General features: G+C 73.1%; 51 protein-coding genes and 9 tRNA genes (1 of these 60 cut by a window edge). 43 read left to right on the forward strand and 17 right to left on the reverse strand.

Going from position 1 to position 56011, the window contains the following annotated elements; genetic code table 11:
* From NQU55_RS20405 to NQU55_RS20425, 5 genes are all read left to right on the forward strand, one after another.
* Positions 1-133 (forward strand): bifunctional ornithine acetyltransferase/N-acetylglutamate synthase (locus NQU55_RS20405; RefSeq protein ID WP_256790959.1); only part of this gene is annotated, 133 nt, incomplete at its 5' end.
* Positions 130-1068 carry an acetylglutamate kinase gene (gene argB, locus NQU55_RS20410; protein WP_256790933.1) on the forward strand — a complete coding sequence of 313 codons (939 nt, stop codon included), beginning with the start codon at positions 130-132 and terminating at the stop codon, positions 1066-1068. The genes NQU55_RS20405 and argB, both read left to right, overlap by 4 nt.
* The gene (locus NQU55_RS20415; RefSeq protein ID WP_168094560.1) at positions 1065-2258 is read left to right on the forward strand and encodes an acetylornithine transaminase; all 1194 of its coding nucleotides are present in this window, start codon (positions 1065-1067) and stop codon (positions 2256-2258) included. The genes argB and NQU55_RS20415 overlap by 4 nt, the downstream gene beginning before the upstream one ends.
* 94 nt (positions 2259-2352) lie before the next feature.
* The gene (locus NQU55_RS20420; protein ID WP_058045220.1) at positions 2353-2895 is read left to right on the forward strand and encodes an arginine repressor; all 543 of its coding nucleotides are present in this window, start codon (positions 2353-2355) and stop codon (positions 2893-2895) included.
* A 255-nt stretch (positions 2896-3150) separates the two neighbouring features.
* Positions 3151-4368 (forward strand): amidohydrolase family protein, encoded by a 1218-nt coding sequence (locus tag NQU55_RS20425; protein WP_168094559.1) that lies wholly within the window; start codon positions 3151-3153, stop codon positions 4366-4368.
* Positions 4369-4502: 134 nt separating this feature from the next.
* Here NQU55_RS20425 and NQU55_RS20430 read toward each other — a convergent pair.
* Positions 4503-4579: transfer RNA gene (locus NQU55_RS20430), tRNA-Pro, on the reverse strand.
* Positions 4580-4781: 202 nt separating this feature from the next.
* On the opposite strand from NQU55_RS20430, the gene NQU55_RS20435 reads away from it, so the two are divergent.
* The 5 genes from NQU55_RS20435 to NQU55_RS20455 all read left to right on the forward strand — a co-directional run bounded on the left by NQU55_RS20435 (position 4782) and on the right by NQU55_RS20455 (position 10815).
* On the forward strand, positions 4782-5975 hold the full coding sequence (locus tag NQU55_RS20435) for an argininosuccinate synthase (protein WP_168094558.1): 1194 nt from the start codon (positions 4782-4784) through the stop codon (positions 5973-5975).
* 107 nt (positions 5976-6082) lie between these two features.
* Entirely contained in the window at positions 6083-7516 is a 1434-nt protein-coding gene (argH, locus tag NQU55_RS20440; RefSeq protein ID WP_168094557.1) for an argininosuccinate lyase, read from the forward strand.
* 108 nt (positions 7517-7624) lie between these two features.
* Positions 7625-8191: a TetR/AcrR family transcriptional regulator gene (locus tag NQU55_RS20445; RefSeq protein WP_168094556.1), complete on the forward strand. Its 567-nt coding sequence runs from the start codon at positions 7625-7627 to the stop codon at positions 8189-8191.
* Entirely contained in the window at positions 8188-9738 is a 1551-nt protein-coding gene (locus NQU55_RS20450) for an MFS transporter (RefSeq protein ID WP_256790934.1), read from the forward strand. The genes NQU55_RS20445 and NQU55_RS20450 overlap by 4 nt, the downstream gene beginning before the upstream one ends.
* Positions 9739-9984: 246 nt before the next feature.
* Positions 9985-10815 (forward strand): alpha/beta fold hydrolase, encoded by an 831-nt coding sequence (locus NQU55_RS20455; protein ID WP_168095168.1) that lies wholly within the window; start codon positions 9985-9987, stop codon positions 10813-10815.
* Between the two features lie 21 nt (positions 10816-10836).
* Here NQU55_RS20455 and NQU55_RS20460 read toward each other — a convergent pair whose 3' ends face one another.
* Positions 10837-11514 carry a lysophospholipid acyltransferase family protein gene (locus tag NQU55_RS20460; protein ID WP_168095169.1) on the reverse strand — a complete coding sequence of 226 codons (678 nt, stop codon included), beginning with the start codon at positions 11512-11514 and terminating at the stop codon, positions 10837-10839.
* Between the two features lie 232 nt (positions 11515-11746).
* On the opposite strand from NQU55_RS20460, the gene NQU55_RS20465 reads away from it, so the two are divergent.
* The 3 genes from NQU55_RS20465 (at position 11747) to NQU55_RS20475 (ending at position 14132) form a co-directional block, all read left to right on the forward strand.
* A complete protein-coding gene (locus NQU55_RS20465; protein WP_168095170.1) occupies positions 11747-12928 on the forward strand; it encodes a glycerophosphodiester phosphodiesterase in 1182 nt (393 codons plus the stop codon).
* A gap of 63 nt (positions 12929-12991) precedes the next feature.
* Positions 12992-13510 (forward strand): sigma-70 RNA polymerase sigma factor region 4 domain-containing protein, encoded by a 519-nt coding sequence (locus NQU55_RS20470; protein ID WP_168095171.1) that lies wholly within the window; start codon positions 12992-12994, stop codon positions 13508-13510.
* Positions 13511-13592: 82 nt separating this feature from the next.
* Positions 13593-14132 carry a GNAT family N-acetyltransferase gene (locus NQU55_RS20475; RefSeq protein ID WP_168095172.1) on the forward strand — a complete coding sequence of 180 codons (540 nt, stop codon included), beginning with the start codon at positions 13593-13595 and terminating at the stop codon, positions 14130-14132.
* Here NQU55_RS20475 and NQU55_RS20480 read toward each other — a convergent pair.
* Positions 14129-14557 carry a hypothetical protein gene (locus NQU55_RS20480; RefSeq protein ID WP_256790935.1) on the reverse strand — a complete coding sequence of 143 codons (429 nt, stop codon included), beginning with the start codon at positions 14555-14557 and terminating at the stop codon, positions 14129-14131. The genes NQU55_RS20475 and NQU55_RS20480 overlap by 4 nt on opposite strands.
* Before the next feature lie 2 nt (positions 14558-14559).
* Complete coding sequence (locus tag NQU55_RS20485; RefSeq protein ID WP_168095173.1) at positions 14560-14919, reverse strand: hypothetical protein; 360 nt, start codon at positions 14917-14919, stop codon at positions 14560-14562.
* A 586-nt stretch (positions 14920-15505) separates the two neighbouring features.
* Here NQU55_RS20485 and NQU55_RS20490 point away from each other — a divergent pair.
* The 8 genes from NQU55_RS20490 (at position 15506) to NQU55_RS20525 (ending at position 27912) form a co-directional block, all read left to right on the forward strand.
* Positions 15506-16606: a methionine ABC transporter ATP-binding protein gene (locus NQU55_RS20490; protein ID WP_308402258.1), complete on the forward strand. Its 1101-nt coding sequence runs from the start codon at positions 15506-15508 to the stop codon at positions 16604-16606.
* Entirely contained in the window at positions 16603-17382 is a 780-nt protein-coding gene (locus NQU55_RS20495) for a methionine ABC transporter permease (protein ID WP_256790937.1), read from the forward strand. The genes NQU55_RS20490 and NQU55_RS20495 overlap by 4 nt, the downstream gene beginning before the upstream one ends.
* A gap of 140 nt (positions 17383-17522) precedes the next feature.
* Positions 17523-18395 (forward strand): MetQ/NlpA family ABC transporter substrate-binding protein, encoded by an 873-nt coding sequence (locus NQU55_RS20500; protein ID WP_256790938.1) that lies wholly within the window; start codon positions 17523-17525, stop codon positions 18393-18395.
* A 174-nt stretch (positions 18396-18569) separates the two neighbouring features.
* Positions 18570-19211: a GNAT family N-acetyltransferase gene (locus NQU55_RS20505; protein ID WP_168097123.1), complete on the forward strand. Its 642-nt coding sequence runs from the start codon at positions 18570-18572 to the stop codon at positions 19209-19211.
* A gap of 179 nt (positions 19212-19390) precedes the next feature.
* Positions 19391-20638, forward strand: a complete 1248-nt coding sequence (gene cbiE, locus NQU55_RS20510) for a precorrin-6y C5,15-methyltransferase (decarboxylating) subunit CbiE (protein WP_256790939.1) — start codon at positions 19391-19393, stop codon at positions 20636-20638.
* 218 nt (positions 20639-20856) lie between these two features.
* Positions 20857-25623 (forward strand): nicotinate-nucleotide--dimethylbenzimidazole phosphoribosyltransferase, encoded by a 4767-nt coding sequence (gene cobT, locus NQU55_RS20515; protein ID WP_168094396.1) that lies wholly within the window; start codon positions 20857-20859, stop codon positions 25621-25623.
* A 157-nt stretch (positions 25624-25780) separates the two neighbouring features.
* Positions 25781-27043 (forward strand): uroporphyrinogen-III C-methyltransferase, encoded by a 1263-nt coding sequence (cobA, locus tag NQU55_RS20520; protein WP_168094397.1) that lies wholly within the window; start codon positions 25781-25783, stop codon positions 27041-27043.
* 50 nt (positions 27044-27093) lie between these two features.
* Positions 27094-27912 (forward strand): TrmH family RNA methyltransferase, encoded by an 819-nt coding sequence (locus NQU55_RS20525; RefSeq protein WP_168094398.1) that lies wholly within the window; start codon positions 27094-27096, stop codon positions 27910-27912.
* Between the two features lie 66 nt (positions 27913-27978).
* On the opposite strand, the gene NQU55_RS20530 is transcribed toward NQU55_RS20525, so the two are convergent.
* On the reverse strand, positions 27979-29307 hold the full coding sequence (locus NQU55_RS20530) for a serine/threonine-protein kinase (RefSeq protein WP_168094400.1): 1329 nt from the start codon (positions 29305-29307) through the stop codon (positions 27979-27981).
* A 612-nt stretch (positions 29308-29919) separates the two neighbouring features.
* On the opposite strand from NQU55_RS20530, the gene NQU55_RS20535 reads away from it, so the two are divergent.
* A complete protein-coding gene (locus NQU55_RS20535) occupies positions 29920-30138 on the forward strand; it encodes a hypothetical protein (RefSeq protein ID WP_168094399.1) in 219 nt (72 codons plus the stop codon).
* A 215-nt stretch (positions 30139-30353) separates the two neighbouring features.
* Here NQU55_RS20535 and NQU55_RS20540 read toward each other — a convergent pair.
* The 6 genes from NQU55_RS20540 to NQU55_RS20565 all read right to left on the reverse strand — a co-directional run bounded on the left by NQU55_RS20540 (position 30354) and on the right by NQU55_RS20565 (position 30900).
* Positions 30354-30425 (reverse strand) — tRNA-Val (locus NQU55_RS20540).
* 20 nt (positions 30426-30445) lie between these two features.
* Positions 30446-30520, reverse strand: a tRNA-Val gene (locus NQU55_RS20545).
* A gap of 30 nt (positions 30521-30550) precedes the next feature.
* Positions 30551-30622, reverse strand: a tRNA-Val gene (locus NQU55_RS20550).
* 20 nt (positions 30623-30642) lie between these two features.
* Positions 30643-30717: transfer RNA gene (locus NQU55_RS20555), tRNA-Val, on the reverse strand.
* Between the two features lies 1 nt (position 30718).
* Positions 30719-30792, reverse strand: a tRNA-Cys gene (locus NQU55_RS20560).
* Between the two features lie 35 nt (positions 30793-30827).
* Positions 30828-30900, reverse strand: a tRNA-Gly gene (locus NQU55_RS20565).
* A gap of 175 nt (positions 30901-31075) precedes the next feature.
* Between NQU55_RS20565 and NQU55_RS20570 the strand changes: the two genes are divergently transcribed.
* The 3 genes from NQU55_RS20570 (at position 31076) to NQU55_RS20580 (ending at position 33895) form a co-directional block, all read left to right on the forward strand.
* On the forward strand, positions 31076-32122 hold the full coding sequence (locus NQU55_RS20570) for a chorismate-binding protein (protein ID WP_168096407.1): 1047 nt from the start codon (positions 31076-31078) through the stop codon (positions 32120-32122).
* A complete protein-coding gene (locus NQU55_RS20575) occupies positions 32119-32940 on the forward strand; it encodes an aminotransferase class IV (protein ID WP_168096406.1) in 822 nt (273 codons plus the stop codon). Before NQU55_RS20570 ends, NQU55_RS20575 begins: the two co-directional genes overlap by 4 nt.
* 118 nt (positions 32941-33058) lie before the next feature.
* Positions 33059-33895, forward strand: coding sequence for a GNAT family N-acetyltransferase (locus NQU55_RS20580; protein ID WP_168096405.1), 837 nt, complete (start codon positions 33059-33061; stop codon positions 33893-33895).
* A 70-nt stretch (positions 33896-33965) separates the two neighbouring features.
* On the opposite strand, the gene NQU55_RS20585 is transcribed toward NQU55_RS20580, so the two are convergent.
* On the reverse strand, positions 33966-34484 hold the full coding sequence (locus NQU55_RS20585) for a DsbA family protein (protein ID WP_168096404.1): 519 nt from the start codon (positions 34482-34484) through the stop codon (positions 33966-33968).
* Positions 34485-34660: 176 nt separating this feature from the next.
* Here NQU55_RS20585 and NQU55_RS20590 point away from each other — a divergent pair, with 176 nt between their 5' ends.
* Complete coding sequence (locus NQU55_RS20590; protein ID WP_168096724.1) at positions 34661-35107, forward strand: hypothetical protein; 447 nt, start codon at positions 34661-34663, stop codon at positions 35105-35107.
* A 173-nt stretch (positions 35108-35280) separates the two neighbouring features.
* Here NQU55_RS20590 and NQU55_RS20595 read toward each other — a convergent pair whose 3' ends face one another.
* Complete coding sequence (locus NQU55_RS20595) at positions 35281-35835, reverse strand: CGNR zinc finger domain-containing protein (RefSeq protein ID WP_168096723.1); 555 nt, start codon at positions 35833-35835, stop codon at positions 35281-35283.
* 218 nt (positions 35836-36053) lie between these two features.
* The gene (locus NQU55_RS20600) at positions 36054-36467 is read right to left on the reverse strand and encodes an SsgA family sporulation/cell division regulator (RefSeq protein ID WP_003959770.1); all 414 of its coding nucleotides are present in this window, start codon (positions 36465-36467) and stop codon (positions 36054-36056) included.
* Positions 36468-36659: 192 nt separating this feature from the next.
* Here NQU55_RS20600 and NQU55_RS20605 point away from each other — a divergent pair, with 192 nt between their 5' ends.
* The 4 genes from NQU55_RS20605 to NQU55_RS20620 all read left to right on the forward strand — a co-directional run bounded on the left by NQU55_RS20605 (position 36660) and on the right by NQU55_RS20620 (position 37923).
* On the forward strand, positions 36660-37103 hold the full coding sequence (locus tag NQU55_RS20605) for a TIGR02611 family protein (protein WP_168096722.1): 444 nt from the start codon (positions 36660-36662) through the stop codon (positions 37101-37103).
* Positions 37104-37161: 58 nt separating this feature from the next.
* Positions 37162-37233, forward strand: a tRNA-Val gene (locus NQU55_RS20610).
* Between the two features lie 70 nt (positions 37234-37303).
* Positions 37304-37789: an SRPBCC family protein gene (locus NQU55_RS20615; RefSeq protein ID WP_168097169.1), complete on the forward strand. Its 486-nt coding sequence runs from the start codon at positions 37304-37306 to the stop codon at positions 37787-37789.
* A 62-nt stretch (positions 37790-37851) separates the two neighbouring features.
* Positions 37852-37923 (forward strand) — tRNA-Val (locus NQU55_RS20620).
* A 113-nt stretch (positions 37924-38036) separates the two neighbouring features.
* Here NQU55_RS20620 and NQU55_RS20625 read toward each other — a convergent pair.
* Positions 38037-38759, reverse strand: coding sequence for a 3'-5' exonuclease (locus tag NQU55_RS20625; RefSeq protein WP_168096337.1), 723 nt, complete (start codon positions 38757-38759; stop codon positions 38037-38039).
* Positions 38760-38926: 167 nt separating this feature from the next.
* Between NQU55_RS20625 and NQU55_RS20630 the strand changes: the two genes are divergently transcribed.
* From NQU55_RS20630 to NQU55_RS20655, 6 genes are all read left to right on the forward strand, one after another.
* Entirely contained in the window at positions 38927-39574 is a 648-nt protein-coding gene (locus NQU55_RS20630) for a DUF4365 domain-containing protein (RefSeq protein ID WP_168096338.1), read from the forward strand.
* Entirely contained in the window at positions 39574-40797 is a 1224-nt protein-coding gene (locus tag NQU55_RS20635) for a hypothetical protein (protein ID WP_168096339.1), read from the forward strand. Before NQU55_RS20630 ends, NQU55_RS20635 begins: the two co-directional genes overlap by 1 nt.
* Positions 40798-40910: 113 nt before the next feature.
* Positions 40911-42887 (forward strand): threonine--tRNA ligase, encoded by a 1977-nt coding sequence (gene thrS / locus NQU55_RS20640; RefSeq protein WP_256790940.1) that lies wholly within the window; start codon positions 40911-40913, stop codon positions 42885-42887.
* A gap of 81 nt (positions 42888-42968) precedes the next feature.
* Positions 42969-43529 (forward strand): HIT family protein, encoded by a 561-nt coding sequence (locus NQU55_RS20645; RefSeq protein ID WP_168091351.1) that lies wholly within the window; start codon positions 42969-42971, stop codon positions 43527-43529.
* A 67-nt stretch (positions 43530-43596) separates the two neighbouring features.
* The gene (locus tag NQU55_RS20650; RefSeq protein ID WP_168091350.1) at positions 43597-44496 is read left to right on the forward strand and encodes a polysaccharide deacetylase family protein; all 900 of its coding nucleotides are present in this window, start codon (positions 43597-43599) and stop codon (positions 44494-44496) included.
* Positions 44496-45722 (forward strand): YncE family protein, encoded by a 1227-nt coding sequence (locus NQU55_RS20655; RefSeq protein WP_168091349.1) that lies wholly within the window; start codon positions 44496-44498, stop codon positions 45720-45722. Before NQU55_RS20650 ends, NQU55_RS20655 begins: the two co-directional genes overlap by 1 nt.
* A gap of 44 nt (positions 45723-45766) precedes the next feature.
* On the opposite strand, the gene NQU55_RS20660 is transcribed toward NQU55_RS20655, so the two are convergent.
* Positions 45767-47488, reverse strand: a complete 1722-nt coding sequence (locus NQU55_RS20660) for an AbeC-like domain-containing protein (protein ID WP_240976135.1) — start codon at positions 47486-47488, stop codon at positions 45767-45769.
* 105 nt (positions 47489-47593) lie between these two features.
* Positions 47594-49801 carry an elongation factor G-like protein EF-G2 gene (locus NQU55_RS20665; RefSeq protein WP_168091347.1) on the reverse strand — a complete coding sequence of 736 codons (2208 nt, stop codon included), beginning with the start codon at positions 49799-49801 and terminating at the stop codon, positions 47594-47596.
* 244 nt (positions 49802-50045) lie between these two features.
* On the opposite strand from NQU55_RS20665, the gene pgsA reads away from it, so the two are divergent.
* The 7 genes from pgsA to NQU55_RS20700 form a co-directional block, all read left to right on the forward strand.
* Positions 50046-50729, forward strand: coding sequence for a phosphatidylinositol phosphate synthase (gene pgsA / locus NQU55_RS20670; RefSeq protein WP_168091346.1), 684 nt, complete (start codon positions 50046-50048; stop codon positions 50727-50729).
* The gene (locus NQU55_RS20675; protein ID WP_168091345.1) at positions 50726-51751 is read left to right on the forward strand and encodes a phosphatidylinositol mannoside acyltransferase; all 1026 of its coding nucleotides are present in this window, start codon (positions 50726-50728) and stop codon (positions 51749-51751) included. Before pgsA ends, NQU55_RS20675 begins: the two co-directional genes overlap by 4 nt.
* On the forward strand, positions 51748-52908 hold the full coding sequence (locus tag NQU55_RS20680) for a glycosyltransferase family 4 protein (protein WP_256790941.1): 1161 nt from the start codon (positions 51748-51750) through the stop codon (positions 52906-52908). Before NQU55_RS20675 ends, NQU55_RS20680 begins: the two co-directional genes overlap by 4 nt.
* 217 nt (positions 52909-53125) lie before the next feature.
* On the forward strand, positions 53126-53668 hold the full coding sequence (locus tag NQU55_RS20685) for a LemA family protein (RefSeq protein WP_168091343.1): 543 nt from the start codon (positions 53126-53128) through the stop codon (positions 53666-53668).
* 159 nt (positions 53669-53827) lie between these two features.
* Complete coding sequence (gene pdxS, locus NQU55_RS20690; protein ID WP_030365296.1) at positions 53828-54742, forward strand: pyridoxal 5'-phosphate synthase lyase subunit PdxS; 915 nt, start codon at positions 53828-53830, stop codon at positions 54740-54742.
* Positions 54743-54824: 82 nt separating this feature from the next.
* Positions 54825-55415 carry a pyridoxal 5'-phosphate synthase glutaminase subunit PdxT gene (gene pdxT / locus NQU55_RS20695; RefSeq protein WP_168091342.1) on the forward strand — a complete coding sequence of 197 codons (591 nt, stop codon included), beginning with the start codon at positions 54825-54827 and terminating at the stop codon, positions 55413-55415.
* A gap of 64 nt (positions 55416-55479) precedes the next feature.
* A protein-coding gene (locus NQU55_RS20700) for a YebC/PmpR family DNA-binding transcriptional regulator (RefSeq protein WP_168091341.1) crosses the window boundary here: on the forward strand, positions 55480-56011 show its 5' portion. It continues 221 nt past the right edge of the window; 532 of the gene's 753 nt are visible here — the first part of the coding sequence; its start codon is at positions 55480-55482; the stop codon falls past the right edge of the window.

The following is a 56011-nucleotide window of genomic DNA, read 5'->3' on the forward strand; positions in this document are numbered from 1 at the left end:
CGACCTCGTCGACATGCGCTACCGCGAGGTGCGCATCACCGCCGACCTGGCCGAGGGCGGCGAGTCCGCCGTCATCTGGGCCAACGACCTCACCGCCGACTACGTCCACGAGAACAGCGCGTACTCCTCATGACGACCACGGACAGCGCGGGCACCACCCGCAAACACACCGCCCTGCCCAAGGCGCGCATCCTCGTCGAGGCGCTGCCCTGGCTGACGCGGCATCACGGCAAGACCGTCGTCATCAAGTTCGGCGGCAACGCCATGGTCGACGAGGAGCTGAAGGCCGCCTTCGCCCAGGACGTCGTCTTCCTCCACCACGCCGGGCTGCGCCCCGTGGTGGTGCACGGCGGCGGCCCGCAGATCAGCGCGCAGCTGGACCGGCTGGGCCTGGAGTCGGAGTTCAAGGCCGGCCTGCGGGTGACCACCCCGGAGGCCATGGACGTCGTCCGCATGGTGCTCGCCGGGCAGGTGCAGCGCGAACTCGTCGGCCTGCTCAACGAGCACGGCCCGCTGGCCGTGGGCCTCACGGGCGAGGACGCCCACACCATGACCGCCACCAAGCACTACGCCGACATCGACGGCGAACGCGTCGACATCGGCCGCGTCGGCGAGATCACCGCCATCGACACCGGCGCCGTCCAGGCCCTGCTCGACGACGGGCGCATCCCCGTCCTCTCCTCCATCGCCCGCAGCGCCGACGACGGCCACGTCTACAACGTCAACGCCGACACCGCGGCGGCCGCGCTCGCCGCGGCCCTCGGCGCGGAGACGCTGATGGTCCTCACCGACGTCGAGGGCCTCTACGAGGACTGGCCGCACAGCGACGAGGTCATCAGCCGGCTCACGGCGAGCGAGCTGGAGGCGCTGCTGCCCGACCTGGCCAGCGGGATGGTCCCCAAGATGGAGGGGTGCCTGCACGCCGTGCGCAACGGCGTCACCACGGCCCGCGTCATAGACGGCCGGGTCCAGCACTCGATCCTGCTGGAGATCTTCACGGACGAGGGCATCGGCACGATGGTCGTGCCCGACGAAGCGGCGGGCACGCCGGAGGGGAAGCAGCAGTGACCAACGCCGGACTCACCCAGCGCTGGCAGGGCGCGCTGATGGACAACTACGGCACCCCGCGCATCCCCCTCGTCCGCGGGGAGGGGAGCACCGTCTGGGACGCCGACGGCAAGCCGTACCTCGACCTCGTCGGCGGCATCGCCGTCAACGCCCTCGGCCACGCCCACCCGGCGGTCGTCCGGGCGGTGTCGGACCAGATCGCCACCCTCGGCCACGTCTCCAACCTCTTCACCGCCGAGCCGACGGTCGCCCTGGCCGAGCGGCTGCTCGCCCTCGCGGGCCGGCCGGGCCGCGTGTACTTCGCCAACTCGGGGGCGGAGGCGGTCGAGGCCGCGTTCAAGATCGGGCGCCGGACGGGCCGCACGCACATGGTCGCCGCCACCGGCGGCTTCCACGGCCGCACGATGGGAGCCCTGGCGCTCACCGGCCAGCCCGCCAAGCAGGACCCGTTCCTGCCGCTGCCCGCGGGCGTCACCCACGTCCCCTACGGCGACGCCGAGGCGCTGCGGGCCGCCGTGACCACCGACACCGCGCTCGTGGTGCTGGAGCCGCTCCAGGGCGAGGCCGGCGTCGTCGTGCCGCCCCCCGGCTACCTCGCCGCCGCCCGGGAGATCACCCGCGCCACCGGCACCCTCCTCGTCCTGGACGAGATTCAGACAGGTATCGGCCGCACCGGCCACTGGTTCGAGCACCAGGCGCAGGGCGTCGAGCCCGACGTGGTCACGCTCGCCAAGGGCCTCGGCGGCGGCCTGCCGATCGGGGCGACGCTCGCCTTCGGCCCGGCCGCCGATCTGCTGACGCCCGGTCAGCACGGCTCCACCTTCGGCGGGAACCCCGTCGCGTGCGCAGCCGCCCTGGCGGTCCTCGACACGCTGGAGGGCGAAGGAATCCTCCCCCGCGTGACGCTGACGGGGGAGCGGCTGCGTGACGGGATCGCTGCGCTCGGCCACCCGCTGGTCGACCGCGTCCGTGGCGCGGGCCTGCTGCTGGGTATTGTCCTTTCCGAGCCCCTTGCACCGAAGGTGCAGCAGGCAGCACAGGACGCCGGCCTCCTGGTGAACGCGGTCGCACCCGACGTGGTGCGGCTGGCCCCGCCGCTGATCATCACGGAAGATGAGGTGGAAACGTTCCTCCGGGCCCTGCCGGGTGTCCTGGACGCCGCTGCTGCCGCCGTCGGCCCGGGGGCGTGAGCGGCCGGAGCGGCCGACGAGGCGGACGGGGCCGGCGGGGCGACACGGCCCCTGCGGCCCCTCGGGGAACGACGAAGCGGAGACTGACGAGACGATGACCCAGGCGCAGGAGCCGGAGCCGTTCCACGGCGGACAGGCCGTACCGCAGACCCGTACCGCCCGCCACCGCCGGATCGTGGACATCCTCGGCCGGCAGGCGGTCCGGTCGCAGAGCCAGCTCGCCAAGCTGCTCGCCGACGACGGCCTGTCCGTCACCCAGGCGACGCTCTCCCGCGACCTCGACGAACTGGGCGCGGTCAAGATCCGCAACACCGGTGGCGAGCTGATCTACGCGGTCCCGTCGGAGGGCGGCGACCGCACCCCCCGGGCCCCGCTCGGCGAATCCGCGACCGAGGCCCGCATGGGCCGCCTGGCGGGCGAACTGCTGATCTCGGCGGAGGCCTCCGCCAACCTGGTCGTCCTGCGCACGCCGCCGGGCGCCGCGCAGTTCTTCGCCTCCGCGATCGACCAGGCGGGGGTGCACGAGATCATCGGCACCATCGCCGGCGACGACACGGTGATGCTCATCAGCCGCGACCCCAAGGGCGGCCAGGCCCTCGCGGACCACCTGCTCAGACTGGCCCAGAAGGAGCGCTGAGGGCGCGGGCGCGGCCCGGGGGATCCCGGCCGCACCCCGCACCCCGGCCGAACGCGCCGATGGCGTCCCGCACTTGCGGGGCGCCATCGGTCGTGTCCGCCGCACCACCCGCACTCCGCCCCGACCCCCTCCCGGCCGGGAAAACATGCCGGGCGCGGGCTCCCGCGGCGCCGGAGTGGGCAGGATGAGAAGGGCCCGGGACGTCGGCGCCGTGAACACCGGCCCAACAGCAGTCATCGGGCAAGGGGAGGACACATGCTCGCGATCCGCGCGGCGAAGCTCTTCGACGGGATAGGACCGGGGCTCGTCGAACGGCCCGTGGTGCTGGCCGAGGGCGGGCGGGTCGTCGCCGTGCACCCCGGCGGGAGCGTGCCCGCGGGCGCCGAACTGCTGGACCTGGGGGACGTGACGCTGCTCCCGGGCTTCGTGGACACCCACGTCCACCTCGCCTTCGACGCGAGCGACGACGCCGTGGAACGCCTGCGGCGCGCGGACGACGAGGAACTGCTCGACCGGATGCGGGAAGCGGGCCGGGCGGCGCTCGCCGCGGGCGTGACGACCGTAAGGGACCTGGGGGACCGGGGGTATCTCGCGCTGCGGGTGCGCGAGGAGACCGCCGAGGATCCCGTGGCCGGTCCCACCGTGCTCGCCTCCGGTCCGCCGATCACCACCGCGCGCGGCCACTGCTGGTTCCTCGGCGGGCAGGCCGAGGGCGTCGACGCGATCCGGGCGGCCGTGCGCGAGCGCGCCGGGCGGGGCGTCGACGTGGTGAAGGTGATGGTGACCGGCGGCGACCTGACCCCCGGCTCGGACCCGCTCCACGTGCAGTACGGCCACGCCGAGCTGCTCGCCGCCGTGCGCGAGGCCCACCGGCACGGGCTGCCGGTCACCGCGCACGCCCACTCGGCGGCGGGCATCGCCGCCGCCGTGGCCGCCGGGTTCGACATGGTCGAGCACTGCTTCTTCGTCACGGAGATCACCGACGAGAGCGACGAGACCGCCACCGGCGTGGACTACGACCGGCGCATCCTCGACGACATGGTCCGCCTCGGCGTGGTCGCCTCCCTCACCCTGGGGGCCCTGCCCGGCGGCCCGCCGCCCCCGCCGCGGATCGCCCGCCGCCTGCCCGGGCTGGTCGCCGGGATGGCCGCGATGCGGGAGGCCGGTGTGGGCGTGGTCTGCGGCAGCGACTCGGGGATCTTCCCGGTCAAGGCCCACGGCAGCCACCCGTACAGCGTCGTCGCCATGGCGGAGATGGGCTTCGGCCCGCTGGAGGCGCTGCGCGCCGCGACCTCGGCGGCGGCCCGCGCGTGCGGCGTCGCCTGCCGCAAGGGGTGCATCGCGCCGGGCTTCGACGCGGACGTCGTGGCGGTGGCGGGGGACCCCCTCGCCGACATCACGGCCGTCCACGCGGTGACGGCGGTCCTGCGGGAGGGCCGCCGGGTCGCCCCGGGAAAGCTGCGGCAGCCGTAGCCGCCGTAGCCGCCGTAGCCGCCGTGCCGCAGGAGCCGTAGCGGGCAGAGCGGGCAGAGCGGGCAGAGCAGGCAGAGAAACGGAAAAGGCCGCTTCCTCTTACGAGGAAACGGCCTCCGACCTGCGATGTTCGCTGGTCGGGACGGCGGGATTTGAACCCACGACCCCTTGACCCCCAGTCAAGTGCGCTACCAAGCTGCGCCACGTCCCGGTGCTCGTCCCTCCCGGGTTTCTTCCCGGTGGGGCGTGCAGAAAGAAAATATCCTGTTTGGCTGCGTGATCCAAATTCGGGGTCCGGCCCTCCGTCTGCGTCACGAACCGACCACGTACCGCTATCGGTGTCGCCCATTGACGAAACATACGGTGCAGTGCATACTTATGCCCATCAGCGTATGCATCGTAAGGAGAAACCCGTGACCGAGCGCGTCGTACTCGCCTACTCCGGCGGCCTGGACACCTCCGTCGCCATCGGCTGGATCGCCGAGGAGACGGGCGCCGAGGTCATCGCCGTTGCCGTGGACGTCGGCCAGGGCGGCGAGGACCTGGACGTCATCCGCAAGCGCGCGCTCGCCTGCGGTGCGGTGGAGGCGGAGGTCGCCGACGCCAAGGACGAGTTCGCCGAGGAGTACTGCCTCCCGGCGATCAAGGCCAACGCCCTCTACATGGACCGGTACCCGCTGGTCTCCGCCCTCTCCCGGCCCACGATCGTCAAGCACCTCGTCGCCGCCGCGCAGAAGCACGGCGCGACCACCGTCGCCCACGGCTGCACCGGCAAGGGCAACGACCAGGTGCGGTTCGAGGCCGGCATCTCCTCCCTCGCCCCCGGGCTCAAGTGCATCGCCCCCGTCCGGGACTACGCGATGACGCGGGACAAGGCCATCGCCTTCTGCGAGGCCAAGGGCCTGCCGATCGCCACCACCAAGAAGTCCCCGTACTCCATCGACCAGAACGTCTTCGGCCGGGCCGTCGAGACCGGCTTCCTCGAGGACATCTGGAACGCCCCGATCGAGGACGTCTACGACTACACGGACAACCCGGCCACCCCCCGGGAGGCCGACGAGGTGATCATCACCTTCGAGCAGGGCGTCCCGGTCGCGATCGACGGCAAGCCCGTCTCCGTTCTGCAGGCCATCCAGCAGCTCAACGCGCGGGCCGGCGCCCAGGGCGTCGGCCGGCTGGACATGGTCGAGGACCGGCTGGTCGGCATCAAGTCCCGGGAGATCTACGAGGCGCCCGGCGCCATCGCGCTGATCACCGCCCACCAGGAGCTGGAGGCCGTCACGGTCGAGCGCGAGCTCGCCCGGTACAAGCGGCAGGTCGAGCAGCGGTGGACCGAGCTCGTCTACGACGGCCTGTGGTTCTCCCCGCTCAAGCGGGCCCTGGACGGCTTCATCGCCGAGGCCAACGAGCACGTCTCCGGCGACATCCGGATGACGCTGCACGGCGGCCGGGCCGTCGTCACGGGCCGGAAGTCCGAGAAGTCGCTCTACGACTTCAACCTCGCCACGTACGACACGGGCGACACGTTCGACCAGTCCATGTCGAAGGGCTTCATCGAGATCTTCGGCCTGTCCTCGAAGATCGCCGCGAAGCGCGACCTGGCCTGACCGACCAGCGGCCGCCGTGCCCGGTCGTGCCGCAGGGGCACGGGCGGGCACGGCGGCACCCGCCCGCGGCGGCCGGCCGCCCCCCACCACCCACGAGGAGCACGCAAGTGAGCAACGGCACCACCGACGACGTCCGGCTCTGGGGCGGCCGTTTCGCCGACGGCCCGGCCGAAGCGCTGGCCAAGCTGTCCGCCTCGGTCCACTTCGACTGGCGGCTCGCCCCCTACGACATCGCCGGTTCCCGTGCCCACGCCCGCGTGCTCCACACGGCCGGCCTGCTGACGGCCGACGAGCTGGAGCGGATGCTCGACGGCCTCGACCGGCTGGAGCAGGACGTCGCCGCCGGGACCTTCACCGGCACCGTCGCCGACGAGGACGTGCACACCGCGCTGGAGCGGGGCCTGCTGGAGCGGCTCGGCCCGGACCTCGGCGGCAAGCTGCGCGCCGGGCGGTCCCGCAACGACCAGGTCGCCACGCTCTTCCGGATGTACCTGCGCGACCACGCCAGGATCATCGGGGGGCTCCTCACCGACCTGCAGGAGGCGCTCGTGGGCCTCGCCGAGGCCCACGCCGGCGTCGCCATGCCGGGGCGGACGCACCTGCAGCACGCCCAGCCCGTCCTGTTCGCCCACCACGTGCTCGCGCACGTCCAGTCGCTCTCCCGGGACGCCGAGCGGCTGCGGCAGTGGGACGAGCGCACGGCGGTCTCGCCCTACGGGTCGGGGGCCCTCGCCGGGTCCTCCCTCGGGCTCGACCCGGAGGCGGTCGCGGCCGACCTCGGCTTCGAGCGCGGCTCGGCGGGCAACTCCATCGACGGGACGGCCTCGCGCGACTTCGTCGCCGAGTTCGCCTTCATCACGGCGATGATCGGCATCGACCTGTCGCGGATCGCCGAGGAGGTCATCATCTGGAACACGAAGGAGTTCTCCTTCGTCACCCTCCACGACGCCTTCTCCACCGGCTCCTCGATCATGCCGCAGAAGAAGAACCCGGACATCGCCGAGCTCGCGCGGGGCAAGTCCGGGCGGCTCATCGGCAACCTCACCGGCCTGCTCGCCACCCTCAAGGCCCTGCCCCTCGCCTACAACCGGGACCTGCAGGAGGACAAGGAGCCCGTCTTCGACTCCTGCGACCAGCTGGAGGTCCTCCTGCCGGCCTTCACCGGGATGATGGCGACCCTCACGGTCAACCGCGCCCGGATGGAGGAGCTGGCCCCCGCCGGATTCTCCCTGGCCACCGACATCGCCGAGTGGCTCGTCAAGCAGGGCGTGCCGTTCCGCGTGGCGCACGAGGTGGCGGGGGAGTGCGTCAAGGAGTGCGAGGCGCGCGGCATCGAGCTGGACGGCCTGACCGACGAGCAGTTCGCCGCCATCTCGCCGCACCTGACGCCCGAGGTCCGGTCGGTCCTGAGCGTCCCCGGTGCGCTCGCCTCGCGCAGCGGGCGGGGCGGCACCGCGCCGTCCGCGGTCGCGGTCCAGCTCGGCGAGGTCAAGGCGGACCTGGCGGTCCAGCGGGAGTGGGCGGACGCCAAGCGCGGCTGACGCTCGTCCCTTGGGACGGCCGTGCTTCCCCTGAGACGGCCACGCGCTTCCTGAGACGACGGCAACCCGGATGAGACATTTGCGTCTCACCCGGGTTATCGTCGTCTCATGAGTGTTGACCGAGACCATGTGCTGAGGGAGGCCGCCGCCCTGCTCACCCGCAGAGCGACCGCCTCCATGGACGAGATCGCCAAGGCCGCCGGGATCGGTCGCGCCACCCTCCACCGCCACTTCGCCGGGCGCGACGCGCTCGTCCGCGCCCTGGAGGACCTGGGCATCCAGCAGTTCGGGCAGGCCCTGGACGCGGCCCGGATCGAGGAGGGCGACGCGGCCGGCGCCGTGCGCCGCCTGATCGACGAGGCCGAGCCCGTCGCTGGCATGCTCGCCTTCCTCTTCACCGAGAACCAGCTCTACGAGAACGGCACCAACGAGGGCTGGAACCGCCTCGACGCCCGCGTCCAGGAGCTCTTCCGCCGCGGGCAGGAGGAGGGCGCCTTCCGGCTCGACCTCACGCCCGCCTGGCTTACCGAGGCCCTCTACGGATTGATCGGCACCGGAGCCTGGGCCGTCCAGGACCGGCGCGTGGCCGCCAAGGACATGCCCCGGATGGTCGCCGAGCTGCTGCTCGGCGGCGCCGAGCGAAGGACCGGTACCGAGCGGAGGATGAAACGGTGACCGGAACCGCCGGCGGCCCGCAGACCCTCGCGGCCCCCGCCGAGACCCCCCGCCCCGGGCGCTGGCTCGCCCTGGCCGTCCTCGCCCTGGCCGTCCTCCTCGTCGCGGTCGACGCCACCGTCCTCGGCCTGGCCACGCCGTTCCTCAGCGAGGACCTGCAGCCGACGGGCACCCAGCTGCTGTGGATCGGCGACGTCTACTCGTTCGTCATCGCCGGACTCCTGGTCTCCATGGGCAGCCTCGGCGACCGCATCGGCCGCAAGAAGCTCCTGCTGTGCGGCGCCGTGGCCTTCGGCGCGGTGTCGGTGCTGAACGCCTACGCCTCCACGCCCGAGATGATGATCGCCGCCCGGGCCCTGCTGGGCGTCGCGGGCGCGACGCTGATGCCGTCCACGCTGGCGCTCATCCGCAACATCTTCCACGACCCCAAGGAGCGCAGCCTGGCCATCGGCATCTGGGGTGCCATGGCCTCCGCGGGCGCCGCCGTCGGGCCCGTGGTGGGCGGCTTCCTGCTGGGGCACTTCTGGTGGGGCTCGGTCTTCCTGATCAACCTGCCGGTGATGGCCGTGCTGGTGATCGTCGGCGCCAAGCTGCTGCCCGAGTCGCGCGACCCCTCGCCCGGCCCGTGGGACCTGCTCAGCGTGGCGCTGTCGATGACCGGCGTGATCGCCGTCGTCTACGCGATCAAGGAGGGCGCCACACACGGCCTGGGCTGGGGCGTCGCCGCGGCGGCGGCCGTGGGCGTGGCGGCACTGGTGTGGTTCGTCCGCCGGCAGCTCACGCTGCCCTCGCCGCTGCTGAACATGCGGCTGTTCCACCACAGGGGCTTCTCGGGCGCGGTGCTGGCCGACCTGCTGACCGTCCTCGGCCTGTCCGGCATGGTCTTCTTCCTGTCGCAGTTCCTCCAGCTCGTCCAGGGGCGCAGCCCGCTGGAGGCCGGCCTGGCCGAGCTGCCGGCCGCGATCGGCGCGGTCACCGCGGGTCTGCTCGCGGGACGGGCCGCCCGGCGGTTCTCGGTGCGGTCGGTGGTGGCCGGCGGGCTCGCGGCCATCGGCGTCGCCCTCGCGGTGCTCATCTGGCTGGAGTCCGACACCGCCTACCCGGTGCTCGGGGCGTCGCTGCTGGTCGTGGGGGTCGGCGCGGGCTTCTCGTTCACCGTCACGGCCGACGTGATCCTCTCCAGCGTCCCCAAGGAGCAGGCGGGTGCCGCCTCGGCGGTCTCGGAGACGGCCTACGAGCTCGGCGCCGCGCTCGGCATCGCGCTGCTCGGCTCGATCGTCACCGGCGTCTACCGGGACTTCGCCGTCCCCGCGGGCGTGCCGGAGGCGACCGCCGCGCAGGCCCACGAGTCCCTCGGCGGCGCCGTGGAAGCGACCTCCGACCTGCCTGCCGACCAGGCCACGAGCCTGCTCACCTCCGCACAGGACGCCTTCGTCGACGGGCTGCAGATCGCCTCGGGTGTCGGCGCGGTGGTGCTGCTGGCCACGGCCGTTGCCGCGTGGTTCCTGCTGCGCGGGCAGAAGCTGGAGGAGGGGTACGGCGGCTGAACCGCCGCGCGGGTACGGCAAACGGAACCGCATTCACCGGTTTGAGCAGGGCAGGGCTCGGATGAGCCAAGCGTACGACGGGCCGGGGCGGCAAGCCCCGGCCCGTGTGACATATGCCGGAAACAATTCCTCTTGACGCAACCTTTACGCACGGGCAACGATCACGACCACTGGTCGACATTGTCGAACATGGTTCGGTTCTGACGGTGGTCCCCCACCGTCCCGTTGCCAAAGGAAACCCCCCTCATGCGTCTCCGCAGAACGGTCAGACTGCTGCTCGCCGCCGCGGCCACCGCGGCCCTGGGCCTCACGGGCGTGGCCGCGTCCCCGGCCTCCGCCTCGGTCCTCGACACCCCGCCGCGCGGGGCCAACGACTGGTCCTGCAAGCCGGATTCGGCCCACCCCGAGCCCGTCGTGCTCGTCAACGGCACCTTCAAGCTCATGGGTGAGAACTGGTCCGCGCTCTCCCCGAAGCTGAAGGAGGCGGGCTACTGCGTCTTCGCCTTCAACTACGGCAACTTGGAGACGGCCCCGGTCCCGCAGTCGGCCGAGGAGCTGCGCGACTTCGTGGAGACCGTGCGCGCCGCCACGGGCGCGAAGAAGGTCGACCTCGTCGGCCACAGCCAGGGCGGCATGATGCCGCGCTACTACGTGAAGTTCCTGGGCGGCGCGGACAAGGTCGACGACCTCGTCGGCATCGTCCCGTCCAACCACGGCACGAAGAACCCCCTGGCCATCCCGGCCGGGTGGACGTTCTGCCCGTCCTGCGCCGACCAGCGCTGGGGCTCGGACTTCATGCAGAAGCTCAACGAGGGCGAGGAGGCGCCGGCCGGCCCCGACTACACCGTCGTCACCACGCGCTACGACGAGGTCGTCATCCCCTACACCAGCGCCCTGCTCAGCGGCCCGGCCGAGCGCGTCACCAACGTCGTGCTGCAGGACAAGTGCAAGCTCGACCTCTTCATGCACGACCAGGCCACCAAGGACCCGGTCGTCGCCCAGTGGGTCCTCAACGCGCTGGGGCGCAAGGGCCCGGCCGACCCGGCCTTCCAGCCCCGGTGCATCGGCCTGGGCTAGCCGACCTCGGGTGACGTGGCGTCAGGCGGCCTTCGAGGCCCTGGCCTTGGTCGCGTAGACGTCCACGTACTCCTGGCCCGACAGGCTCATGACCTCGCTCATCACCTCGTCGGTGACGGCGCGCAGGATGTAGCGGTCGCGGTCCATGCCCTCGTAGCGGGAGAAGTCCAGGGGCTCGCCGAAGCGGACCGTCACCGGGGCGAGGTGCAGCATGCCCTTGCCGCCCGGCTGGACCTTGTCCATGCCGATCATCGCGAACGGCACCACCGGCGCGCCCGTCATCAGCGCGAGGCGGGCGATGCCGGTGCGGCCGCGGTAGAGACGGCCGTCGGGGGAGCGGGTGCCCTCGGGGTAGATGCCGAAGACCTTGCCCTCGTCGAGGATGCGGCGGCCGGTCATCAGCGCGGCCACGCCGCCGCGGCCGCCGTCGCGGTCCACCGGGATCATGCCGGAGCTGCGGAAGAACCAGGCCATGAGCCGGCCCTTGATCCCCTTGCCCGTGACGTACTCGTCCTTGCCGATGAAGAAGACCTGCCGCTTGACCACCAGCGCGAGGAACAGCGAGTCGACGAACGTCACGTGGCTGCCCGCCAGGATGACCGGCCCGCTGCCGGGGATGTGCTCCGTGCCCTCCACCTTGGGGCGGTACAGGACGCGCATGAGCAATCCGAGGAACGCCTTGAGCAAGATGCGGGACAACGGAGGCCCTCCGGTCGTGATGGTCGGTGCGGCGCATGCCTGCGCAGGGGAGTGACCATACTCGCCGGTATGGGCCTTGCGCACCCCGGGTAGGGGGATGCGATACGGAGTGTTGACAGGAGTTTGCACGCCGTTTGACCTTCGTCTTCACAGACGGAAGTCGTACATGTTTACGATCGGCGCGTCCGACGGGTGCCGGAACGGCGCCGGGACGCGCAAGCAAGGAGCGTTCATGGATCAGGAGCAGCGGCCGGGCAGGCGCACCCTTCTGGGGGCCGCGGCGGCCCTCGGCGCGGGAGCGGTCGTCCTCGGCGGCGGAGCGGGCACGGCCTCGGCCGCGCAGCGCGGGCAGACCGCGGAGCGCGCCCACGGCGGCGGCACCGGCGGTTCGTACAAGGACCTGCCCAAGCCGACCGTCATCGGCCACCGCGGCGGCAGCGGCTACCGCCCCGAGCACACCCTCGGCTCCTACCAGTTCGCCCTCGACAACGGCGCGGACGTCATCGAGCAGGATCTCGTCCCCACCAAGGACGGGCACCTCGTGTGCCGTCACGAGAACGACATCACCGGCACCACCGACGTCGCCTCCCGCCCGGAGTTCGCCTCCCGCAGGACGACGAAGACCGTCGACGGCGAGGCCCACACCGGCTGGTTCACCGAGGACTTCACGCTCGCCGAGCTGAAGACGCTGCGCGCCAAGGAGCGCATCCCCGGCACCCGCCAGCACAACACCCTCTACGACGGCGTCTGGCAGGTGCCCACCTTCGAAGAGGTCCTGAAGTGGGCCGACGAGCAGGGCCGCAAGCGCGGCCGGCGCATCTGGCTGCACATCGAGACCAAGCACCCCACCTACTTCCGCAAGGCCGGCCTCGGCCTGGAGGAGCGGCTCGCCAAGCTGCTGCGCCGCTACAACCGCTCGGGCCGCAACGCCCACACCTTCCTGCAGTCCTTCGAGCCGAGCAGCCTCCAGCGGCTGAACCGGCTGGGCGTCGACTGCCCCAAGGTGCTCCTGCTGGACGACCTCACCACGCAGCCGTGGGACTTCGTCGAGGCCAAGGACCCGCGCACGGTCGCCGACCTGATCACGCCCAAGGGCCTGAAGTGGGTCTCCGGCTTCGCCCAGGGCATCGGCCCGTGGCTGAACCTGATCATCCCGCGGGACAAGAACGACAAGCTGACCAAGCCCACCACGCTGGTCCGCGACGCGCACGCCGCCGGGCTGCTCCTGCACCCGTACACCATGCGCAACGAGAACAGCTTCCTGCCGGCGGACTTCCGGCGGGGCACCGACCCCAACGGCTACGGTGACGCGCTCGCGGCGTTCAAGACGTACTTCGCGACCGGGATCGACGGCATCTTCTCGGACAACTGCGACACCGCGGCGATAGCGCGGGACGCGTTTCTGAAGGGGTAACCCGCAAGGGTGATCGTTTGGCGGCCCGGAACCGCCGGAGCCGGGCCGCACGTCACGCCTCGCATGACGCAGAGCGATCTCCTGATCCGGCTGAGCCCCCTGCTCAAGGCGGAGTGCGCCGCCGAGGCGGCCGCGGTCGCCGGGACCGACGCGGCCGACCTCGAACAGGGCGTCTGGGTGCGGCTGCTCAGTGACAGCCGCACCATCGTCTCGGCGGCCCGGCTGCGGGCGACCGTCCGGGCCGAGGCCCGCGCCGCGCGCCGCCGCGCCCGGCGCGAAGTGCTCTACGACCCCACCCACTCCGAGCCGCCGGGCGGCCACGACGCGGGCGTCGAACAGCAGGTGCTCGCCGCCGAGGAGGGCCGGGCGCTGCGCGCCGCGGTGCGCCGGCTGCCCGGCCGCTGCCCCCGGCTGCTGGCCGCCCTCCTTTCCCGCAAGGACCCGACCTACCGAGAAATCGCAGGCGAGTTGGGAATGTCACAAGGATCTTTGGGGCCGGTACGTTCCCGTTGCCTGGGATGCCTGCGCAGAATGCTGACGGCAGAGGTTGCCGCTCCTGAACCCTGGGGAAAGGAGCGATAGACAACCGGCGCCATGGAGGCGGCGTGCACCCACGGCGGCTCCTGTCAGGGCGGACCGAACCGAAAAGGGGAGGCGTGGGCACATGGGCATGAGCGTGACCATCTCTGCGGCGACCGATCTCGACGCGGAACAGATCCTCAAACTCCAGTACCTCTGCTATCAGGGCGAGGCCGAGCTCTACGGGGACTACTCCATCGCACCGCTCACCCAGACCCTCGCCGAGCTGCGTGCCGAACTGGGCGCCGGCTGCGTCCTGGTGGCCCGGCTCGGCGACGAGGTCGTGGGCTCGGTGCGCGGCACGGCCGGCGCCGGGGGCGCGGCGGTGATCTCCGGGATGATCGTCCATCCCCGGATGCAGCGGCACGGCCTGGGCGGGCGGCTGCTCGCCGCGGTCGAGGCCCGGCTGGCGGAGGAGGGGGCGACCCGCTACCGCCTGGCCACCGGCCACCGCAACGAGGGGAACCTGCGGCTGTACCGCAAGTGGGGGTACGCGCAGGTGGCCAGCGAGCAGGTCACGCGCAAGCTCACGCTGGTGACGATGGAGAAGGAACGCCGGGAGCAGGACGCGGAGGCCGCGCAGGGCGCCGCCGCCGGGGCGGCGCTCGCGACGACGAGCCGCTAGCCGGCCTGTGGCTGTGCCGCGCGGCGCAGCCACACCATCGCGGTGACGGGCAGGATCACCGGGATGAAGAGGTAGCCCATGCCGTAGTCCGACCAGACCGTGGCGTCGGGGAAGGCGGACGGCTCGGCGAGCGTCCACGTCCCGACGACGAGGACGCCGGCCAGCTCGGCGGCGCAGCACACGAGCGCCGCCCGGCGGGCCGTGGGGCCGCCGCGGACCAGGGAGTACGTGATGAAGGCGTACACCACGGCGGCGATCGCCGACAGGACGTAGGCCAGCGGGGCGCGGCCGAAGTCCAGGATCATCTGGACGACCGAGCGGGAGGCCGCGGCGACGGTGAAGACGCCGTAGAGCCACACCAGCAGCCGGCCCGGTCCCTCGCCGAGGTTGAAGCCCGGCCCCGCGGGGGTGGTCGGTTCGGTCACGGTCAGCCTCCCCAGATGTCGTAGAGCCGCACTTCGAGCACGGCCAGGATCACGCCGCCCGCCGCCACGGTGGCCGAACCCCAGCGGGTCCGCTCCGCGAGCGACATGAAGCCCGCGGCGGGAACGGCCGCCGCCGAGCCGATCAGGTAGGCCAGGAAGATGGCGGTGCCCTGCTCGGGCTTGTCCCCTCCCGCCAGCTGCACGACGCCGACCACGAGCTGGGCGACCGCCAGGACGCTCACCACGGCCATGCCGATGAAGTGCCAGTCCTTGGTGGACTGGTCGCGGGAGAAGGCGATGCCGCACCAGGCGGCCAGCGCGAGGGCGGTCAGTCCGACCGCGAGCGTCAGCGCGCCGATCACCGTGGCCACCGGGCTGCGGGCCGCGCGTGCGGAGGGGGCTGGACAAGCATGGGACGACTTTAATGGCCTGCCCGGAATGCGCCGCGCCCGGCCCCGTACCGGGCCCGGTCGGCCCGTGGCCTTGACCACAGGGCGCCCTCGGGCGCCCCGCCCGAGGGGTGCGGGCACGGGGCCCGCGGCCCGTGTCCTCGCAGGTCAAGGGGCGGCCGCCGATGGCTTGAAGATCACTTACGGGGGGCGGGGCGTGTCCACGAACCGGCCAGCTGTGTCCGCTATTCGGACAGCCTTGGCCGACTCGCACATCCGTCTGTTTTACTTTCCCGCATGACCACGACGAGCAGCCGCACCTGTGCGACCGAGGCGATGACGACGCCCGGCGCTGCTCGTTGCATGTGTCGAATGTGTGACCGCTGAGGGCCCCCGTTCCGTGCCTCGCGCCCCGAAGCGAGACCCGTAGAGCCCGCGTCCCGCGTCCCACCCGGACCGGACCGGAAAAGCTCCGCCCCGCGTCACCAGGACTCCCCGAAGCCGCGACCCTCGTTCGCGCCCGCCGGGGCACCTAGGCCGCGCTCCGCAATGAATGCCCGTGCCCGGCGCCCTCACCGCCGCGCACTCGACAGTGACGGAAACCCCTGTGATCACCACTACGGGCCTGACAAAGGTCTACCGCTCACGCGGCCGCGAGGTCACCGCCCTCGACGGCGTCGACCTCCACGTGCGCGAGGGCGAGGTGTACGGCGTCGTCGGTCAGAGCGGCGCCGGCAAGTCGACCCTCATCCGCTGCGTCAACCTCCTGGAGCGCCCCAGCTCCGGCACGGTCACCGTCGCGGGCCAGGACCTCACCGCCCTCGCCGGGCGCGGCAACCGCGCCGGGGCCGAGCTGCGCAAGGCGCGCAGCCGCATCGGCATGGTCTTCCAGCACTTCAACCTGCTGTCCTCGCGGACCGTGCAGTCCAACATCGAGCTTCCGCTGGAGATCCTCGGCGTCTCCGGCAAGGAGCGCGAGCGCAAGGCCCTGGAGCTCCTCGACCTCGTCGGCCTCGCCGACAAGGCCAAGGCCTACCCCGGCCAGCTCTCCGGCGGCCAGAAGCAGCGCGTCGGCATCGCCCGCGCCCTGGCCGGCGACCCCAAGGTGCTGCTCTCCGACGAGTCGACCTCCGCGCTCGACCCGGAGACCACCCGCTCCATCCTGCAGCTGCTGCGCGACCTCAACCAGCAGCTCGGCCTGACCGTCCTCCTCATCACCCACGAGATGGAGGTCGTCAAGACCATCTGCGACTCGGCGGCCCTGATGAAGGGCGGGCGCGTGGTGGAGTCCGGCACCGTCTCCGAGCTCCTCGCCACCCCCGGCTCCGAGCTCGCGGCCGAGCTCTTCCCGGTCGGCGGCGAGCCGTCCGGCCCGGACCGCACCGTCGTGGACGTCACCTTCCACGGCGACGCCGCGACCCAGCCGGTCATCTCCCAGCTCTCCCGTACGTACAACATCGACATCTCGATCCTGGGCGCCGCGATGGACACCGTCTGCGGCAAGCAGGTCGGCCGGATGCGCATCGAGCTGCCCGGCCGCTTCGAGGAGAACGTCGTTCCCATCGGCTTCCTGCGTGAGCAGGGGCTGCAGGTGGATGTCGCCGATGTGCATACCGTCGAGAATGCCGCCGACGCGCTCCTGAAGGATGGTGCCAAGTGACCTGGTCCGAGATGCAGCCCCTGCTGCAGAACGCCTGTCTGGACACCCTCTTCATGGTGTGGTGGTCCACCGTCTACACCATCCTCGGCGGCCTGCCGCTGGGCATCCTGCTGGTCCTCACCGACCGCGGCGGCCTCCTGCAGAACGTCGTCGTCAACAAGGTCGTCGGCGTGGTCGTCAACCTCGGCCGCTCGCTGCCCTTCATCGTCCTCATGGTGTGGCTGATCCCCTTCAGCCGCTTCGTGGTCGGCACCTCCATCGGGCCCAGCGCGGCCGTCGTGGCCCTGGCCATCGGCGCGATCCCGTTCTTCGCCCGGCTGGTGGAGACCGCGCTCCGCGAGGTCGACCACGGCCTCGTCGAAGCCGTCCAGTCCATGGGCGGCGGCACCTGGACCGTGATCTTCAAGGTGCTGCTCCCGCAGGCCCTGCCCTCGGTCATCGCGGGCCTGACCACGACCGTCATCGCCCTCATCGGCTACTCCGCGATGGCCGGCGCGGTCGGCGGCGGCGGCCTCGGAAACCTGGCCATCGTCTACGGCTACCAGCGCTCCGAGACCGGCCTGATGAACATCACCATCGTGCTGCTCATCGTCATCGTCACCATCGTCCAGCTCGCCGGAGACCTCGCCGTACGGGCCCTCGCCCGGCGCGGCGGGCGGCAGGCCGCCCCCGTGGGCCTGCGCCGCCTGTGGGCCCCCGCCCGCGTGGCGCCCAAGCCCGTGGCGACCGTCCCGGCCCAGGCCGAGGCACCGGAGGCCGCCTCCAAGGCCTCCTGACCGCAAGACTTCCTGATCGGAGCTGATCAGGCCTGGCACGAGGGGCATTTCGCCCCTCACCGCAGATCCACGAGCCCGGACCCTTTGCCGGGCGGCAACACCTCGTGAACCCAGGAAATCCAGAAAGAGGGGCACTCTTCGTGCGTACCACCGTCAAGCTCACCGCCGCCGTCGCGGCCGCCGCCGCACTCACCCTCGGCCTGAGCGCGTGCAGCGCTCCGTCCGACACCTCCTCGTCCGGCAGCTCGAAGAAGGGCAAGGACGCCGACCCGGCCGCCAAGCTCGTCGTCGCCGCCAGCCCGACCCCGCACGGCGACATCCTCAACTTCGTCCGCGACAACCTCGCGGAGAAGGCCGGCCTGAAGCTGGAGGTGAAGGAGTTCAACGACTACGTGCTCCCGAACACCGCCACGCAGAACGGCGAGGTCGACGCCAACTTCTTCCAGCACAAGCCGTACCTCGACGACTTCAACAAGAAGCAGAAGACCGACATCGTCCCGGTCGTCAACGTCGAGATCGAGCCGCTCGGCCTGTACTCCGAAAAGGTAAAGAAGGCCGGCGACCTCGGCAGCGGCGCGACCATCGCCGTGCCCAACGACGCCACCAACGAGGGCCGCGCCCTGAAGCTGCTGGCCGACAACGGCGTCATCGTCCTGAAGGACGGCGTCGGCTCCGGGGCCAAGCTCTCGGACATCAAGGACGACAAGGGCATCAAGTTCACCGAGCTCGAGGCCGCCCAGATCCCCTCCCGCCTCGCCGACGTCGACGCCGCCGTCATCAACGGCAACTTCGCCATCGGCCACAAGCTCAACCCGGCCAAGGACGCCATCGCCCTGGAGAAGGCCGACGGCAACCCCTACGCCAACTTCCTCGCCGTGAAGAAGGGCAACGAGTCCGACCCGCGCGTCCAGAAGCTCGCCAAGCTCCTCAACTCCGACGAGGTGAAGAAGTTCATCGAGCAGAAGTTCAGCAACGGTGCCGTCCTCCCCGCCTTCGGCGCGGTGAAGGGCTGACCCCGCCTGTCGCTTCCGTAACCACAGACGCCCCTGTGGCCCCAGGCCCCGCGCACCCATCGGCGTGCGCGGGGCCGACGCGCTTGGCGCACGCACGCATCGATGCTGCATGCTGGTGCACTCAAGCCCGGAGCGCCCCGTCCCGAGCCCACTTCCCCGGCGTTGGAGCAGCACATGACATCCACCTTCCCGGACATCTCCATCAGTACGGACCGGCTGGTGCTGCGCCCGTTCGAAGCCGAGGACGTGCCCGCGCTCGCGGAGATGATGAGCGACGAACTCGTCACCGCCTGGACCTCGGTGCCCCACCCCTACACCACCGCCCACGCCCGTGACTGGGCCCTGCGCGAGGCCCCGGCCGAGCGCACCGACGGGCGCGGAATCGTCTTTGCGGTCACCGAGTTCCTCACCCACCGCCTCGTCGGCTGCGTCCACCTCCACCACACCGACTGGCGGGCCCTGTCCGCCGAGGTCGGCTACGTCGTCGCCCCGTGGGCCCGCGGCGAGGGCTACGCCTGCGAATCCGTGCTCGCCGTCGCCGAGTGGCTCTTCCGCGACCAGAAGTTCGAGCGCCTGGAGCTGCGCACCGCCGCCGACAACACGGCCTCCCAGCAGGTCGCCCAGAAGATCGGCTGCATCAGCGAGGGCGTGCTGCGCAACGCCTGGATAGGACGCGGCCGCACCGAGGACGGCGGCTGGACCGAGCTCCGCACCGACCTCATCATCTGGAGCCTCCTCCCCGAGGACCTCGACGAAATGCGCGAGCGGCCCGCGGGGGACCCCGGCTACGCTGCCGCCTTCCACGACTGGTCCTGACACCCGCCGGTCCCGGAGCGGCTCCGGCCGCGGGCCGGGCGGGCCCGGTCACCGCATCCGGACCGGGGAAGGTCCGGACCAATAGGGGGTACGCTCGCCCTGCCCCGCCCCCCGCTTCCGCACTTCCCGCCGACAGACCCGCCCGCAGACGCGCCGACAAGCCCAGGAGAATGACGACGATGGCCGACCGGGTCACGGTGATCGGGTGGGACGGCTCACCACTCACGGACGCGGCCCGCTCCGCCCTGGCCGCCGCCACCCTCGTGGCCGGCGCCGCCCACCACCTCGGCCTGCCCGAAGTCCCGCCCGCCGCCGAGCGCATCCGCCTGGGCAGCGTCGACCTCGCCGCCCGCCGCATCGCCGGCCACCGCGGCTCCGCCGTCGTCCTCGCCGACGGCGACCCCGGCTTCTTCGGCGTCGTCCGCACCCTGCGCGCCCCCCAGCACGGCCTGGAGGTCGAGGTCGTGCCCGCCGTCTCCTCCGTCGCCGCCGCCTTCGCCCGCGCCGGCATGCCCTGGGACGACGCCCAGATCGTCGTCGCCCACAGCCGCGACCTGCGCCGCGCCGTCAACGTCTGCCGCGCCCACACCAAGGTCGCCGTCCTCACCTCGCCCGGCGCCGGCCCCGCGGAACTCGCCCTCCTCCTCGGCGACGTCCACCGCACCTTCGTCATCTGCGAGGAGCTCGGCACCGAGCGCGAACAGGTCACCGTCCTCACCTCCGACAAGGCCCCCGACCACCACTGGCGCGACCCCAACGTCGTCATCGTCATCGGCGGCGCCGGCGCCACGCCCGCCACCGTCCCCGGCTGGGGAGCGACCCGCCCCCGCGCCGGCGGCGGCTGGATCGCCGGCCGCGACCCCGGCTACCCCCCGGCCGTCCGCGGCTGGGCCCTGCCCGCCGACGCCTACGGCAGCGACCTCGGCGAGGGCGAGGCCACCGAACTGCGCGCCGCCCAACTCGCCCGCCTCGGCCCCCGCGTCGGCGACCTCGTCTGGGACATCGGCTCCGGCAGCGGCGCCGCCGCCGTCGAGGCCGCCCGCTTCGGCGCCGCCGTCATCGCCGTCGACCGCGACGCCGACGCCTGCGCCCGCACCACCGCCGTCGCCCGCCGCTACGGCGTCCAGCTCCAGGTCGTCCACGGCGCCGCCCCCCAGGTCCTGGAGGACCTCCCCGAACCCGACGTCGTCCGCGTCGGCGGCGGAGGCGCCCCCGTCGTCGCCGCCTGCGCCGCCCGCCGCCCCGAGCGCATCGTCGCCCACGCCGCCACCCGCGACGAGGCCGAGGCCGTCGGCCGCGCCCTCGCCGAGGGCGGCTACGCCGTCGAATGCACCCTGCTCCAGGCCGTGGAGCTCGACCCCGCCGCCTGGGCCGAGCGCGAACGGTCCGTCGCCTTCCTGCTGAGCGGACGCCGTACCCACCTGTGACCCCGCCCCGCCGGGCGGAGGGTAGGCTGGCGGATCGTTGTACCGCCCCTCGGTGTCCGACACCACAGTCGTCAATGTCCCGAACGCACCCTCCTTTTGGCGGGGGCACGGCAAGGTAGGGGCGGGCGACGTACAACGTGCCGCGAGGCACGGACGCTCGTTCTTGACTATGGGCGTGAGCGGTTGGAAGGAGCACTACCGATGGGCGAGGGGTACGCATGACCGACACCGGCCAGTTCCCGGGCGAGGGACAGCCGGAGAACGCAGGCGCACTGCCCGGCCACCCGTTCCCCGCGGACGCCGTAGCCCCTGCCGACCCCGGAGCCCCCGCCGCGTTCACCTTCCTCGACCACGGGGACGGCACGGAGCCGGACGGTGCCGACGAGGACGACCTCCTGCTGATGCCGGGCGCCCAGGGCGCCTGGATGGAGCAGCCGGCCGTCCAGGGCGGCACGCACGAGAGCGGCGGACGCGACACCGGCTCCGTCGACTACGGCGACGTCCGCATCCCCCCGGCCGCCGTGGGCCAGCCGCCCGCCGCCCCCGCGGCACCGCGCCGCCCCCTGCACATGGGCCCGCCCGTCCCGGACCCCACCGGCGGAGTCGTCCGCTCCCTGGCCGACCGCGGCCCCGCCGCGCCGGCCCCCGCCCCGGGCTTCCCGCCCGTATCCCCGGCGGCGCCCGCACCGGGCCCCGAATACCTCGACGCCACCACCGACGAGACGGGCCTTCAGCAGGCCCCGCGCCTCGGCGAGGTGCCGCAGCAGCAGCCGGGCACGTGGGACGCCCAGCCGCAGCCGCCCGCCGCGGCCTTCGTGCCGCCCCAGGCGGCCGGCCCCGCCGCCCCCGCCGTTGACGTGCAGTCAGCCGCCCCGGAGCAGCCCGCCGGACACCCCGTCGCCGCCGAGCCGGCCGTCGGCACGGCGCCCTCGACCGGGCTCAGCGCCATCGACGCCGTGGTCGCCGCGGCCACCGGGCAGGTCCACGTACCGCCGAGCGTCGCGGCCGAACCGGCTCCCCAGGCCGCCGTCGTGGCGGACGTCGCTCCGGCGCCTGCCGCCGAGGCCGAGCAGGTGGCCGCGCCCGCCGAGGCTCCGCAGGCCGATGCGCAGGCGGCTCCCGCCGCGGGCGCCGAGCCCGCGCTCGCCCCCGCGCCGGACCCGCACCCGGTCCCGGAGGCCGCCCCGGCCGACCAGGTCGTAGTGGAGCCCCAGCCTGCGGCGGCCGCCGAGCCGCTCGCGGCCGAGCCGGTCGTGGCCGAGCCGGTCGTGACCGAGGCTCCCGCCGCCGATGCCGGGCAGCCTGAGCAGGTTGCCGAGGTCGCCGAGGCCGTCGAGGCCGTCGCGGCTCCCGGTGTCCCGGCCGGTGCGGCCGAGCCGGAGCAGACCGCCGTTCCGGCCGACCAGGGTCAGGCTCCGGCCGAGGTCCCGCCGACGCCGGCCGCCGAGGCCGCCGCCCCCGCCGATGTTCCGCAGGCCCCCGGCGACCAGGCCGCCGTCCTCGCTGACGCCCTGTCGGCAGAGGCCGCCGCGACGGTCGCTCCCGTCGGCGAACCCCCGGTGCAGACCGCCCCGGTCGTCGACGGAACGCCGGAGCAGCTCGCGGCTCCCGAGACGCCGGACGTGGCCCGGCCCGCACCGGAGGCGGCTGCCGTAGCCGCTCCCGTGGCGGACGCGCAGGCCGCCGTCCGGGCCGAGGCCGTGGCGGCAGAGGCGCAGGACGTGGCGGTGCAGGCCGCCGGTTCCGTGCCGGTGGCGGACGCCTCCGTCACCGCGCCGCAGGCGGAGCAGGTTGCCGAAGCCGCGGCTCCCGTCGTCGCGGACCCCGCGGTGGACGCGCAGGCCGCCGCCCCGGTCGCTGCCGAGGGCGCGGTGGAGGCACAGGTCGAGGCGCAGCCCGAGGCCGGGCAGCCCGAGCAGGCGGCCGGTCCGGTGCCCGTGGCGGATGCTTCCGCCGCCGCTCCTGCCGCTCCCGCTGAAGCCGCCGCTGCCGAGCCCGTTCCGGACGCCCAGGCGGGTATCCCGCAGCCCGAGCAGCCCGCCGGTGCCGAGCCCGCGGCGGGTGCTTCCGCCGTCGCAACGCAGGCCGACCAGGCTGCCGACGCCGTTGCCGAGCCCGTAGCGGCGGCGGAGGCCCAGGCCGTGCCGCAGGCCGGTCCGGCTGCCGGGCCCGCCGCCTCCGTGCCGGAGGCCGCCAAGACCGCGCCGGTCGACGCTTCCGCTGCTGTCCAGGTCGAGGCGGGCGCCGAGTCCGGTTCCGCCCCGGTCGCGCAGCCAGTCGATGCTCCGCAGTCCGAGCAGGCCGCCGAGGTCGGCACGCCCGCCGCCGAGCCCGTCGTTCCCGTCGGTGAGTCCGCACCGGTTGACGAGCCCGCTGCTGCCACGCAGCCTGAGACCGTCGCCGAGGCGGGCGCCGGGTCCGGTCCCGCCCCGGTCACGCAGCCGGTCGACGTTCCGCAGCCCGAGCAGGCCGCCGAGCCCGCCGTCCCCGCCGGTGAACCGTCCGAGCCGATGGACGCGCCCGCTGCCGCCCCGCAGCCTGAGCAGGCCGCCGCTGTCGCCGAGGCCGGGACCGAGTCCGGTCCCGCCCCGGTCGCGCAGCCGGTCGATGCTCCGCAGCCCGAGCAGGCCGCCGAGGCCGGCACGCCCGCCGCCGAGCCGGTCGTTCCCGCCGGTGAACCGTCCGGCCCGGTCGACGCGGCTGCTGCTGCCCCGCAGCCTGAGCAGGCCGCCGCCGCTGCCGAGGCCCGGGCGGGGGCCGAGTCCGACTCCGCCCCGGCCGCTGCCGAGGCCGGATCCGGCCCCGCCCCGGTCGCGCAGCAGCCCGATGCCCCGCAGCCCGAGCAGGCCGCCGCCCCCGGCACGCCCGCCGACGCCGCGCCCGCCGTTCCCACCGGCGACCCGTCCGCCCCGTCCGACCCGCACGCCGTCGCCGGCGTACCGCAGACCGAGCAGGCCACCATCTCCGAACCGCAGGCACCCGCGACCGAGGACGCAGCGCAGACCCCGGCGCCGGAGCAGACCGCAGCCGACCTGCCCGAGCCGGCCGCCGAGGACGACGCCCGGGCGGCCGCCCCCGCAGGCCCCCAGGTCATCACCCCGGCCACCGCACCCGAGGCCCCCGCCGACGCCGCCCCCCAGCAGGCCCCCGCCGAGCCCGCCGAGGCGCAGGAACCGGTCGTTCCCGCGCCCCGCGAGGCCGAGGCCGCCCCGGCGGAGGAGGCCGCCCCTGCCGAGCCGCAGCCCGAGGTGCCCGCCGCCGTCGGGTACGGCGACGCCGAGCGCGAGGCCGTGCACCGCGTGATGCGCGAGCGGCGCGACATCCGCAACGGCTTCCGCACCGACCCCATCCCGCACGAGGTGCTGCTGCGCGTCCTGGAGGCCGCGCACACCGCCCCCAGCGTCGGCCACTCCCAGCCCTGGGACTTCGTCGTCATCCGCTCCGCGGAGACCCGGCAGGCCATGCACGAACTGGCCCGGCGCCAGCGCGACGCCTACGCCAAGTCGCTGCCGAAGGGCCGGGCCAAGCAGTTCAAGGAACTGAAGATCGAGGCGATCCTCGAGACGCCCGTCAACATCGTCGTCACCGCCGACCCCACCCGCGGCGGCCGCCACACCCTGGGCCGCCACACCCAGCCGCAGATGGCCCCGTACTCCTCCGCGCTGGCCGTCGAGAACCTCTGGCTCGCCGCCCGCGCCGAGGGCCTCGGCGTCGGCTGGGTCAGCTTCTTCGACGAGCGCGAGATGGTCCGCACCCTGGGCCTGCCCGAGCACCTGGAGGTCGTCGCCTACCTGTGCGTCGGGTACGTCGACGAGTTCCCGGACGAGCCCGAGCTGATGCAGGCCGGCTGGTCCAAGCGTCGGCCGCTGTCGTGGGTGGTGCACGAGGAGGAGTACGGCCGCCGGGCCCTGCCCGGCGAGGAGCCGCACGACCTGCTCGCCGAGACCCTGCGCGGCATCCGCCCGCTGGACGCCAAGGCGCTCGGCGAGGCGTGGGAGCGGCAGAAGCGCATGACCAAGCCGTCCGGCGCGCTCGGCATGCTGGAGATCATCTCCGCGCAGCTGTGCGGCCTGTCGCGCAAGTGCCCGCCGCCGATCCCCGAGCCCGCCGCCGTCGCGATCTTCGCCGGCGACCACGGGGTGCACGCCCAGGGCGTCACCGCGTGGCCGCAGGAGGTCACCTCCCAGATGGTGGCCAACTTCCTGGGCGGCGGCGCCGTGTGCAACGCGTTCGCCAACCAGGTCGGCGCCGAGGTCTGCGTCGTGGACGTCGGCGTCGCGGGGGAGCTGCCCAGCACCCCCGGCCTCCTGCCGCGCAAGGTCCGCGCCGGCACCGCCGACATCACCACCGGCCCCGCCATGACCCGCGAGGAGGCGATGCACGCCCTGGAGGTGGGCATCGAGACCGCCCGCGACCTGGTCGCGGCCGGCAACAAGGCGCTCCTCACCGGCGAGATGGGCATCGCCAACACCACGGTGTCGGCCGCCCTCATCTCCGTCTACACCGAGGCCGACCCGGCCGAGATCACCGGCCGCGGCACCGGCATCAACGACGAGATGCACGCCCGCAAGGTCGACGTCGTCCGGCGCGCCCTCGAACTGCACCAGCCGGACCCGAAGGACCCCATCGGCGTCCTCGCCGCCGTCGGCGGCCTGGAGCACGCGGCCCTCGTCGGCCTGATCCTCGGCGGCGCGTCCCTGCGCACGCCGGTGATCCTGGACGGCGTGAGCGCCGGGGCCGCGGCCCTCGTGGCCCGCGCCATCGCCCCCGAGGCGCTCGCGGCCTGCATCGCCGGCCACCGCAGCGCGGAGCCGGGCCACGTCGCGGCGCTGACGAAGCTCGGCCTGCGCCCCCTGGTCGACCTCGACCTCCGCCTCGGCGAGGGCACGGGCGCCCTGCTGGCCCTGCCGATCGTGCAGAGCGCCGCCCGCGCCATGCACGAGGTGGCCACGTTCGACACGGCGGGCGTCACCGAAAAGGCCTGACGACCCACGGCGAACCCCCCACACGCCCCCGGCGCGTGGGGGGTTCGCCACGTGCCGCCGGCGGAAGCGCCCGTCCCACCCCGCCCCCGGCCCCCCGTCGCACCGTAGGGTGTCCCCACCAGCGCATTCGCCCGCCCACGAGGAGAACCGCACGCCCATGGCCGAGCACAACGAAGCCGTCGCCTACCCCGTCGGACTGCGCCTCTCCGGCCGCCGCGTCGTCGTCCTCGGCGGCGGGCAGGTCGCCCAGCGCCGGCTGCCCGCCCTGCTCGCCGCCGGTGCGGACGTCGTCCTCGTCTCCCCCTCCGCCACCCCCTCCGTCGAAGCGATGGCCGACACCGGCGAACTGCGCTGGGAGCGCCGCCGCTACCGGGACGGCGACCTCGACGGCGCCTGGTACGCCCTGATCTCCACCGACGACCCCGAGGCCAACCGGGCCGCCTCCGCCGAGGCCGAGGCCCGGCGCGTGTGGGCCGTGCGCAGCGACGACGCGGACGCCGCCTCCGCCTGGACGCCCGCCACCGGCCGCAGCGAGGGCGTCACCGTCGCCGTGCTCACCGGCCGCGACCCCCGCCGCTCCGCCGCCGTCCGCGACGCGATCATCGAGGGCCTGCGCGACGGCTCCCTGACCGCCCCGCACTTCCGCCCCCGCTCCACGGGCGCCGGTGACGGCCACGACACCGCCACCGGCCACGTCGCCCTCGTCGGCGGCGGCCCCGGCGACCCCGACCTCATCACCGTGCGCGGCCGCCGCCTCCTCGCCCAGGCCGACGTCGTCATCGCCGACCGCCTCGGCCCGCGCGACCTCCTCGACGAGCTCCCCCCGCACGTCGAGGTCATCGACGCCGCGAAGATCCCGTACGGCCGCTTCATGGCCCAGGAAGCCATCAACAACGCCCTGATCGAGCACGCCAGGGCCGGCAAGTCGGTCGTGCGCCTCAAGGGCGGCGACCCCTTCGTCTTCGGCCGCGGCATGGAAGAGGCCCAGGCCCTCGCCGAGCACGGCATCCCGTGCACCGTCGTCCCCGGCATCTCCAGCACCATCAGCGTCCCCGGCGCCGCCGGCATCCCCGTCACCCACCGCGGCGTCGCGCACGAGTTCACGGTCGTCAGCGGCCACGTCGCCCCCGCCGACCCGCGGTCCCTGGTCGACTGGGAGGCCGTCGCCAGGCTCCGCGGCACCCTCGTCCTGCTGATGTCGGTCGAGAACATCGGCGCCATCGCCGAGGTCCTCGTCCGGCACGGCCGCCCCGCCGCCACGCCCGTCGCCGTCGTGCAGGAGGGCACCACCGCCGCCCAGCGGCGCGTCGACGCGACCCTGGCCACCGTCGGCGAGCGCGTCGCGGCGGAAGGCATACGGCCCCCCGCGGTCATCGTCATCGGCGACGTGGTGACGATCGGCACCGGAACCGGCCGCTAGAGCCCACCGCCCCGCCCGCGACCGAGCACCCCGCACCGAGGACCGAGAACATGGCCGACATCATCACCATCGACGACCCCGACGACCCGCGCCTGCACGACTACACGGGCCTGACCGACGTCGAGCTGCGCCGCCGCCGCGAACCCGCCGAAGGGCTCTTCATCGCCGAGGGCGAGAAGGTCATCCGGCGCGCCCGCCACGCCGGGTACGAGATGCGCTCGATGCTGCTGTCGGCCAAGTGGGTCGACGTCATGCGCGACGTCATCGACGAGGCGCCGGCCCCCGTCTACGCCGTGAGCCCCGACCTCGCCGAGCGGGTGACGGGCTATCACGTCCACCGCGGGGCCCTCGCCTCCATGCAGCGCAAGCCCCTGCCGTCCGCCGCGGAGCTGCTGCGGAGCACGCGCCGCGTCGCCGTCATGGAGGCGGTCAACGACCACACGAACATCGGGGCCATCTTCCGCAGCGCGGCGGCCCTCGGCATGGACGCGGTCCTGCTCTCCCCCGACTGCGCGGACCCGCTCTACCGGCGTTCGGTGAAGGTCTCCATGGGCGCCGTCTTCTCCGTGCCCTACGCGCGCCTGGAGACCTGGCCGCGCGACCTGGAGACCGTGCGCGAGGCGGGCTTCCGGATCCTGGCCCTCACCCCGGACGAGAAGGCCACGTCCATCGACGCGGCGGCCCCGCACCGGCTGGAGCGGGTCGCCCTCATGCTGGGTGCCGAGGGCGAGGGCCTGTCCACGCGCGCGTTGATGGCGGCGGACGAGTGGGTGCGCATCCCCATGGCCCACGGAATCGACTCGCTCAACGTGGGCGCGGCGGCCGCCGTGTCGTTCTACGCGGTGACGGCGGGCCGCCCGCAGGACTGAGGACCGCAGGACCGGGGCCCGCCCGGCGGGCCGGGCAGCACGCGCCTGAGCCGAGCCTGCCGGCGGTCAGTGCCCGCCCGGCGCCCCGAAGAAGCCCTGCTGTCCGTGCCGTACCTGCTGCCCGGGCTGGTCGCTCCGGGAGACCGAAGGCACCTGCTGCAGCCCGTCCGTGTTCCGCTCGGGACCCTGGCAGCCCTGCGCGACGGCGATGCCCAGGGCGACCAGCAGCGTCACCACCACGAAGACGGTCAGCCGCTGCCGCAGCAGCCGCGGGTCCCGCGCCGGCCGCCGGGCGCCGGAACCCGTACGGGCCGCGGGCTGCCCGCCGCGCCGGGCAGCGGCCCCGGCGGCGCCCCTGCCGGACTGCCCGGGTCCGGCAGCCCCGTTGGCCCGGCCCGGCCGCGCGGCCGGACGGCGGCCGGGCTCGGGCCGGCCCTGCGGGACGTGCGGGTGCGGCGCAGGCGCCTTGACCGTGGGCCGCTCGGTGCGCTGCTCCGCGTAGTCCGCGGCCCGGCGGCCCGACGGCCGCTCGGGGTCGCGCCGCGCCAGGGGATGCCGGCCCTCGGAGAGGCCCTGCGCCTCGCGGGCGGCGATCTCCTTCAGCCGCAGCGACAGCTGCAGCGTGCTCGGCCGCTCCTCGGGATCCTTGGCCAGGCACGCGTGGATCAGCGGCGCCAGGGCGTCCGGTACGGCCATGAGCTGCGGTTCCTCGTGGACGACCCGGTAGAGCATGACCTCCGAACTGCCCTGGCCGAAGGGCGAGTCCGCAGTGGAGGCGTAGGCGAGGGTCGCGCCGAGGGCGAAGACGTCCGTGGCGGGCGTGACGGCGGCGCCGCGCACCTGTTCGGGGGCGAGGAAGCCGGGCGAGCCCACCGCCGTGCCCACGTGGGTCAGGGTGCTCGCGCCGGTGGCCCACGCGATGCCGAAGTCGATGATGCGCGGGCCCTTGGGGGACAGCAGGATGTTCGAGGGCTTGAGGTCCCGGTGGACCACGCCCGCGTCGTGCACGGCGAGCAGTCCCTCGGCCAACGCCGCCCCGATGGAGGCGGTCTGAGCCGCCGACAGCGGCCCCTCCTCGTTCACCTTGTCGTGCAGGGAGGGCCCCGGTACGTACTGCGTCGCGAACCACGGGCGGTCCGCGTCCAGGTCGGCGGCCACCAGCCGCGCCGTGCAGCCGCCGCGGATGCGCCGGGCCGCCTGCACCTCGCGCGCGAACCGCGAGCGGAACTCCTGGTCCTCGGCGAGGTCCGGCCGGATCACCTTCAGCGCCACGCGCTGCCCGCGCCGGTCGGAGCCGAGGTACACCACACCCATGCCGCCCGCGCCGAGCCGGCGGTGAAGCCGGAACGAGCCGACGACACGCGGGTCCTCGCGCCGGAGCCGCATCATCGCCATCTTCATCCCCGCTGCCCGGTCCGTCTGACGTGGCACAGCTTACGGATTGACGGGCGGGCGCGCTGATAGGCCGCGCATGCGTCGGCGAGTGGATTGCCCGCACCCGGCGCGGACGGCGGGCGGCGGGCCCGGGCCGGCGCTCGCTCACCCCGGGCGCGGGGGAGCGGCGCCAAGGAGCCGTGTCCGCAGGGGGATTGGGGCCGTGCCCGGCCCGGAGCCCCTCGTTCCTGCCGAGGCGGGAGGGGCGGCTGGGGCGTGTGCGACGGGCAGGGGAGGGGCCGCCGGGACTGTGAAGATCGTTAAGGCCGGGGGCGGGGTGGAAGTGACCGAAGTCACCCCGGCCCGGGGGATTCCCGGCCGTCTCCGGGCGCCCCCTCCGGGAAGACCCCAAGGGCGGGGACGCCCGTGTCCAACCAGGGGAGTAGCCGCCCGGCGTCCGCTCATCCTCCCGGATGCCCGCCAATCGATACGAGGGCATGACGCCCGGCCGGGCCCGCGCCCCTAGTGTGGAGATCGAGCGGCGGGTGCAGCACTCGTCCCCCGAGGTCAGACGCCCGCCGCTCGTGCGACTTCACACGGCGGGGGACAGGCCCACACACCAGGAGCGGAACCATGGCGGAAACGGCGGGACGTACGGTCATCCGGTCGCGCGGTCACCGGGCCGCCGACCTGGTCACGGGCCTCTTCGCCCCCAGGCCCTCCGGCACCCGGCACCCGGCTGTCGCCGTGGTCATGGTGGTGCCCCTGGCGGCGTTCCTCGCCGTCCTCTTCGGCGGCTGGGACGCCGTCGTCACACAAGCGTCGTCCGTCGCCGGAATGCTGGGGCGCTGAGCGCCCCGGGCCCGGGAGAGCGGCCCGGGCCGGGGACAAGCCGGCGGATCAACCCCGTGGGGACGGGGGTACGGCGGACGGCACGAAGGGCCGGGCACCTGGGGAGGCGCCCGGCCCTTCGTATTGCCCTTCGCCCTCCGCTTTTCCCGGCCTTGCCGCCTGCGGAAACGGCCGGAGGCCGGAGCCCTTGAGCCCCGGCCTCCGGCCGATCGGTGTGCGCGATACTGGGATTGAACCAGTGACCTCTTCCGTGTCAGGGAAGCGCTCTCCCGCTGAGCTAATCGCGCGGGAGGGTCCGTGAAGACCCTGGTGGACGATACTGGGATTGAACCAGTGACCTCTTCCGTGTCAGGGAAGCGCTCTCCCGCTGAGCTAATCGTCCGGGATGCACTGCGTTTCCGCAGGTACAGCGTGCGCGATACTGGGATTGAACCAGTGACCTCTTCCGTGTCAGGGAAGCGCTCTCCCGCTGAGCTAATCGCGCGGGAAGGTCTGTGAAGACCCTGGTGGACGATACTGGGATTGAACCAGTGACCTCTTCCGTGTCAGGGAAGCGCTCTCCCGCTGAGCTAATCGTCCTTGGAGGTGGAGACGGGATTTGAACCCGTGTAGACGGCTTTGCAGGCCGTTGCCTCGCCTCTCGGCCACTCCACCAGGAGTGCGGGGGTTCGGGAAGATCCCCCAACTCGAGCGGACGACGAGACTCGAACTCGCGACATCCACCTTGGCAAGGTGGTGCTCTACCAACTGAGCTACGTCCGCAGTGTCTGTCCGGTTCGCTTCCGCGTCCCGGCGACGTGTTGAACTCTAGCGGATTCCAGCGCCAGCTCAAATTCCGTTTCCGCAGCGTGCTGCCCTGATTGTTCGCCCGGGCCGCTCCGGACGCCCCCGCCATAGACTCGATGACGTGCACAGCTTCCCCCCGAGCCTCCCTCCGATGGCCCGCTTCGGCGGCCTCCTCGCCACCGATCTGCGCGACGTGACCCGCGACCCGGCAGCCCTGGAGTCCACGGGCTGGTGGGCGGTGGTCGCGGACTTCGAGGGGCGGCTGACCTGCGCGCGCTTCGGCGACGTGCGGCCGGCCCCGCCCCGCCCCGCAGCCTCCGCCCGGTGGCACGGCCCGGCCGCCGGGGACTGGACCAGCTCCCTGGACCGCGCCGCCTACACCGCCGGCGTCCGCCGCATCCGCGAGCACATCGCGGCCGGCGAGGTCTACCAGGCGAACCTCTGCCGCGTCCTCAGCGCGCCCCTGCCCGACCCCGCCGCGGCCGACGTCGACGCCCTCACCGCCCTCCTCGCGCGCGACAACCCCGCCCCCTACGCGGGCTGCGTCCGCCTGCCCGCCCACGGCGTCGAGGTCGCCACCGCCTCTCCCGAGCTCTATCTGCGCCGCACCGGCCGCACCGTCGAGTCCGGCCCGATCAAGGGCACCGGCCGCACCGCCGCCGACCTGCTGGAGAAGGACCACGCCGAGAACGTGATGATCGTGGACCTCGTCCGCAACGATCTCGGGCGAGTCTGCGCCACCGGCTCCGTGACCGTCCCCGCGCTCTGCGCGGTCGAACCCCACCCCGGACTGGTCCACCTCGTCTCCACCGTGCGCGGCAGGATCGCCGACGGCGCGGGGTGGGCCGAGCTGTTCTCGGCCACCTTCCCGCCCGGCTCGGTCACCGGCGCCCCCAAGGAGAGCGCCCTGCAGATCATCCGGGCCCTGGAGACGGCCCCCCGCGGCCCCTACTGCGGCGGCGTCGGCTGGGTCGACGCCGACCGCGGCACCGGCCAGCTCGCCGTCGGCATCCGCACCTTCTGGATCGACCGCACCGCCGCCCCCGGCCCCGTCCTGCGCTTCGGCACCGGCGCCGGCATCACCTGGGGCTCCGACCCCGAGCGCGAGTGGGCCGAGACGGAGCTCAAGGCTTCGCGGCTGCTCGCGATAGCGTCGGGCTCCGGCATCCATCAGCCGCTCGGAGGGACGACACGGTGACGATCTGGCTCAACGGTTCGCTGCAGGACGCCGACGGCGCGCGCGTCTCGGTCCTCGACCACGGTCTGACCGTCGGCGACGGCGTCTTCGAGACGCTCAAGGCCGTCCAGGGCCGCCCCTTCGCCCTCACCCGCCACCTCGCCAGGCTGACCGCCTCCGCCCGCGCCCTGGGCCTTCCCGAGCCCGACCTCGACGAGATCCGGCACGCCTGCGCGGCCGTCCTCGACGCCAACCCCATGCCGCTCGGGCGGCTGCGCATCACCTACACCGGCGGCCTCGCCCCCCTCGGCTCCGAGCGCGGCGAAGCCCGCCCCACCCTCGTCGTCGCGGTCGCCGCAACGCCCCGGCGCCCCGACACCACCGCCGTCGTGACCGTGCCCTGGACCCGCAACGAACGCGGCGCGCTCGCCGGCATCAAGTCCACCTCCTACGGCGAGAACGTCGTCGCCCTCGCCCGCGCCAGGGAGCACGGCGCCGGCGAGGCCCTGCTCGCCAACACCGCCGGGGCGCTGTGCGAGGGCACCGCCTCCAACGTGTTCGTCGTCCTCGACGGCGAGCTGCACACCCCGCCCCTCGCCTCCGGGTGCCTCGCCGGCATCACCCGCGCCCTCGTCCTGGAGTGGACCGGGGCCAAGGAGACGAACCTGCCCTACGACGTCCTGGAGCGCGCCGAGGAGGTCTTCCTGACCTCCACCCTCCGCGACGTCCAGGCCGTGCGCGCCGTCGACGGCCGGGAACTGCCCGCCGCCCCCGGCCCGGTGACCGCCAAGGCCGCCCGGACCTTCGACGAGCAGGCGGCGGCGGACCTCGACCCGTAAGGGCCGCAAAAGCTGCGCAAGCTGCAAAGGCCGCACGGACTGCAAGGGCTCCGCGGGCGCACACACCGCTCCCCGCAAACCCCGTGACGCGCGGCCGCCGGACCGGTACAACACGAAGGTGACCACCACCCTGCGGCCCACCGCACCCGAGCAGCGCGGCCCCGGCGGCGCCCGGTCCCGCGCGTACGAGGTCTGCGTCAACAGCAGGCCCGTGGGCACCGTCGACCTCGCCACCGACCACCGCTTCGGCCCGGCCGCCGGCCGCATCGTCCGGCTCTCCATCGACGAGCGCGACCGGCACCGCGGCCGCGGCACCGTCGCCGCGCTCGCCGCCGAGGAGGTGCTGCGCGGCTGGGGCTGCACCCGCATCGAGCTGTCCGTCGACGCCGGCGCCGAGGTCGGCCTCGGGCTTGCCGGCGCCCTCGGCTACGTCGAACGCAGCCGCACCATGGCCAAAACGCTGACCGCCGCCCCCCGGCTGCCCGAGGGCAGCGAAGGGCGGCGGATGACCGACGCCGAGTACACCGGCTGGCGGGAGGAATCCCGCGCCGGATACGTGCAGGACTGGACCGACGGCGGCGTCCCGGCCGCGGAGGCCCGCGCCAAGGCCGACGCGGACGCCCTCGCGCTGCTGCCCGACGGCGCCGCCACCGCCGGCACCATGCTGCGCGTCCTCACCCACGAGGGCACCCCCGTCGGCACCCTCTGGGCGGCACTGCGCGACGAGGGTCCGGACGCACCGGACGCCTACGTCTACGACGTCGAGGTCGTACCCGCGCACCGGGGCCGCGGCCACGGCAGGTCCCTGATGCTGCTGGCGGAGGCCGAGGTTCTCGCGCACGGCGCGCGGACCCTCGGCCTCAACGTCTTCGCCGGCAACACCCCGGCGCTGCGGCTGTACGAGTCACTGGGCTACCTGCCCATCGCGTACCACCTGTACAAACCGCTGCTCTAAGCGACGGCCGCCGCTCCGGCGACGGCCTCCCCGCGGGTTGCTGCGACCCGCTACGTTCCACTACACCCCGTTACGACCCGCTGCGCTCCGCCAGCAGCCGGTCGGCGATCTCCTCGATGCGCGCCCGCAGCCCGTCCTGGTTCTTGCTGCCGTCCAGCAGCTCGCCGCCGATGACGTACGTGGGAGTGCCGGTCACGCCGATGGCCTTGCCCTCGGCCTGGTCCGCGTCGACGATCAGCATGTGCCGGCCGTCCACCAGGGCGGTGTCCAGCTCCTCGGCGTCCAGGCCGAGCCCGCGGGCCGCCTCGGCCAGCACCTTCTCGCCGCGCTCGGCCAGCTCCTCGGCCCGCGCGAGCACGGCCTCGGCGTACGGCCAGTCCTGCCCCTGCTCGGCCGCCTCCTCGGCGGCCTGCGCGGCGGCGTAGGAGTGCTTGTGCTTCTCCAGGGGGAAGTGGCGCAGCCGCACGTCCAGCCGGTCGCCGTAGCGTGCGCGCAGCGCCCGCAGGTCGTCCAGGGCGGTACGGCAGTCGGTGCACTGCAGCTCGCACCACACGTCGAGGACGACGGGGGCGGTGTTGGTCTCGCTCATGCGGCCAGTCTTCCAGGCGGCGGGGGAGGCGGCCCTCCGGGCCTCCGGGTGCCTCCCCGGGCGGTCAGGGATGACCCCGAGATCTCCCTGAGCCCGGCGTCCGGCCATGGCCCGGCCGGCCGCGCGGGGTGCACGATGGAAGGGCGAGCCCGCAAGCGAAGTCCAGGAGGAGCCCGATGCTGACCTCGACCATCTGTGCCGCGGTGTCCGCGGCGGGCCTCGGCATCGCCGCGCTGACGGCCTACCGCCGGCGCTTCCTCGCGGCGACGCGGATCGCGGCCTTCTCCCTCGTCCCCATCGGGCTGGTCCTGACCGGGATCGTGCAGTGGCTCACCGACGTCGTCTTCAAGCCGAGCGTCTGGGCCGGCTTCGGGATCCTCGCGCTCTCGGCCCTGCTGTTCGTGGTGAGCAGGGCGGCCGAGCGCCGCGGCGCCGGGGGCGGCCGCAAGGAGCGCAAGGCCGCGGCGGCCGCTGCGCAGCGCGACGCCATGGCCCCCGCCGCCTCCGCTCCGTCACTGGGCCCGGGGCGCGCCGCGGGCCGTCCGCAGGGCGGGGCGAAGAAATCGGGCGACGGTGAGGACTTCTCGGATATCGAGGCGATTCTCAAGAAGCACGGAATATGACGGACCATCCGATCAGTACACCGGGACGCCGGTGCGGGGGAGGTGCCCGCGGACTGTTTTCCGGGTAATTCACCGGGTGCGTATTCGCCCGCCCGCATTTTCCCCGTGCGCCCGGTGGAGAAGCGGGGTTCCGCCCCGATTCAACCCCGATATCGGACTCGTTCTGCCCGGAATCAGACCGAAGCGCCGGAGTCCGCGGACTCGGCGCCCCGGCGCCGCGCCCGGTAGGCCGCGACGTGCAGCCGGTTCCCGCACGTGCGCCCGTCGCAGTAGCGGCGCGAGCGGTTGCGGGACAGGTCCACGAAGGCGTGCCCGCAGTCCGGCGCGTTGCACCGCCGCAGCCGGTCGCGCTCGCCGGCGACCAGCAGGAAGGCCAGCGCCATGGCGCCGTCCGCGGCGAGGTTCTCGGCCACCGCCGCACCGGGCGCGAAGTAGTGCACGTGCCAGTCGTAGCCGTCGTGCGCGCTCAGCTGCGGCGTGGTGCCCGCCTCGGCCACCAGCTCGTTGATCAGCCGCGCGGCCTCCCCCGTGCTCGCGGCGTCGAAGATCCGCCCGAACCGCTCGCGTATCGAGCGCACCGCCGCGACATCGCGTTCCCGCAGCGCGTCGACCGTGATGATGCCGTGCCGCTCCGTGAAGGCGCGCAGCTCCGCCAGGTCCTGCGGACCCGCGTTGAGGAGGTCGACGACGGAGTCGAGCGCAGCCTTGGTGTCGTGGTTGATCTGCACGTTCGTACGCTCCCTGGCCGGACGGAGGCGGCAAGTGTTCGACCGCGGCCCCCGACCTTACTGGCTGGGCGGCATCCGTGCGGCCCCCTCGTCGCGACGGCGCCGCCGGCCGCGGAACGGTCCGCGGACGACGGCGCCGTGCCGTGCCCTGTGTGCGAGATGTGGCGCGCAGCCTCCCCGAGTGGGCTGGCGCGCTCCGGGTCAGCCCCGGCCCGGACTCAGCTCTCCGCCAGGATGTGGGAGAGCTCGGTGTCCAGGTCGAAGTGACGGTGCTCGGTGCCCGGCGGCACCGCGGCGTCCGTCCGCTTGAGGAAGGACTCCAGGGCCCGCGCGGGGGCCTCCAGCAGCGCCTCGCCCTCCGGGGAGCTCAGCGCGATGCACACGACGCCCTGACCGTGACTGCGGGACGGCCAGACGCGGACGTCGCCGGTGCCGGTGGGTCGGTGCAGGCCTTCGGCGAGCAGGTCGCGGGCGAAGACCCATTCGACCGTCTCTTCGGCTCCGGTGTGGAAGGTGGCGTGCACGGCATACGGATCGGCCGTGTCGTACCGCAGGCCTGCGGGGACAGGCAGTGAGGATTCGCTCGACACGACGAGGCGCAAGTGCAGCTCGCAGCTGACCGTGGTGTTCATAAGCGCCAGGGCCTTTCGCTCAGTGTGCGCTCGGGGATTCGCACGTCGGCGAAATCGACATGCCACCTACGGTGCCGTTGTAAACCCCTCTGACCGTTTTGAGGCTGTTCGGATACCTCGGACGGCCCAGTCGCCGGACGGGGAATACCGCCATTCCGGTGAGTTCAGGATCGGTCCGGTAGGTTGGGGCTCATGAATGCGGAGAGTGACCGGCGGCAGGACGCCGCGGCGGGGGACGGGACGAAGGACGGGGGCGCGGCCGAGCCCGCCCTCGGCTCGCGCGCCCCCCACTTCATCAAGCGCTCGCGGCCCCTGCACGTGAGCTGGCAGGTGGGCGTCTTCATCGTCGGCCTCGCCGTCGTCGTCGCGGGCATCATCATGCTGCCCCTGCCCGGCCCGGGCTGGCTCGTGATCTTCGGAGGCATGGCCATCTGGGCGACGGAGTTCGTCTGGGCCCAGCTCGTGCTGCGCTGGACCAAGCGGAAGGTCACCGAGGCCGCCCAGCGCGCCCTCGACCCCCGGGTCCGGCGGCGCAACATCATCCTCACCGTGACGGGCCTGGTGATCGCCGGTGCCCTCGTCGGGATCTACCTCTGGAAGTTCGGCATGGTCATGCCGTGGAAGGTAGGCGGCTGACCGGCCCGCCGCCGGTTCAAAGCACCGTCTGACATGCGGTAATGTTTGCGGTGCGCCCGGGCGATTAGCTCAGCGGGAGAGCGCTTCGTTCACACCGAAGAGGTCACTGGTTCGATCCCAGTATCGCCCACATCACAGGACCGAGGGTCCGCAAGGTTCACCCCTTGCGGACCCTCGGTCTTTGGGTGTCCGCTGGCCCCATGCCCTTCCTGGCCGCGGCCCTCGCCCCCGCCCACCGCTACCGCTTCCACGGCGCATGGGCCCTGGCCGCCCCGCCCGACGCCGTCTACGCCCGCCTCGAAGCCGTGGACGGCTACCCCGCCTGGTGGCCCCAGGTCCGAGAAGTCGACCGGGCCGACGCCGTCACCGGCACCGCCCGCGTGCGCTCCTTCCTCCCCTACGACCTGACCGTGGCCGTCCGCGCCCGCCGCCACGACCCCGTCGCCCGCGTCCTCGAGATCGCCATGACCGGAGACATCGAGGGCTGGGCCCGCTGGACCGTCCTCCCGCACGGCCCCGCCGCCAGCACCGCCCGCTTCGAACAGGACGTGGAGGCCCGCAAACCCCTGCTCAGGCGGCTCGCCCTGCCCGCCAGGCCCCTCTTCGTGGCCAACCACGCCTGGATGATGCGCGCCGGCCGGCGCGGCCTGCGGGCCCTGCTGGCCGGCGGCACCCGGGGGATTTGATGGAGAGCCGCCGCGACCTGTATTGTTCAGTGCGTTGCCGGGGGAAACCCCGCACGAATCCCGGGCGATTAGCTCAGCGGGAGAGCGCTTCGTTCACACCGAAGAGGTCACTGGTTCGATCCCAGTATCGCCCACACGCAGGCAAGGCCGGTCCGTCAACAGACGGACCGGCCTTGTGCGTTGCCCGTCCGCACGCCCGCATTCCGTCCGCTCGTCCGCCCGGCTCTCACGACCCCCGGCGCACCCCTCACGCTGCGGCCGGCAGCGACGGCCGCAGCGGCCAGGCCGGGTCGCACGCCTCCTCCGTCCCGTTCCGCGCGAACCACGCCTGCAGACCGCGCGCCTGCGCCGCGTGCCACACCGCCTGCCGGGCGTGCAGCTCCGCAGGGCTCAGCCGCTCCAGCCGCGCCGCGAACCGGCGGCCCACCGCCCGCACCACCTGCAGCGCCGCGAGCGCGTCCGACGCCGCGTCGTGCGCACCCCTCAGCTCCACCCCGTACTGCGCGCACAGATCCGTCAGCGTCCGCCGCCCCTTGCGGTAGCGGTCCAGGTGCTTGTCCAGCACCCACGGATCCATCACGCACAGCGGGGACGCCCCCAGGTAGTCCGCCAGCGGCGAGGCACGGTGGCGCCGCAACTCGCGGTCCAGCAGCGTCAGGTCGAACGGGGCGTTCATCACCACCAGCGGCGTCCCGCGCGCCGACTGCACCGCCAGCGCCCGCGCCACCTCCTCCATGACCGGCGCGGGCCACCGGCCGTTCCGCTGCAGGTAGGCATCGGTCAGCCCGTGTATCGCAGTGGCCCCTTCCGGCACCGGCACCCCCGGGTCGACCAGCCAGCGCGTCACGACCGGAGTGGCCTCGGCCGCGGACTGCACCACGAGGGCCGCCGACACGATCCGGTCGTGCTCGACATCCACTCCGGTGGTCTCGGTGTCGAACGCGGCGAGTGGTCCCTCGAACCAGCACATGTTCACAACTCCTCGCACTTGCCCGGCGAATGGCGTGTTTCACCCTCCCCGCCAGGTGATACCCGGCCGCGGAGCCATGCGAACCGCCGTTGTTTGCACGGGAGTTGCAAAGGAAACAACACAGTTGTACGGATCGAACGCGCGAAGACGCCCGGAAGGATTCGGACATGGCGCTCCCGCGGCCCGAACCGGGCGGGCTGCTGTCCCCGCTTCCCGAGCCCGCCGCACCCGCCCCCGCACGCGGCTCGCTCGCCACCACCGCCTGCATGGAGACGCTCCAGATCGGCTACCTGCACGCCGTCGCCGCGGCCGCCGGCTGCTCACTGGCCCAGCCCTTCCCCGACCACGGCATCGACTGGCACATCAGCCACACCGCCCCCGGCCACGCCGTCGACGACGAGGTCACCATCAAGGTGCAGCTCAAATGCACCTACCAGCTCGGCCCACGCCCCGCCGTACAGCCGCCGCCCCGGGCCCCCGCCGCGGAGCACCCGGCCGCCCCCGTCGTCCCGGCCGCCCCGGCGCCCACCTTCGCCTTCACCCTCGACAACGACCACCTGGCCAAACTCGCCCGCACCCCCGTCGCCGTCCACAAGATCCTCGTCGTGATGATCGTGCCGAGATCGCGCGACGACTGGCTGCGCGCAGGCCACGACAGCCTCCACCTGAGGCACTGCTGCTACTGGACCAACCTCGCCGGCCACCCCGTGACCGGCAGACGCCGGACCACCGTGCGGATCCCGGCCACACGCGTCTTCGACGACCGCGCACTCTGCGAGATCATGACGCGGGTCGGGGCGGGAGGGAGACCCTGATGCACCGGCCGACCGAGCCCTCGCGCCACACCCGGCACGCCCCGCCCGGCGGCCCTCCGCCCGAAACCGCCGACCCCGCCGTCCTCGCGGCCCTCCTCGCCCGCCACGGCTGGCGCCGCCGCGGCGCGGCAGCCGGCACGTACAGCCGCTGGACACCCCCCGACGCCACCGGCGCCCGCGGCCGCACCAGCCTGCTCGTCCCCGACAGCCGCGCCTACCCCGACAGCGCCGACCTCGTCGCCGAGGCGCTCGCCGCGCTCCGGCACAGCCCGGCCCCCTCCGCACGCGACGTCCTCATCGCCCTGCACACCCCCGTCGACGAGATCCACTGGCAGCGCGACGCCTCCGAACCCGAGGCACCCGCGGCCGCCTGGGCCGCCCAGGAACAGCTGCGCGCCGGCGCCCGCGCCCTGCTCCTCGCCGCCGCCCTGACCGCACGCGGCACGGCCGGCTACCACGGCGCGCGCCACCGCAGGCAGGCCGAGACCGCCCTCGGCCGCCTGCTGACCGGCACCGCCGCGGGCGGCCGGGAGCTGACCACCTTCCTGCCCGTCGGCACGGGCGCGGCTCCCGGCCCCGACGGCAGGCCCGTCACCACCGCACTCCTGCGCGCCCTCTACGCCGCCCGCGACGCCACCGACCGCCAGCGGGCCACCGGCGCGCCCGACGCCTTCGGGCCGGCCGTCGAGGCGGGCGTCTGCCAGGAGCTGACCGAAGCGATCGGCGCACTCGTCCGCGGCTCCGAAGGCATCCGCATCACCTTGCACTGGGCCCCCGCGGTGGGCCCGCCCGACGGCTTCGCCGCCCGCCCCGAGCCGGTCGCCTTCGCCCCCGCCGACCTCCCCGTGCTCCGCGAGGCCGGCGCCCGCTACATCCGGGACGAGCCGCCCGTCGCCGTACAGCTCACCGGAGTGGTCGTCCGCATGCGCCGCGAGGACCGGGGCGGGCCCGGAACCGTACGGCTGAGGATCCTCGCCGGCGCGGACGTGCCCCAGGTCCGCGCCACCCTCGACGAGGACGACTACCGGATCGCCGGCCACGCCCACCTCCTCGGCATGCCCGTCCGCATGAGCGGCCGCCTGGAGAGCAGGGGCGGCTTCCGGCGCCTCGTCGACGCCCGCGACGTCATGCCCGTACGGGTCGACGACGGCGAGCGGGACCGCCTGCTGAAGTCGCTGCACGAGAACATCGACTTCTTCGAGGAAGCGTGCGGAGGCGAGTGAAACCGCACCCTCCCCGGTCACCCGGGTAAACCGTTTCGCGACCAGGCTGCCGCTCTCGGTACGATTCAGGCGCGCAGTGACCGCTGCGGCGACCCATACGTCAGGAGAGACCGGTGTCAGACGTCCGTGTGATCATCCAACGCGATTCCGAGCGGGAAGAGCGCGTGGTGACGACGGGCACTACGGCCGCCGACCTCTTCTCCGGCGAGCGCACCATCGTCGCCGCGCGCGTCGCGGGCGAGCTCAAGGACCTCGCGTACGTCGTCGCCGACGGCGAGGAGATCGAGCCCGTCGAGGTCTCCTCCAAGGACGGCCTCGACATCCTGCGCCACTCCACCGCGCACGTCATGGCCCAGGCCGTGCAGGAGCTCTTCCCCGAGGCCAAGCTGGGCATCGGCCCGCCGGTCAAGGACGGCTTCTACTACGACTTCGACGTCGAGAAGCCCTTCACCCCCGATGACCTCAAGGCCATCGAGAAGAAGATGCAGGAGATCCAGAAGCGCGGCCAGCGCTTCTCCCGCCGCGTCGTCACCGACGAGGAGGCCCGCGACGAGCTCGCGGCCGAGCCGTACAAGCTGGAGCTGATCGGCCTCAAGGGCTCCGCCTCGCACGACGACGGCGCGGACGTCGAGGTCGGCGCCGGCGAGCTGACGATCTACGACAACCTGGACCCGAAGACCGGCGAGCTGTGCTGGAAGGACCTCTGCCGCGGTCCGCACCTGCCCACCACCCGCGTCATCCCGGCGTTCAAGCTGATGCGCAACGCCGCCGCGTACTGGCGCGGCAGCGAGAAGAACCCGATGCTCCAGCGCATCTACGGCACCGCGTGGCCGTCGAAGGACGAGCTGAAGGCGCACCTGGACTTCCTGGCCGAGGCCGAGAAGCGCGACCACCGCCGCCTCGGCTCGGAGCTGGACCTCTTCTCCATCCCGGAGCAGATCGGCTCGGGCCTGGCCGTCTTCCACCCCAAGGGCGGCATCATCCGCCGGGTCATGGAGGACTACTCCCGCAAGCGGCACGAGGAAGAGGGGTACGAGTTCGTCTACACCCCCCACGCCACCAAGGGGAAGCTCTTCGAGACCTCGGGCCACCTGGACTGGTACGCCGACGGCATGTACCCGCCCATGCAGCTCGACGAGGGCGTGGACTACTACCTCAAGCCCATGAACTGCCCGATGCACAACCTGATCTTCGACGCCCGGGGACGCTCGTACCGTGAGCTGCCGCTGCGCCTGTTCGAGTTCGGGACCGTGTACCGGTACGAGAAGTCGGGCGTCGTGCACGGCCTCACCCGCGCCCGCGGCTTCACGCAGGACGACGCGCACATCTACTGCACCCGCGAGCAGATGGGCGAGGAGCTCGACCGCACCCTCACCTTCGTCCTGGACCTGCTGCGCGACTACGGTCTGAACGACTTCTACCTGGAGCTCTCCACCAAGGACCCGGAGAAGTTCGTCGGCTCGGACGAGGCCTGGGAGGAGGCCACCGAGACGCTGCGCAAGGTGGCCGAGAAGCAGGGCCTGGAGCTCGTCGCCGACCCGGGCGGCGCGGCGTTCTACGGCCCGAAGATCTCGGTGCAGGCCAAGGACGCGATCGGCCGCACCTGGCAGATGTCGACCATCCAGCTCGACTTCAACCTGCCGGAGCGCTTCGACCTGCAGTACACCTCGGCGGACGGCTCGCGCCAGCAGCCGGTCATGATCCACCGCGCGCTGTTCGGTTCGATCGAGCGCTTCTTCGCGGTGCTCCTGGAGCACTACGCGGGTGCGTTCCCGGCGTGGCTGGCCCCGGTGCAGGCCGTCGGCATCCCGATCGGCGACGCGCACGTCGAGTACCTGCAGGAGTTCGCGGCCGACGCGAAGAAGAAGGGCCTGCGGGTCGAGGTGGACGCCTCCTCGGACCGCATGCAGAAGAAGATCAGGAACCACCAGAAGCTCAAGGTTCCGTTCATGATCATCGTCGGCGACGAGGACATGGCGGCCGGCACGGTGTCCTTCCGCTACCGCGACGGTTCGCAGGAGAACGGCATCCCGCGCGACCAGGCGCTGGCGAAGCTCGTTGACGTGGTGGAGCGTCGCGTCCAGGTGTGACGTGGTCCCCGCACGCGCGGGGGGTTCAGGGGCGGCCCATCAGGGCCGCCCCTCTCTGCGTCCGCGCCCAGCCGGGCGCATATGCTGCACACCATGACGAGTGAGCCGGAGCAGCAGATCGGAGTCGGGGCGCCGGACGCGTTCCAGCGACTGTGGACGCCCCACCGGATGGCCTACATCCAAGGCGAGAACAAGCCGACCGGGCCGGGGTCCGGTGACGGGTGCCCGTTCTGCTCGATCCCGGAGAAGAGCGACGAGGACGGGCTGGTCATCGCCCGGGGCGAGCGCGTCTACGCCGTCCTGAACCTCTACCCGTACAACGGCGGCCACCTCATGGTCGTGCCGTTCCGGCACGTCGCCGACTACACGGAGCTCGACGTCGCCGAGACGGCCGAGCTCGCGGACTTCACCAAGCGGGCCATGACCGCGCTGCGTACCGCCTCCGGCGCGCACGGGTTCAACATCGGCATGAACCAGGGCGACACCGCCGGTGCCGGCATCGCCGCCCACCTGCACCAGCATGTCGTCCCCCGCTGGGGCGGCGACACGAATTTCATGCCGGTGATCGGCCACACCAAGGTGCTGCCCCAACTGCTGGCCGACACCCGCAAGATGCTCGCGGACGCCTGGCCCCACGCCTGAGGACACGCGTCAGAGAAAAACGGGCAAATATCCCAAAGTCTTAATTAAAAGAAGTTCTAATGGTGCGGTGACCTTCCTTCACCGCCGCACCGTGCTGCGCGCGGCCGCCGGCGGCGCCCTCGCCGGGGCCGCCGGTGCGGGCTGCGGCCGGTCGGACGGTGAGGCGGGGGCCCGGGCGGCGGATCCGTCCGGACGGGCCGGCGCGGCGGCCGAGCGCTCCGCCCGGCCGGGGGCGTCCACCAAGCCCGGTGCCTCCACCAAGCCGGGCGCGTCCCGTAAGCCGGGCGCCTCGAAGAAGCCCGCGGCATCCGGGGCGCCGTCGGTGTCGAAGCCCCCCGCGCTCACGCTCGCCCCGCTTCCGCCTGGGCTTCCCGCCCAGATCGAGCACGGCCCCCGCACCGGCAAGGACGTGGCGCTGACCTTCCACGGCCAGGGCGATCCGAAGCCCATCACCGGGCTGCTGGGGGAGGCGGAGCGGGCCGGGGCGCGGGTGACGGTCCTCGCCGTGGGAACCTGGCTGGAGGCCTATCCGCAGCTCGCGCGGCGGATCCTCGACGGCGGCCACGAGCTGGGCAATCACACGATGCACCACCTCGACATCTGTACGATGCCCGCGGCCGCGGCCTCCGCGGAGATCACCGAGTGCGCGGAGCGGCTGCGGCGGCTGACGGGCGGGATCGGCCGCTGGTTCCGGCCCTCGCGGGCGCGGCTCGCCACCGAGCAGGTGGCCCGGCTGGCCCGTCAGGCCGGCTATCCGCACGTTCTCTCCTACGACGTGGACTCCCTGGACTTCACCGATCCCGGGCCGGAGGCGGTCCGGCGCACCGTGCTGAAGGCGGTGCGGCCCGGTTCGGTGGTGAGCCTGCACTTCGGGCACGCGGGCACCGTGGCCGCGCTGCCCGCGATCCTCGACGGCCTGCACCGCCGCGGTCTGCGCGCGGTGACGACAACGGAGCTGCTGACCTGATGAACCAGTTCTCCTCGTTCCCGAGCTCTCTGCGCCGGCCGCGTCTGCGCGGGGTGCACCGTGCCGTGCTGTTCGCCGCCGCCTGCGCCCTGCTGGCCTCCGGATGCGGAGGGGACTCCGGTACGGAGGCCGCCGACCGCGCGCCCCACAAGGAGGGGCAGCAGCAGGGGGAGCGCCGGGGTGCCGCGCCGGCCGCGGGGCTGCCCGGTATGCCGCCGCTGCTGGATCCGAACGACCTGTACGCGGCGGACCGGCCCAATCAGCTGTCGCCGGTGGTGAAGGACTTCCCGTCGCGGGTGTACGTGCCCAACACGGAGTCGAACACGGTGAGCGTGATCGACCCGAAGACGTACAAGGTGATCGAGACGATCCCGGTGGGCAACCAGCCGCAGCACGTGGTGCCGTCGTGGGACATGAAGACGCTGTGGGTGAACAACGACCGCGGTCACACGCTGACGGCGATCGATCCGGCCACGGGGAAGAAGGGGCGGACGGTCGACGTCCACGATCCGTACAACCTCTACTTCACGCCGGACGGCAAGTACGCGGTGGTGATGGCGTCGATGGACCGGGAGCTGGTGTTCCGGGACGCCCAGACCATGAAGCGGAAGAAGACGGAGCCGGTGTCGTGCAAGGGGGTGAACCACGCGGACTTCTCGCCGGACGGGAAGTACTTCATCGTCTCGTGCGAGTTCTCGGGTGAGCTGCTGAAGGTCGACACGGCGAAGATGAAGGTGATCGGCCAGCAGAAGCTGCCGTTCGAGGGTGCGATGCCGCAGGACGTGAAGATCGCTTCCGACGGTAAGACCTGGTATGTCGCCGACATGATGGCGGACGGGGTGTGGGTGCTGGACGGCGACAAGTTCACCGAGCCGTGGCTGATGCCGACGGGCAAGGGCGCGCACGGGCTGTACGTGAGCCGGGACTCGAAGTCGATGTACATCTCCAACCGGGGCGAGGGTTCGGTCTCGGTGCTGGACCTGCCGAGCCGCAAGCTGGTGAAGAAGTGGGAGCTGCCGGAGGGCGGGAGCCCGGACATGGGCGGGGTGTCGGCGGACGGCAACGTGCTGTGGCTGTCGGGGCGTTACGACTCGGAGGTGTACGCCATCGACACCCGGGACGGGCATCAGATCGCCAAGATCCCGGTCGGGGCGGGGCCGCACGGTCTCGCGGTGTATCCGCAGCCGGGCCGGTACTCGCTGGGCCACACCGGAATCTTCCGGTGAGACCCGGCGAGTGACGGCCGGTCAGGCGCGGTGGACGGTCGCCGTCAGGCGTTGTAGACGTCCGCCGCGCCCGGCTTGGCGTCCTGGACGGCGCCGCTGAGGGACATGGCGCGGCTGTTGAAGCGGTCGGTGTTCACGCCGTGCTCCTTGAGGACGCGCAGGGCGGCCTCGTGCACCACGCGCAGGACGGGGGTGGTGGCGCGCAAGGCGTCGTCGGCCATGAAGCGGTGCCGCCAGGGCTTCTCGGCCCAGGCGTGGCGCAGGCCGAAGGGCTCGGGCAGGACGAGCTTGCCGCCCCAGTACTCCAGGAGCGGGGGGTACCAGGTGAGGGGGGCGCGGGCGGCGAGGCGGACGATCTCGCGGGGCGGGACGACGGAGAGGGTCCTGGTCCGGTTCTCCCAGAACTTGATGGTCTTGGGGGTGGTCTTGGTGCGGGCGGCGGGCTTGCCCATGAAGACGCCGCTGACGGGGCCGAGGGCGTGTCCGGTGACCTCGATGCGCAGGGTCTTGTGGAGGACGGTGACGGTGATCAGGAGGGTGATGACGAGCTGGCCGTCCCAGAGGACGAACTGGACGCCGAGGTAGTGCCGGCTGCCGGCGCCGAACTGCTGCTCGTTGCAGATCTTCTGAAGTTCGGCGCCCCTTATCTGGAAGCCGTCGGTGCCTTCGGGGCGGGAGACGGCGCCGGCGCCCTCGCCGACGTCCGAGACGACCCAGTGCTCGACGGAGGGGGCGGGGAAGCCGCCGGTGTGCAGGGGGCTGCGCTCCAGGAGGTGCAGCTGGTCGTGGATGGCGCGGACGACGTCCCAGCTGCGGAAGGGGTTGATCTCCTTGCCGGGGTCGAGCGGGACGAGCTCCTCGGCGAGGTGCCAGCTGCCCCAGCGGGTGCCCATGCCGAGGATGCCCTTGGTGCCGGCGTAGAAGGCGACGTTGCTCTGCTGTTCGGCGGCGAGGCGCTCCAGGGACTGGCGGAGTCGTTCGGCGGCGGTCTCGCCGGGGTTCTTGGGGACGGCTTCGGGGATCTTGGCGCCGATGCCGCCGCCGGAGAGCAGGCCCGTCCAGCGCTCGCGGAGGTCCTTGGCGGTGCTCTCGCAGACGGTCTTGGCCCAGAAGCCGCCGACGAGCGGGGCGATGATCATGGCGCGCAGGTAGAAGGCCCAGAAGCCGTGGAAGGGCAGCTTCACCAGGAGGATGGCGGCGAGGATGCCGAGGGCCACGAGGAGGGCCGTGCCGAGGGCGCCGGCGCGCTTGTTCTGGGCGCCGGCGATGGTGCGGCGGAGCTGGAAGACGCCGAGCCAGAGCAGGACGCCGGGCAGGAAGAGCAGCCCGCAGACGGCCATGATCAGGGTGAGTTTGGCGTCGCGCTGCTTGCGGATGCGGTTGGCCGCGAGGCAGTGCTCGACGACGGGCTGCGGGTCGAGGCCGAAGGACTGGATGAGGGGTTTGCGGCCGCCGCCGAGCACGCGCAGCTGGACGGCGCGGGCGAAGGCCTCGCCCAGGTTGGGCTCGAAGAGCGATATGCGGGGCGGTTTGACCTCGGACTTGGCCCAGTCGGAGTTGGCCTTGAGGAGCTGGTCGGCCGGTCCGTCGCGGTAGGCGGCGGAGGCGAGGGCCTGCGTCGCCGCGGTCTGTCCCGAGGAGCCCGAGAGCGGGATCTGCGCCCCCGGACTGAAGTCGAACGGATCCCCTGCTGCCACTGCTGCCCCCAATGCCGCGCATGTCCGGTCCTGCGGCCTTCGACGGATGCCGACGACCGCCCGCGTCATACGTGTTGGTCCGCGGACCCAGCGTATCGGCGCGGGGTGCCGGCTGTCGCAGAGATCGTGAAGGCCGCCCGCCCCGGATGGTGCGAGGCGGGCGGATTGCGCCCGTTACCCTCCGGATCCGGCCGATTCCCGCAGCCGGTCGGCGACCTGAGGGGGCATCGGTTCGTGGCGGGCGTAGGAGCGGGTGAAGCGGCCGGTGCCGTGCGACAGGGAGCGCAGGTCGACGGCGTAGCGGCCGATCTCGATCTCGGGCACCTCGGCGCGCACCAGGGTGCGGCCCGCGCCGGACTGCTCGGTTCCGATGACGCGGCCGCGCCGCCCGGACAGGTCGCTCATCACGGGGCCGACGTAGTCGTCGGAGACCAGGACCTCGATCTCGGCGACGGGCTCCAGGAGGTGGATCCTGGCCTCGGCGGCGGCTTCGCGCAGGGCGAGCGCGCCCGCGGTCTGGAAGGCGGCGTCGGAGGAGTCGACCGAGTGCGCCTTTCCGTCGAGGAGGGTGATCCGGATGTCGACCAGGGGGTAGCCGGCGGCGATGCCGCGGGCGGCCTGGGCGCGGACGCCCTTCTCCACGGAGGGGATGAACTGGCGGGGGACGGCGCCGCCGACGACCTTGTCGACGAATTCGATGCCGGAGCCGCCGGGCAGCGGTTCGACCTCGATCTCGCAGATGGCGTACTGGCCGTGGCCGCCGGACTGCTTGACGTGCCGGCCGCGGCCGGCGGCCCTGGTGCCGAAGGTCTCGCGGAGCGACACCTTGTGGGGCACGACGTCGACCTGGACGCCGTAGCGCGAGCGCAGCCGTTCCAGCGCGACGTCGCGGTGGGCTTCGCCCAGGCACCAGAGGACCACCTGGTGGGTGTGCGGGTTCTGCTCCAGGCGCATGGTGGGGTCCTCGGCGACGAGGCGGGACAGGCCCTGGGAGAGCTTGTCCTCGTCGGGTTTGCTGTGCGCCTGGATCGCCACGGGCAGGAGCGGGTCGGGCATCTGCCAGGGCTCCATGAGGAGGGGGTCGCCCTTGGCGGAGAGGGTGTCGCCGGTCTCGGCGCGGCTGAGCTTGGCGACGCAGGCGATGTCCCCGGCGATGGCCTGGGGGAGGGGGCGCTGCTGTTTGCCGAAGGGTGAGGAGAGGGCGCCGATGCGCTCGTCGACGTCGTGGCTCTCGTGGCCGCGGTCCTCCAGGCCGTGGCCGGAGACGTGGACGGTCTCGTCGGGGCGCAGGGTGCCGGAGAAGACGCGGACGAGGGAGATCCTGCCGACGTAGGGGTCGGAGGAGGTCTTGATCACCTCGGCGGCGAGCGGGCCCGCGGGGTCGCAGGTCACGGGTGCGTGGGGGCGGCCGTCGGGGGTGGTGACGGCCGGGACCTCGCGTTCGAGGGGGGTGGGGAAGCCGCCGGTGATCAGCTCCAGGAGCTCGACGGTGCCCAGGCCCTGTTTGGCGCCCTCGGCCGCGGGGGCCGCGGCGAGGACGGGGTGGAAGCTGCCGCGCGCCACGGCGCGCTCCAGGTCCTCGACGAGGGTCTTGACGTCGATCTCCTCGCCGCCGAGGTAGCGGTCCATGAGGGTCTCGTCCTCGCTCTCGGCGATGATGCCCTCGATGAGCCGGTTGCGCGCCTCCTCGATGAGGGGCAGGTGCTCGGGGCCGGGTGCGGCCTCGGCCCGCTCGCCGGAGGAGTAGTCGAAGACGCGCTGGGAGAGCAGGCCGATGAGGCCGGCGACGGGGCGGTGCCCGTCGGGGCCCTCCGGCCCGTGCAGCGGCAGGTAGAGCGGCAGCACGCCGTCGGGGGAGTCCCCGCCGAAGGCCGCGCGGCAGGTCTCCGTCATTTCTTCGAAGCCGGAGCGGGCCGACTCCAGATGGGTGATGACGATGGCGCGGGGCATGCCGACGGCCGCGCACTCCTCCCAGACCATGCGGGTGGCGCCGTTGATGTTCTCGGCGCCCTCGGCGGCCGAGACGACGAAAAGGGCCGCGTCCGCCGCGCGCAGACCGGCCCTGAGTTCCCCGACGAAGTCGGCGTAGCCGGGGGTGTCCAGCAGATTGATCTTGATGCCGGCCCATTCGACGGGGGCCAGCGACAGCTGGACCGAGCGCTGCTGGCGGTGCTCGATCTCGTCGTAGTCCGACAGCGCGCCGCCGTCCTCGACGCGGCCGGCCCTGTTGACCGCGCCGGTCGCCAGCGCGAGGGCCTCCACCAGCGTCGTCTTTCCCGAGCCGCTGTGGCCGACCAGCACCACGTTGCGTACGTGGCTCGGCCGGTCGGCCGATACTGCTCTGCCCGCGGCCCCTGGGTACGTGCCCGTCTTCTCGCCCATGTGTCCCGCCTCCCGGTCGACACCTGCGGTACGTCGAGCTTTCCACTGCGGTAACGCTGCGTCCATACGTCGCACACGGAGGCGCCCCCGTACGCCCCGCGCGGGGGCCGCCGGGGGCGGTGGGAGCACCGGTGCTGCCGCTGCGAGCGGTGCGTGCGCGGCTGTCCGGGGGTGCCTGGCTACGATGGGCCAGCCGGTGGCCTCCTGACCACGCGGCCCGATACGACACCCCTCCGGGAAGGCCATGCTGAACAAGTACGCGCGTGCGTTCTTCACGCGTGTTCTCACGCCGTTCGCCGCCCTGCTCATCCGCCTCGGCGTCAGCCCCGACGCGGTGACCCTCATCGGTACCGGTGGCGTGGTGGCGGGCGCACTGGTCTTCTACCCGCAGGGGGAGTTCTTCTGGGGCACGGTCGTCATCACCCTGTTCGTCTTCTCGGACCTGGTGGACGGCAACATGGCCCGCCAGCTGGGCCGCTCCAGCCGGTGGGGCGCCTTCCTGGACTCCACGCTCGACCGGGTCGCCGATTCGGCGATCTTCGGCGGCCTCGCCCTGTGGTACGCGGGCGGCGGGGACGACATCGCGCTGTGCGCGGTGTCGATCTTCTGCCTGGCCAGCGGCCAGGTCGTCTCGTACACCAAGGCGCGCGGCGAGAGCATCGGCCTGCCGGTGAACGTGAACGGCCTGGTCGAACGGGCCGAGCGGCTGGTCATCTCGCTGGTGGCGTGCGGCTTCGCGGGCCTGCACAAGTTCGGCGTGCCGGGCATCCAGTACCTGCTGCCGGTGGCGCTGTGGATCGTGGCCGTGGGCAGCCTGGTCACCCTGATCCAGCGGGTGGTGACGGTGCGCCGCGAATCCGCCGAGGCGGAGGCCGAGGCCGCGGCCGCCGCCGGGGCCTCCCCGGCGCAGGGCGGTGGCAACGGGTGAAGGAGCGGCTGACCGACGCGCTGTACGGGCTCGGCTGGGCCACGGTCAAGAAGCTGCCGGAGCCGGTGGCCGTCGGGCTGGGCCGGCAGATCGCCGATGCGGCGTGGCGGCGGCGCGGCAAGAGCGTGCTGCGGCTGGAGGCCAATCTGGCGCGCGTGCTGCCGGACGCGTCCCCGGAGCGGCTGGCGCGGCTGTCGCGGGCGGGCATGCGCTCGTACATGCGCTACTGGATGGAGTCCTTCCGGCTGCCGGCGTGGAGCGCGGAGCGCAGGCGCACGGCCTTCGCCCCGGAGGGCCTGCACCACCTGGAGGAGGGCCTGGCGAGCGGGCGCGGCGTGGTCATCGCGCTGCCCCACATGGGCAACTACGACCTGGCCGGGGCGTGGGTGACCACGCGCCTGGGGGTGCCCTTCACGACGGTGGCCGAGCGGCTGAAGCCCGAGACGCTCTACGACCGCTTCGTGGCCTACCGCGAGGGGCTGGGCATGGAGGTGCTGCCCCACGCGGGCGGCAGCGCCTTCGGCACGCTGGCGCGCCGGCTGCGCTCGGGGGGCCTGGTGTGTCTGGTGGCCGACCGTGACCTGTCCTCGTCGGGGATAGAGGTGAGCTTCTTCGGCGAGGCCGCCAAGATGCCCGCCGGCCCCGCGATGCTGGCCGTGCAGACCGGGGCCCTGCTGATCCCCGTGACGCTCTGGTACGACCGCTCGCCGGTGATGCAGGGGCGGGTGCACGCCCCGATCGAGGTGCCCGGGGAGGGCACGCGCGCCGAGAAGGCCGCGGTGATGACGCAGCGCATGGCCGACGCCTTCGCCTCCGGCATCGCCGAGCACCCGCAGGACTGGCACATGCTCCAGCGGCTGTGGCTCGCCGACCTCGACCCGCGCCCGGACCGGCCCTCCGGCGGAGCGGGCGGAGAGGGCGGAGCGGCGGAGGGGCCGGCGCAGGAGACGCAGGGCGCGCAGGGCGCACCGGACGGCCGGGGTGCCGGCCGGGCCGGGAGCGACCGGAGGGCCGAGGCATGAGGATCGGGATCGTCTGCCCCTACTCGTGGGACGTGCCCGGCGGCGTGCAGTTCCACATCCGCGACCTGGCCGAGCACCTCATCCGGCTGGGCCACGAGGTGTCGGTGCTGGCCCCTGCGGACGACGAGACGCCGCTGCCGCCCTTCGTGGTCTCGGCGGGGCGGGCCGTCCCGGTCCCGTACAACGGCTCCGTGGCGCGGCTGAACTTCGGCTTCCTGTCGGCCGCACGGGTGCGGCGCTGGCTGCACGACGGCGACTTCGACGTCATCCACATCCACGAGCCCACCTCCCCGTCGCTGGGTCTGCTGACCTGCTGGGCCGCGCAGGGCCCGATCGTGGCGACCTTCCACACCTCCAATCCGCGCTCCCGGGCGATGATCGCCGCCTATCCGATCCTCCAGCCCGCCCTGGAGAAGATCAGCGCGCGCATCGCGGTCAGCGAATACGCCCGCAGGACGCTGGTCGAGCACCTCGGCGGCGACGCCGTGGTCATCCCCAACGGGGTCGACGTGGACTTCTTCGCCCGCGCCGAGCCCAAGGAGGAGTGGCAGGGCGGGACGATCGGCTTCATCGGCCGCATCGACGAGCCCCGCAAGGGCCTGCCGGTGCTGATGCGCGCCCTGCCGAAGATCTTCGCCGAGTGCCCCGGCACCCGGCTGCTGGTCGCCGGGCGGGGCGACGAGGAGGAGGCCGTGGCGGGCCTGCCCCGGGAGATGCGCGAGCGCGTCGAGTTCCTCGGCATGGTCAGCGACGAGGACAAGGCGCGGCTGCTGCGCAGCGTCGACGTCTACGTCGCCCCCAATACGGGCGGGGAGTCCTTCGGCATCATCCTGGTCGAGGCGATGTCGGCGGGCGCTCCCGTCCTCGCCAGCGACCTGGACGCCTTCGCCCAGGTGCTCGACCAGGGCTCGGCCGGGGAGCTGTTCGCCAACGAGGACGCCGATGCGCTCGCCGCCGCGGCCGTACGGCTGCTGGGCGACCAGGAGCTGCGGACCGGCCTGAGCGAGCGCGGCAGCGCGCACGTGCGCCGCTTCGACTGGTCCCGCGTGGGCGCCGACATCCTGGCCGTCTACGAGACGGTCACCGCCGGCGCGGCCTCCGTCGCCGCCGACGAGCGCACGGGCCTGCGCGCCCGCTTCGGCCTGGCCCGCGACTAGGAGCGCAGGCCGGGCCGCGCGCGGCTCCCGTCAGGCCCGGCCGCCCGCCTCCTGCGCCACCGTCGCGCCCGCCCCGGCGCCCGTCCCGAACTAGGCCACCGCGGTTGCCGCCCCCGGCGGAGGCCCCGCACCGGGCCGCACCCGGCGCGGACGCCTCGCTCCGTGCGCGGTCCGCCCGGCGCAGCGGCCCCCGCGGCGAGCGGTAACGTGGCCCGGCGTGACCACACTGATCTGGATCGTCGCCGCCCTGGTCGTCATCGGCGTCTATCTGAGCTGGACCGCGGGCCGGCTGGACCGCCTGCACAGCCGCATCGACGCAGCGCGCGCCGCGCTGGACGCCCAGTTGCTGCGCCGGGCCTCGGTCGCCCAGGAGCTGGGCACGGCCGGAGTCCTCGACCCGGCCGCCTCGATCGTGCTCTACCAGGCCGCGCACGCCGCACGGCAGGCCGAGGAGGAGCAGCGCGAGGTCGCCGAGAGCGAGCTGAGCCAGGCGCTGCGGGCGGTCTTCGCGGAGGAGCCGCAGGTCGAGGTCGTCCGGGAGGCTCCCGGCGGCGAGGAGTCCCTGACCGAGCTGTCCGAGGCGGTCCGGCGGGTGCCGATGGCCCGCCGCTTCCACAACGACGCGGTCCGCGCCGCCCGCGCCGTGCGCAAGCACCGCGTGGTGCGCTGGTTCCGGCTCGCGGGCCACGCGCCCTTCCCGATGGCCTTCGAGATGGACGACGAGCCGCCCGCCGTCCTGGAGGCGCGCACGAGCCACTGAGCCCCGGGCATGCCTGCCGGGAGGGCCTCCGCAAGGCCACCGGACCTCTCGGGACACCCCGGACAAGCCACCGGCCTCGGATTGGCTCTTTTTCCGGGGAAAGCGGGATCGGTTGTATGAGGGGCGCAGCATCACCGCCCTTGATAGTGAGGTCACAACGTGTCCAGCACGGTCCCCAGCACGTCCACCACTCCTGAGACCGGTACGGCCCGCGTCAAGCGCGGCATGGCCGAGCAGCTCAAGGGCGGCGTGATCATGGACGTCGTCAACGCCGAGCAGGCGAAGATCGCCGAGGACGCGGGCGCGGTCGCGGTCATGGCCCTTGAGCGGGTGCCGGCCGACATCCGCAAGGACGGCGGCGTGGCCCGGATGTCCGACCCCAACATGATCGAGGAGATCATCGGGGCCGTCTCCATCCCCGTCATGGCCAAGTCCCGCATCGGCCACTTCGTCGAGGCCCAGGTCCTGCAGTCGCTCGGCGTCGACTACATCGACGAGTCCGAGGTCCTCACCCCGGCCGACGAGATCAACCACTCCGACAAGTGGGCCTTCACCACCCCCTTCGTCTGCGGTGCCACCAACCTGGGCGAGGCCCTGCGCCGCATCGCCGAGGGCGCGGCCATGATCCGCTCCAAGGGCGAGGCCGGCACCGGCAACGTCGTGGAGGCCGTGCGCCACCTGCGCCAGATCAAGAACGAGATCGCCAAGCTGCGCGGCTTCGACAACAACGAGCTGTTCGCCGCCGCCAAGGACCTGCGCGCCCCGTACGAGCTCGTCAAGGAGGTCGCCGAGCTCGGCAAGCTGCCGGTCGTCCTCTTCTCCGCGGGTGGCGTGGCCACCCCGGCCGACGCCGCGCTGATGCGCCAGCTCGGCGCCGAGGGCGTCTTCGTCGGCTCCGGCATCTTCAAGTCCGGCGACCCGGCCAAGCGCGCCGCCGCCATCGTGAAGGCCACCACCTTCTACGACGACCCGAAGGTCATCGCGGACGCCTCCCGCAACCTCGGCGAGGCCATGGTCGGCATCAACTGCGACACCCTGCCCGAGGCCGAGCGCTACGCCAACCGCGGCTGGTAACACACCGCTTTCCCCGGCTGGGCGGCCCGCGCTACCGCAGCGGGCCGCCCACCCGTCGTCCAGACCCGAGACGGAGAACCCCGTGTCCACCCCCACCATCGGCGTCCTCGCCCTGCAGGGCGACGTCCGTGAGCACCTCGTCGCCCTCGCCGCCTCCGACGCGCTCGCCCGCCCGGTCCGCCGCCCCGAGGAGCTCGCCGAGGTCGACGGCCTGGTGATACCCGGTGGCGAGTCCACCACCATGTCCAAGCTCGCCGTCGTCTTCGGCATGCTGGAGCCGCTGCGCGAGCGCGTGCGGGCCGGGATGCCCGTCTACGGCACCTGCGCCGGCATGATCATGCTCGCCGAGAAGCTGCTGGACGGGCGGGAGGACCAGGAGACGCTCGGCGGCATAGACATGATCGTCCGCCGCAACGCCTTCGGCCGGCAGAACGAGTCCTTCGAGGCGGCCGTCGAGATGGCCGGCATCGAGGGCGGCCCCGTCGAGGGCGTCTTCATCCGCGCCCCCTGGGTCGAGTCCGTCGGCGCCGCGGCCGAGATCGTCGCCACCTACGACGGCCACACCGTCGCGGTGCGCCAGGGCAACGTGCTGGCGACGTCCTTCCACCCGGAGCTCACCGGCGACCACCGGGTCCACGCCCACTTCGTGGACATGGTGCGCGCAGCCCAGTAGCCCGGCCCCGGTAGGATCTCAGTCGTTCGTTCTCAGGATTTGGTTACGCGAAGGAGACAGGCGGATGTCCGGCCACTCTAAATGGGCTACGACGAAGCACAAGAAGGCCGTGATCGACGCCAAGCGCGGCAAGCTCTTCGCGAAGCTCATCAAGAACATCGAGGTCGCGGCCCGCATGGGCGGCGTCGACATCGAGGGCAACCCGACGCTCTACGACGCCATCCAGAAGGCGAAGAAGCAGTCGGTCCCGAACAAGAACATCGACTCCGCGGTCAAGCGCGGCGGCGGCCTCGAGGCCGGCGGCGCCGACTACGAGACGATCATGTACGAGGGCTACGGCCCGAACGGCGTCGCGGTCCTCATCGAGTGCCTCACCGACAACCGCAACCGCGCCGCCTCCGACGTGCGCGTCGCCATGACCCGCAACGGCGGCTCCATGGCCGACCCGGGCTCGGTGTCCTACCTGTTCAACCGCAAGGGCGTCGTGATCGTCCCCAAGGGTGAGCTCACCGAGGACGACGTGCTCGGCGCCGTCCTGGACGCCGGTGCCGAGGAGGTCAACGACCTCGGCGAGTCCTTCGAGGTCCTCAGCGAGG

This window comes from Streptomyces telluris, assembly GCF_024519335.1.
GTDB lineage: Bacteria > Actinomycetota > Actinomycetes > Streptomycetales > Streptomycetaceae > Streptomyces > Streptomyces telluris.

What these genes read in the sequence shown, in the direction of transcription:
- argB (WP_256790933.1), top strand. Translation starts at nt 130, where the DNA reads ATGACGACCACGGACAGCGCGGGCACCACCCGCAAACACACCGCCCTG.
- NQU55_RS20420 (WP_058045220.1), top strand. Translation starts at nt 2,353, where the DNA reads ATGACCCAGGCGCAGGAGCCGGAGCCGTTCCACGGCGGACAGGCCGTA.
- NQU55_RS20425 (WP_168094559.1), top strand. Translation starts at nt 3,151, where the DNA reads ATGCTCGCGATCCGCGCGGCGAAGCTCTTCGACGGGATAGGACCGGGG.
- NQU55_RS20445 (WP_168094556.1), top strand. Translation starts at nt 7,625, where the DNA reads ATGAGTGTTGACCGAGACCATGTGCTGAGGGAGGCCGCCGCCCTGCTC.
- NQU55_RS20455 (WP_168095168.1), top strand. Translation starts at nt 9,985, where the DNA reads ATGCGTCTCCGCAGAACGGTCAGACTGCTGCTCGCCGCCGCGGCCACC.
- NQU55_RS20465 (WP_168095170.1), top strand. Translation starts at nt 11,747, where the DNA reads ATGGATCAGGAGCAGCGGCCGGGCAGGCGCACCCTTCTGGGGGCCGCG.
- NQU55_RS20470 (WP_168095171.1), top strand. Translation starts at nt 12,992, where the DNA reads ATGACGCAGAGCGATCTCCTGATCCGGCTGAGCCCCCTGCTCAAGGCG.
- NQU55_RS20475 (WP_168095172.1), top strand. Translation starts at nt 13,593, where the DNA reads ATGGGCATGAGCGTGACCATCTCTGCGGCGACCGATCTCGACGCGGAA.
- NQU55_RS20505 (WP_168097123.1), top strand. Translation starts at nt 18,570, where the DNA reads ATGACATCCACCTTCCCGGACATCTCCATCAGTACGGACCGGCTGGTG.
- cbiE (WP_256790939.1), top strand. Translation starts at nt 19,391, where the DNA reads ATGGCCGACCGGGTCACGGTGATCGGGTGGGACGGCTCACCACTCACG.
- cobT (WP_168094396.1), top strand. Translation starts at nt 20,857, where the DNA reads ATGACCGACACCGGCCAGTTCCCGGGCGAGGGACAGCCGGAGAACGCA.
- cobA (WP_168094397.1), top strand. Translation starts at nt 25,781, where the DNA reads ATGGCCGAGCACAACGAAGCCGTCGCCTACCCCGTCGGACTGCGCCTC.
- NQU55_RS20525 (WP_168094398.1), top strand. Translation starts at nt 27,094, where the DNA reads ATGGCCGACATCATCACCATCGACGACCCCGACGACCCGCGCCTGCAC.
- NQU55_RS20530 (WP_168094400.1), bottom strand. Translation starts at nt 29,307, where the DNA reads ATGGCGATGATGCGGCTCCGGCGCGAGGACCCGCGTGTCGTCGGCTCG.
- NQU55_RS20535 (WP_168094399.1), top strand. Translation starts at nt 29,920, where the DNA reads ATGGCGGAAACGGCGGGACGTACGGTCATCCGGTCGCGCGGTCACCGG.
- NQU55_RS20570 (WP_168096407.1), top strand. Translation starts at nt 31,076, where the DNA reads ATGGCCCGCTTCGGCGGCCTCCTCGCCACCGATCTGCGCGACGTGACC.
- NQU55_RS20585 (WP_168096404.1), bottom strand. Translation starts at nt 34,484, where the DNA reads ATGAGCGAGACCAACACCGCCCCCGTCGTCCTCGACGTGTGGTGCGAG.
- NQU55_RS20590 (WP_168096724.1), top strand. Translation starts at nt 34,661, where the DNA reads ATGCTGACCTCGACCATCTGTGCCGCGGTGTCCGCGGCGGGCCTCGGC.
- NQU55_RS20600 (WP_003959770.1), bottom strand. Translation starts at nt 36,467, where the DNA reads ATGAACACCACGGTCAGCTGCGAGCTGCACTTGCGCCTCGTCGTGTCG.
- NQU55_RS20605 (WP_168096722.1), top strand. Translation starts at nt 36,660, where the DNA reads ATGAATGCGGAGAGTGACCGGCGGCAGGACGCCGCGGCGGGGGACGGG.
- NQU55_RS20615 (WP_168097169.1), top strand. Translation starts at nt 37,304, where the DNA reads ATGCCCTTCCTGGCCGCGGCCCTCGCCCCCGCCCACCGCTACCGCTTC.
- NQU55_RS20625 (WP_168096337.1), bottom strand. Translation starts at nt 38,759, where the DNA reads ATGTGCTGGTTCGAGGGACCACTCGCCGCGTTCGACACCGAGACCACC.
- NQU55_RS20630 (WP_168096338.1), top strand. Translation starts at nt 38,927, where the DNA reads ATGGCGCTCCCGCGGCCCGAACCGGGCGGGCTGCTGTCCCCGCTTCCC.
- NQU55_RS20635 (WP_168096339.1), top strand. Translation starts at nt 39,574, where the DNA reads ATGCACCGGCCGACCGAGCCCTCGCGCCACACCCGGCACGCCCCGCCC.
- NQU55_RS20645 (WP_168091351.1), top strand. Translation starts at nt 42,969, where the DNA reads ATGCTGCACACCATGACGAGTGAGCCGGAGCAGCAGATCGGAGTCGGG.
- NQU55_RS20655 (WP_168091349.1), top strand. Translation starts at nt 44,496, where the DNA reads ATGAACCAGTTCTCCTCGTTCCCGAGCTCTCTGCGCCGGCCGCGTCTG.
- NQU55_RS20660 (WP_240976135.1), bottom strand. Translation starts at nt 47,488, where the DNA reads ATGACGCGGGCGGTCGTCGGCATCCGTCGAAGGCCGCAGGACCGGACA.
- NQU55_RS20665 (WP_168091347.1), bottom strand. Translation starts at nt 49,801, where the DNA reads ATGGGCGAGAAGACGGGCACGTACCCAGGGGCCGCGGGCAGAGCAGTA.
- pgsA (WP_168091346.1), top strand. Translation starts at nt 50,046, where the DNA reads ATGCTGAACAAGTACGCGCGTGCGTTCTTCACGCGTGTTCTCACGCCG.
- NQU55_RS20680 (WP_256790941.1), top strand. Translation starts at nt 51,748, where the DNA reads ATGAGGATCGGGATCGTCTGCCCCTACTCGTGGGACGTGCCCGGCGGC.